The 54,866-nt window shown below is 64.2% G+C and carries 54 protein-coding genes, 4 tRNA genes and 1 riboswitch (1 of these 59 running past the window's edge); of the genes, 26 read left to right on the forward strand and 32 right to left on the reverse strand.

The annotated features are described in order from the left end of the window. The 3 genes from tuf to G365_RS0117390 all read right to left on the reverse strand — a co-directional run bounded on the left by tuf (position 1) and on the right by G365_RS0117390 (position 1,549). A complete protein-coding gene (tuf, locus tag G365_RS0117380; RefSeq protein WP_019646047.1) occupies positions 1-1,191 on the reverse strand; it encodes an elongation factor Tu in 1,191 nt (396 codons plus the stop codon). An 85-nt stretch (positions 1,192-1,276) separates the two neighbouring features. After that, positions 1,277-1,350, reverse strand: a tRNA-Gly gene (locus tag G365_RS0117385). A gap of 113 nt (positions 1,351-1,463) precedes the next feature. Beyond that, positions 1,464-1,549 (reverse strand) — tRNA-Tyr (locus G365_RS0117390). A 252-nt stretch (positions 1,550-1,801) separates the two neighbouring features. Between G365_RS0117390 and rlmB the strand changes: the two genes are divergently transcribed. Both rlmB and G365_RS0117400 read left to right on the forward strand, forming a co-directional pair. Beyond that, complete coding sequence (gene rlmB / locus G365_RS0117395) at positions 1,802-2,707, forward strand: 23S rRNA (guanosine(2251)-2'-O)-methyltransferase RlmB (RefSeq protein WP_019646818.1); 906 nt, start codon at positions 1,802-1,804, stop codon at positions 2,705-2,707. Positions 2,708-2,825: 118 nt separating this feature from the next. Continuing rightward, positions 2,826-2,901: transfer RNA gene (locus G365_RS0117400), tRNA-Thr, on the forward strand. 66 nt (positions 2,902-2,967) lie between these two features. Here G365_RS0117400 and G365_RS0117405 read toward each other — a convergent pair. From G365_RS0117405 to G365_RS24145, 6 genes are all read right to left on the reverse strand, one after another. Next, positions 2,968-6,048: an AAA family ATPase gene (locus tag G365_RS0117405; protein WP_019646819.1), complete on the reverse strand. Its 3,081-nt coding sequence runs from the start codon at positions 6,046-6,048 to the stop codon at positions 2,968-2,970. After that, entirely contained in the window at positions 6,045-7,187 is a 1,143-nt protein-coding gene (locus tag G365_RS0117410) for an exonuclease SbcCD subunit D (RefSeq protein WP_019646820.1), read from the reverse strand. The genes G365_RS0117405 and G365_RS0117410 overlap by 4 nt, the downstream gene beginning before the upstream one ends. A gap of 99 nt (positions 7,188-7,286) precedes the next feature. Beyond that, complete coding sequence (cyoE, locus tag G365_RS0117415) at positions 7,287-8,159, reverse strand: heme o synthase (RefSeq protein ID WP_019646821.1); 873 nt, start codon at positions 8,157-8,159, stop codon at positions 7,287-7,289. Between the two features lie 169 nt (positions 8,160-8,328). Then, complete coding sequence (locus G365_RS22170; protein ID WP_019646822.1) at positions 8,329-9,690, reverse strand: cbb3-type cytochrome c oxidase subunit I; 1,362 nt, start codon at positions 9,688-9,690, stop codon at positions 8,329-8,331. Positions 9,691-9,805: 115 nt separating this feature from the next. Further along, positions 9,806-10,228, reverse strand: coding sequence for a DUF420 domain-containing protein (locus tag G365_RS0117425; protein ID WP_019646823.1), 423 nt, complete (start codon positions 10,226-10,228; stop codon positions 9,806-9,808). A gap of 35 nt (positions 10,229-10,263) precedes the next feature. Continuing rightward, the gene (locus tag G365_RS24145) at positions 10,264-10,440 is read right to left on the reverse strand and encodes a hypothetical protein (RefSeq protein ID WP_019646824.1); all 177 of its coding nucleotides are present in this window, start codon (positions 10,438-10,440) and stop codon (positions 10,264-10,266) included. A 275-nt stretch (positions 10,441-10,715) separates the two neighbouring features. Here G365_RS24145 and G365_RS0117435 point away from each other — a divergent pair, with 275 nt between their 5' ends. Both G365_RS0117435 and G365_RS0117440 read left to right on the forward strand, forming a co-directional pair. Beyond that, complete coding sequence (locus G365_RS0117435) at positions 10,716-11,555, forward strand: DUF2189 domain-containing protein (RefSeq protein WP_019646825.1); 840 nt, start codon at positions 10,716-10,718, stop codon at positions 11,553-11,555. 115 nt (positions 11,556-11,670) lie between these two features. Continuing rightward, positions 11,671-11,884, forward strand: a riboswitch (cobalamin riboswitch). Positions 11,885-11,936: 52 nt separating this feature from the next. After that, positions 11,937-12,617, forward strand: a complete 681-nt coding sequence (locus G365_RS0117440; RefSeq protein ID WP_019646826.1) for an energy-coupling factor ABC transporter permease — start codon at positions 11,937-11,939, stop codon at positions 12,615-12,617. A gap of 86 nt (positions 12,618-12,703) precedes the next feature. Here G365_RS0117440 and G365_RS0117445 read toward each other — a convergent pair whose 3' ends face one another. The 3 genes from G365_RS0117445 to G365_RS0117455 all read right to left on the reverse strand — a co-directional run bounded on the left by G365_RS0117445 (position 12,704) and on the right by G365_RS0117455 (position 16,194). Further along, entirely contained in the window at positions 12,704-13,150 is a 447-nt protein-coding gene (locus G365_RS0117445) for a YaiI/YqxD family protein (protein WP_019646827.1), read from the reverse strand. Then, positions 13,150-14,109, reverse strand: a complete 960-nt coding sequence (locus G365_RS0117450) for a ribonucleotide-diphosphate reductase subunit beta (protein WP_019646828.1) — start codon at positions 14,107-14,109, stop codon at positions 13,150-13,152. Before G365_RS0117450 ends, G365_RS0117445 begins: the two co-directional genes overlap by 1 nt. 228 nt (positions 14,110-14,337) lie before the next feature. Next, positions 14,338-16,194, reverse strand: coding sequence for a ribonucleoside-diphosphate reductase subunit alpha (locus G365_RS0117455; RefSeq protein ID WP_019646829.1), 1,857 nt, complete (start codon positions 16,192-16,194; stop codon positions 14,338-14,340). Between the two features lie 1,030 nt (positions 16,195-17,224). Here G365_RS0117455 and G365_RS0117460 point away from each other — a divergent pair. The 3 genes from G365_RS0117460 to G365_RS0117470 all read left to right on the forward strand — a co-directional run bounded on the left by G365_RS0117460 (position 17,225) and on the right by G365_RS0117470 (position 20,877). After that, positions 17,225-17,518: a hypothetical protein gene (locus G365_RS0117460; RefSeq protein WP_019646830.1), complete on the forward strand. Its 294-nt coding sequence runs from the start codon at positions 17,225-17,227 to the stop codon at positions 17,516-17,518. A gap of 206 nt (positions 17,519-17,724) precedes the next feature. Then, complete coding sequence (locus G365_RS23230; protein WP_019646831.1) at positions 17,725-20,214, forward strand: putative bifunctional diguanylate cyclase/phosphodiesterase; 2,490 nt, start codon at positions 17,725-17,727, stop codon at positions 20,212-20,214. Between the two features lie 189 nt (positions 20,215-20,403). Beyond that, on the forward strand, positions 20,404-20,877 hold the full coding sequence (locus tag G365_RS0117470) for a MarR family winged helix-turn-helix transcriptional regulator (RefSeq protein WP_019646832.1): 474 nt from the start codon (positions 20,404-20,406) through the stop codon (positions 20,875-20,877). Positions 20,878-21,026: 149 nt separating this feature from the next. Here G365_RS0117470 and G365_RS0117475 read toward each other — a convergent pair whose 3' ends face one another. Then, on the reverse strand, positions 21,027-21,296 hold the full coding sequence (locus G365_RS0117475) for a sulfurtransferase TusA family protein (RefSeq protein WP_019646833.1): 270 nt from the start codon (positions 21,294-21,296) through the stop codon (positions 21,027-21,029). Positions 21,297-21,402: 106 nt separating this feature from the next. On the opposite strand from G365_RS0117475, the gene G365_RS0117480 reads away from it, so the two are divergent. The 3 genes from G365_RS0117480 to G365_RS0117490 all read left to right on the forward strand — a co-directional run bounded on the left by G365_RS0117480 (position 21,403) and on the right by G365_RS0117490 (position 23,693). Beyond that, entirely contained in the window at positions 21,403-21,768 is a 366-nt protein-coding gene (locus G365_RS0117480) for a rhodanese-like domain-containing protein (protein ID WP_019646834.1), read from the forward strand. 496 nt (positions 21,769-22,264) lie between these two features. Next, positions 22,265-22,789 (forward strand): universal stress protein, encoded by a 525-nt coding sequence (locus tag G365_RS0117485; protein WP_019646835.1) that lies wholly within the window; start codon positions 22,265-22,267, stop codon positions 22,787-22,789. Positions 22,790-22,871: 82 nt separating this feature from the next. Continuing rightward, complete coding sequence (locus G365_RS0117490; RefSeq protein ID WP_019646836.1) at positions 22,872-23,693, forward strand: fumarylacetoacetate hydrolase family protein; 822 nt, start codon at positions 22,872-22,874, stop codon at positions 23,691-23,693. Positions 23,694-23,766: 73 nt separating this feature from the next. Here G365_RS0117490 and G365_RS0117495 read toward each other — a convergent pair whose 3' ends face one another. Together G365_RS0117495 and G365_RS22180 are read right to left on the reverse strand one after the other, a co-directional pair. After that, a complete protein-coding gene (locus tag G365_RS0117495) occupies positions 23,767-24,105 on the reverse strand; it encodes a DUF3253 domain-containing protein (protein ID WP_019646837.1) in 339 nt (112 codons plus the stop codon). Between the two features lie 22 nt (positions 24,106-24,127). Further along, positions 24,128-25,048 (reverse strand): LysR substrate-binding domain-containing protein, encoded by a 921-nt coding sequence (locus G365_RS22180; protein ID WP_019646838.1) that lies wholly within the window; start codon positions 25,046-25,048, stop codon positions 24,128-24,130. A 175-nt stretch (positions 25,049-25,223) separates the two neighbouring features. On the opposite strand from G365_RS22180, the gene G365_RS22185 reads away from it, so the two are divergent. Next, complete coding sequence (locus tag G365_RS22185; RefSeq protein WP_019646839.1) at positions 25,224-26,135, forward strand: DMT family transporter; 912 nt, start codon at positions 25,224-25,226, stop codon at positions 26,133-26,135. A gap of 58 nt (positions 26,136-26,193) precedes the next feature. Here the strand turns inward: G365_RS22185 and G365_RS0117510 are convergent, their stop codons facing one another. The 4 genes from G365_RS0117510 to petA form a co-directional block, all read right to left on the reverse strand. Beyond that, on the reverse strand, positions 26,194-28,242 hold the full coding sequence (locus tag G365_RS0117510) for an elongation factor G (RefSeq protein ID WP_019646840.1): 2,049 nt from the start codon (positions 28,240-28,242) through the stop codon (positions 26,194-26,196). 197 nt (positions 28,243-28,439) lie between these two features. Beyond that, positions 28,440-29,213, reverse strand: coding sequence for a cytochrome c1 (locus G365_RS0117515; protein WP_019646841.1), 774 nt, complete (start codon positions 29,211-29,213; stop codon positions 28,440-28,442). Continuing rightward, on the reverse strand, positions 29,214-30,431 hold the full coding sequence (locus tag G365_RS0117520) for a cytochrome b (protein WP_019646842.1): 1,218 nt from the start codon (positions 30,429-30,431) through the stop codon (positions 29,214-29,216). It lies immediately after the preceding gene. 14 nt (positions 30,432-30,445) lie between these two features. Further along, on the reverse strand, positions 30,446-30,997 hold the full coding sequence (petA, locus tag G365_RS0117525) for a ubiquinol-cytochrome c reductase iron-sulfur subunit (RefSeq protein ID WP_019646843.1): 552 nt from the start codon (positions 30,995-30,997) through the stop codon (positions 30,446-30,448). Positions 30,998-31,282: 285 nt separating this feature from the next. Between petA and G365_RS0117530 the strand changes: the two genes are divergently transcribed. Together G365_RS0117530 and G365_RS0117535 are read left to right on the forward strand one after the other, a co-directional pair. Beyond that, the gene (locus G365_RS0117530; protein WP_019646844.1) at positions 31,283-31,765 is read left to right on the forward strand and encodes a tRNA (cytidine(34)-2'-O)-methyltransferase; all 483 of its coding nucleotides are present in this window, start codon (positions 31,283-31,285) and stop codon (positions 31,763-31,765) included. Further along, the gene (locus tag G365_RS0117535; RefSeq protein WP_019646845.1) at positions 31,758-32,216 is read left to right on the forward strand and encodes a GNAT family N-acetyltransferase; all 459 of its coding nucleotides are present in this window, start codon (positions 31,758-31,760) and stop codon (positions 32,214-32,216) included. The genes G365_RS0117530 and G365_RS0117535 overlap by 8 nt, the downstream gene beginning before the upstream one ends. A 39-nt stretch (positions 32,217-32,255) precedes the next feature. On the opposite strand, the gene G365_RS22190 is transcribed toward G365_RS0117535, so the two are convergent. The 5 genes from G365_RS22190 to G365_RS22205 all read right to left on the reverse strand — a co-directional run bounded on the left by G365_RS22190 (position 32,256) and on the right by G365_RS22205 (position 36,032). After that, positions 32,256-32,966, reverse strand: a complete 711-nt coding sequence (locus G365_RS22190; RefSeq protein ID WP_019646846.1) for a GDSL-type esterase/lipase family protein — start codon at positions 32,964-32,966, stop codon at positions 32,256-32,258. Positions 32,967-33,103: 137 nt separating this feature from the next. Then, positions 33,104-34,444 (reverse strand): CCA tRNA nucleotidyltransferase, encoded by a 1,341-nt coding sequence (locus G365_RS0117545; RefSeq protein ID WP_019646847.1) that lies wholly within the window; start codon positions 34,442-34,444, stop codon positions 33,104-33,106. Then, positions 34,441-34,755: a hypothetical protein gene (locus G365_RS22195; RefSeq protein WP_019646848.1), complete on the reverse strand. Its 315-nt coding sequence runs from the start codon at positions 34,753-34,755 to the stop codon at positions 34,441-34,443. The genes G365_RS0117545 and G365_RS22195 overlap by 4 nt, the downstream gene beginning before the upstream one ends. Positions 34,756-34,760: 5 nt before the next feature. After that, positions 34,761-35,393, reverse strand: coding sequence for a CoA pyrophosphatase (locus tag G365_RS22200; protein ID WP_019646849.1), 633 nt, complete (start codon positions 35,391-35,393; stop codon positions 34,761-34,763). Positions 35,394-35,396: 3 nt separating this feature from the next. Next, entirely contained in the window at positions 35,397-36,032 is a 636-nt protein-coding gene (locus G365_RS22205) for a DUF1285 domain-containing protein (RefSeq protein WP_019646850.1), read from the reverse strand. A gap of 55 nt (positions 36,033-36,087) precedes the next feature. Between G365_RS22205 and G365_RS0117565 the strand changes: the two genes are divergently transcribed. From G365_RS0117565 to G365_RS0117600, 8 genes are all read left to right on the forward strand, one after another. After that, positions 36,088-37,119, forward strand: a complete 1,032-nt coding sequence (locus G365_RS0117565; protein WP_019646851.1) for an AAA family ATPase — start codon at positions 36,088-36,090, stop codon at positions 37,117-37,119. A gap of 4 nt (positions 37,120-37,123) precedes the next feature. Further along, entirely contained in the window at positions 37,124-38,101 is a 978-nt protein-coding gene (locus G365_RS0117570) for a DUF58 domain-containing protein (RefSeq protein ID WP_019646852.1), read from the forward strand. A 5-nt stretch (positions 38,102-38,106) separates the two neighbouring features. After that, positions 38,107-40,833 carry a DUF4159 domain-containing protein gene (locus tag G365_RS0117575; RefSeq protein ID WP_019646853.1) on the forward strand — a complete coding sequence of 909 codons (2,727 nt, stop codon included), beginning with the start codon at positions 38,107-38,109 and terminating at the stop codon, positions 40,831-40,833. After that, positions 40,830-42,920 (forward strand): hypothetical protein, encoded by a 2,091-nt coding sequence (locus tag G365_RS0117580; protein WP_019646854.1) that lies wholly within the window; start codon positions 40,830-40,832, stop codon positions 42,918-42,920. Before G365_RS0117575 ends, G365_RS0117580 begins: the two co-directional genes overlap by 4 nt. A 128-nt stretch (positions 42,921-43,048) precedes the next feature. Beyond that, on the forward strand, positions 43,049-43,924 hold the full coding sequence (locus G365_RS22210) for a DMT family transporter (RefSeq protein WP_019646855.1): 876 nt from the start codon (positions 43,049-43,051) through the stop codon (positions 43,922-43,924). Between the two features lie 10 nt (positions 43,925-43,934). After that, entirely contained in the window at positions 43,935-44,831 is an 897-nt protein-coding gene (locus G365_RS22215; protein ID WP_019646856.1) for an AraC family transcriptional regulator, read from the forward strand. A 127-nt stretch (positions 44,832-44,958) separates the two neighbouring features. Then, positions 44,959-45,657, forward strand: a complete 699-nt coding sequence (locus G365_RS0117595) for an AzlC family ABC transporter permease (RefSeq protein WP_019646857.1) — start codon at positions 44,959-44,961, stop codon at positions 45,655-45,657. Continuing rightward, positions 45,647-45,961, forward strand: a complete 315-nt coding sequence (locus G365_RS0117600) for an AzlD family protein (RefSeq protein ID WP_019646858.1) — start codon at positions 45,647-45,649, stop codon at positions 45,959-45,961. The genes G365_RS0117595 and G365_RS0117600 overlap by 11 nt, the downstream gene beginning before the upstream one ends. A 55-nt stretch (positions 45,962-46,016) precedes the next feature. On the opposite strand, the gene pssA is transcribed toward G365_RS0117600, so the two are convergent. Both pssA and G365_RS0117610 read right to left on the reverse strand, forming a co-directional pair. Further along, positions 46,017-46,829: a CDP-diacylglycerol--serine O-phosphatidyltransferase gene (gene pssA / locus G365_RS0117605; protein WP_019646859.1), complete on the reverse strand. Its 813-nt coding sequence runs from the start codon at positions 46,827-46,829 to the stop codon at positions 46,017-46,019. A gap of 1 nt (position 46,830) precedes the next feature. Next, entirely contained in the window at positions 46,831-47,538 is a 708-nt protein-coding gene (locus G365_RS0117610) for a phosphatidylserine decarboxylase (protein WP_019646860.1), read from the reverse strand. A 295-nt stretch (positions 47,539-47,833) separates the two neighbouring features. Here G365_RS0117610 and G365_RS0117615 point away from each other — a divergent pair, with 295 nt between their 5' ends. Continuing rightward, the gene (locus G365_RS0117615) at positions 47,834-48,265 is read left to right on the forward strand and encodes a hypothetical protein (RefSeq protein ID WP_019646861.1); all 432 of its coding nucleotides are present in this window, start codon (positions 47,834-47,836) and stop codon (positions 48,263-48,265) included. On the opposite strand, the gene G365_RS0117620 is transcribed toward G365_RS0117615, so the two are convergent. Together G365_RS0117620 and G365_RS0117625 are read right to left on the reverse strand one after the other, a co-directional pair. Continuing rightward, entirely contained in the window at positions 48,266-49,231 is a 966-nt protein-coding gene (locus G365_RS0117620) for an NAD-dependent epimerase/dehydratase family protein (protein ID WP_019646862.1), read from the reverse strand. It lies immediately after the preceding gene. Between the two features lie 149 nt (positions 49,232-49,380). Then, positions 49,381-49,456 (reverse strand) — tRNA-Ala (locus G365_RS0117625). Between the two features lie 187 nt (positions 49,457-49,643). Between G365_RS0117625 and G365_RS0117630 the strand changes: the two genes are divergently transcribed. From G365_RS0117630 to G365_RS0117645, 4 genes are all read left to right on the forward strand, one after another. Then, a complete protein-coding gene (locus tag G365_RS0117630) occupies positions 49,644-49,955 on the forward strand; it encodes a YggT family protein (protein ID WP_019646863.1) in 312 nt (103 codons plus the stop codon). Beyond that, positions 49,955-50,278 (forward strand): DUF167 domain-containing protein, encoded by a 324-nt coding sequence (locus G365_RS0117635; protein WP_019646864.1) that lies wholly within the window; start codon positions 49,955-49,957, stop codon positions 50,276-50,278. The genes G365_RS0117630 and G365_RS0117635 overlap by 1 nt, the downstream gene beginning before the upstream one ends. Then, a complete protein-coding gene (gene folD, locus G365_RS0117640) occupies positions 50,275-51,168 on the forward strand; it encodes a bifunctional methylenetetrahydrofolate dehydrogenase/methenyltetrahydrofolate cyclohydrolase FolD (protein WP_019646865.1) in 894 nt (297 codons plus the stop codon). Before G365_RS0117635 ends, folD begins: the two co-directional genes overlap by 4 nt. 119 nt (positions 51,169-51,287) lie before the next feature. Next, positions 51,288-51,620, forward strand: coding sequence for a hypothetical protein (locus G365_RS0117645; protein ID WP_155976354.1), 333 nt, complete (start codon positions 51,288-51,290; stop codon positions 51,618-51,620). Here the strand turns inward: G365_RS0117645 and G365_RS22220 are convergent. The 4 genes from G365_RS22220 to G365_RS0117665 form a co-directional block, all read right to left on the reverse strand. Then, positions 51,598-52,266 (reverse strand): hypothetical protein, encoded by a 669-nt coding sequence (locus G365_RS22220; RefSeq protein WP_019646867.1) that lies wholly within the window; start codon positions 52,264-52,266, stop codon positions 51,598-51,600. The genes G365_RS0117645 and G365_RS22220 overlap by 23 nt on opposite strands. 104 nt (positions 52,267-52,370) lie before the next feature. Then, entirely contained in the window at positions 52,371-53,582 is a 1,212-nt protein-coding gene (locus G365_RS0117655) for an argininosuccinate synthase (protein WP_026345469.1), read from the reverse strand. Positions 53,583-53,704: 122 nt separating this feature from the next. Further along, on the reverse strand, positions 53,705-54,790 hold the full coding sequence (locus G365_RS0117660) for a bifunctional transcriptional activator/DNA repair enzyme AdaA (RefSeq protein WP_019646869.1): 1,086 nt from the start codon (positions 54,788-54,790) through the stop codon (positions 53,705-53,707). Between the two features lie 60 nt (positions 54,791-54,850). Then, positions 54,851-54,866 carry the final stretch of a class I SAM-dependent methyltransferase gene (locus G365_RS0117665; RefSeq protein ID WP_019646870.1) on the reverse strand. It continues 788 nt past the right edge of the window, so 16 of the gene's 804 nt are visible here — the last part of the coding sequence; the start codon falls outside the window, past its right edge — the gene reads right to left on this strand; the stop codon is at positions 54,851-54,853.

The following is a 54,866-nucleotide window of genomic DNA, read 5'->3' on the forward strand; positions in this document are numbered from 1 at the left end:
TTACTTCAGGATCTTAGAGACGACGCCGGCGCCGACGGTACGACCGCCTTCACGGATGGCGAAGCGCAGGCCTTCGTCCATGGCGATCGGGGCGATCAGCTTCACGCCGATGCGGATGTTGTCGCCCGGCATCACCATTTCAGTGCCTTCCGGCAGAGAGATGGTCCCGGTGACGTCGGTGGTACGGAAGTAGAACTGCGGACGGTAGTTCGCGAAGAACGGAGTGTGACGGCCGCCTTCTTCCTTCGACAGAATGTAAACTTCCGACTCGAACTCGGTGTGCGGGGTGATCGAGCCCGGCTTCGCCAGAACCTGACCACGCTCCACGTCTTCACGCTTGGTGCCGCGCAGCAGGGCGCCGATGTTATCGCCGGCTTCACCCTGATCGAGCAGCTTGCGGAACATTTCAACGCCGGTGCAGGTGGTCTTCTGGGTGTCCTTCAGACCGATGATTTCGACTTCTTCGCCGACCTTCACCACGCCGCGTTCCACACGACCGGTCACCACGGTGCCACGGCCGGAGATCGAGAACACGTCTTCGATCGGCATCAGGAACGGCAGATCCTTCGGGCGTTCCGGCTGCGGGATGTATTCGTCGACGGCGCGCATCAGTTCCAGAACGGCCTTGTCGCCGATTTCCGGGTTCGAGTCTTCCAGAACCGCAAGGGCAGAACCCTTCACGATCGGAATATCATCCCCCGGGAAGTCATACGAGGACAGCAGTTCACGGATTTCCAGCTCGACCAGCTCCAGCAGTTCCGGATCGTCAACCTGGTCAACCTTGTTCATGAACACCACCAGAGCCGGCACACCGACCTGACGGGCCAGCAGGATGTGCTCGCGGGTCTGCGGCATCGGGCCGTCAGCGGCCGACACAACCAGAATCGCGCCGTCCATCTGTGCGGCACCGGTGATCATGTTCTTCACATAGTCAGCGTGGCCCGGGCAGTCCACGTGTGCATAGTGACGGTTGGTGGTTTCGTATTCCACGTGAGCGGTGGAAATCGTGATCCCACGGGCGCGCTCTTCCGGGGCCTTATCGATCTGGTCGTAGGCTGAGAAGGTCGCACCACCGGTCTTCGCCAGAACCTTGGTGATCGCAGCGGTCAGAGAAGTCTTGCCGTGGTCAACGTGGCCGATCGTGCCAACGTTGCAGTGCGGCTTCGTACGCGCAAATTTTTCCTTAGCCATTCTGGAACCCGTTCTTTCCGTGGGTGGTAGGGCAAGTTAATAAACGCCAGTGCGCTGGAACGCCTGGCGTTTTCCGGAGAGGAAATGGAGCGGGTGATGGGAATCGAACCCACGTAGCCAGCTTGGAAGGCTGGAGCTCTACCATTGAGCTACACCCGCCCGGCGTTTGCCCGACCCCATGTGCAGCTCCCGGGAGCAGTTGCTCCTTGCGTGCGGGAACCGATATGACGGGCTCTGGACGGCACGCTAGGCCGACGCCGGTGGGCGGTAGTTGGTGGAGGGGGAAGGATTCGAACCTTCGTAGACATACGTCGGCAGATTTACAGTCTGCTGCCATTGACCGCTCGGCCACCCCTCCTCAGGGACCCGCACCACCCGGCGTCGGGAGCCCGGTTTCTAAAGGGGTTAGCCCCCTCTGTCAACGAGAAAAATGAAGTTTTTTACGAAATCATGATGACCCCGGCGGAAACTCCAGTGTTCATGCGGGTCTGCGGGGTTTCACTTTTTTCAGCATCGCCCCGTCCGTCGGCCTGACAAAAGCTTTTCTCCCCTGACGCTTCCAACTGCTATACACGCGCATTGTATTTTTATTTTTCCGGGATCCCGCACAATGGCGCGCAAACCCCTTCCGCCGACCCGTCCGTCGGCTTCCGCCCCGTCTTCATCCGGGCGTGACGTACCGGCCCGGCCCGACAGCCGCCCGGCACGTTCCGGTGCCCCGCGCGGCGCAGCCCCCCGGGGCGCGGTACAGAAAGGCGGATCGCGCAGCGGGGAACTCTGGCTGTATGGCCGCCATCCGGTGGAAGCCGCCCTGCTGAACCCCGACCGGCGCTGCCGTCGCCTGATGGTAACGCGGGAAGCCCGCGCCGATCTTGACGCTGTGCTAAGCCGCTCCCCCCACGCGCCGACCATTGAACCGGCAGACCGGGCTGCCCTGAATGATCTGCTGGGAGAACAGGCGATCCATCAAGGCATGGCCCTGCGGGTTGATCCGCTGCCGGACCTGACACCGGAAGATCTGGTTGAACGCCATGCCGATGCCAGCGATGCCGTGGTCCTCGTGCTGGATCAGGTCACCGACCCCCACAACGTCGGGGCCGTTCTGCGCTCTGCCGCTGCGTTCGGGGCCGTCGCCGTGCTGGTGCAGGACCGCCATTCCCCGGAAGAAACCGGCGTTCTGGCAAAGTCAGCATCGGGTGCGCTGGAGCGGATGCCGCTGGTACGGGTCGCCAATCTGGCCCGGGCACTGGAAACCCTGAAAGACGGCGGTTTCTGGGCTGCCGGTCTGGCGGCTGACGGGCCGACCACCCTGGCCGGGGCTAAACTGTCCGGTAAAGTGGCTCTGGTGCTGGGATCGGAAGGGGCAGGCCTGCGCCGTCTGACCCGGGACACCTGCGATCTTCTGGTCCGTCTGCCAATGATGCCGGATAGCATGGAAAGCCTGAATGTTTCCAACGCCGCCGCCATCGCACTTTACGAAGTCCGGCGGGCCGCGCTGGAAGCTGCGCAGGGATAATCGGACACAGAACGGGCCGCGCCGGGATAAAATCTGAAAAAATTCTTTTCCTCCCGGCGCGGTCACGCTATGTAAACCCCAGATGGGCTTGCGGTATGTTCGCAACGCCTCTGACGATGCCCTTATAGCTCAGCTGGTAGAGCACCTGATTTGTAATCAGGGGGTCGCGGGTTCGATCCCTGCTGAGGGCACCAGACGCCTGAAACCCTGTAAGGGGCTTCACAAAAACCAGCCGGATTACTCCGGCTGGTTTTTTGTTTTTATCCCGCCGACATCCCCCGCACTTCCACCCGGCTGCCCCCCGGCTGTTTGCGGATGTAGAAGCCGTTGGGAATCGCCTCCTGCACCAAAGGAACATGAGAGATCAGGCCAACGGCACGGTTCTGGCTGACCAGCGTATTCAGCACCTGCAACACCTGATCAAGCGTGCCGGTCCCATGCTCGGTATCGAGGCTGCCGAATCCTTCGTCGATGAAAATGGTGTCCAGCTGCACCCGGCCGCTGGTGCTTTCCACCACATCGGCCAGCCCGAGGGCCAGCGCCAGCGCGGCAATGAAGGTTTCTCCCCCGGACAGGGTCGCTGTCGGCCGGTCCTTGCCGGTATGGGCATCAAACACTTGAATCCCCAGCCCTCTTTGCGCCCGGCCACCACCTTCCGCATCGCGCACCAACTGATAGCGGTGACCGGTCATCGGCCCCAGCCGGAGATTCGCCGCCTGCAGCACCGCCTCAAACATTGCGGCAATCGCATAAATCTCCAGCGTCAGATTGTGCGGATTCTTCCCGTTCACAGCCTCAGCGATTCCCCGCAGCGACGCGGTCTGTGCTTCCAGAGCCTCGACATCCCGCATCACATCAGCCAGCGAGTCGCGCAGCCGGATCAGGGCCATCCGCCGTTGCCGGGCCTCGACCTCCTGCTCCTGCGCGGCACGATAGTCTGCCTGCATCTGTGCAGCCTGCCCCGAGAGGGCCGAAAGATCAGGGCGGGTCACTCCCTCAATCACAGCGGCGGTCTGCCGGGCCCGCTCCCCGGCCCCGGCCACATCCCGCCGGAATGCCTCCAGCATCGCCTGATCGGCGGCCAGCCGCCCGACATCCGGCATCAGGGCCTGATAAGCCTCCGGGGTCAGACCGGCCTGAGCAAGCCGGTCCCCAAAGACCCCCTCAGCCTCCTGCTGGCGGCGCAGACGGTCGGCCAGTGTCTGCTGTGCCGCCTGAACATCCTTGGCGGCCCCCAGATCAGCCTCACGCGCAGCCTGCAATGCCGTCTCAGCCCGGTGCCGGGCTTTCACCATTGTCTCCAGCCGGGCCTCAACGGCCTGAAGCGCCGCCTGCAGGGCCGCCGGATCCCGGATCGGTTCAGGCACCGTCTCCAGCAGGGCATCCCGCCGGGCCAGCAGCACCGTCAGCGCCCGGTGCTGCTCCGTCAGAGCGTCCCGCAGGTGATCACGCCTTTCCTCGGCCGCAGTCGCCTGCCCTGCTTCCCGCTCCAGCACCGCCTCGGCGGCGGAAAGGTCGGTCCCCGGCCCCAAAGCCGCCAGATCCGCATCAAGGGTCTTTAACGTTTGCCGCAGGGTTTCCGGCGGATGGTCCGGGGCCTCCTGCTGTGATAAGCGCGTTTCCCGCTCAGCCAGAACACTCAGCGCCGACGCCAGACCCTGCTCTGCCGTCCGGGCGGCCTGATCGGCCTTCTGCCACACCGCTTCAGCCTGCTTCAGGGCCGCAACCGGATCCCCGGTTTCTGCTCCTCCCCGGGCCGGAGCCGGGTGATCCTGCCCGCCGCAGACCGGGCATGGCGCGCCGGGGGTCAGACGGCTGGCCAAATGCAGCGCCTGACGGTGCAGCACGCCCTGCTCCGCCCTTTCCATGGCCTGACGGGCGTCTGTCAGGGCGGCATAGGCCCTGTCACGGTCAGCCTGCCCGGTGGTGACAGCCTGCCGGGCCATCGTCCGGTCCTGCTGGGCGCTGGCATAGTCCGTCGCCTGCTTCAGGGCCTGCTGAAGGGCCTGCCTGCGCACCAGCAGATCCGCCCGCCGGGCTTCGGTCTGCCGGGCCTGTTTCAGGGCTTCAGACCGCTGGCGCTGGCTCTCCCGCAGGCGGTCAAGCGTCGCCTGCGCCTCCTGCGTCTGCCGCTGCCCGTCCCGTTCTGCCTTCTGTGCCGCCTGCAAGGCCGCCAGCACATCCGCAGCCTGATCCAGTGTACGCCGATGACGGGCCAGATCATCGACCTGCCGCCGCAACTGCTCCATCAGGGGATCCTGAGCGACCTGCTCCGCCCAACGCTCTGCCGCAGCCCGGGCAGCTTCAGCCGCTTGCCCGGCAGCCGTCTGCATCCGGGTCAGCGCAACCTCTGCCGCCTGCCGGTCAACCTTCGCCGTGCGGGCCGCAGTCTCAACGTCGGCCAGGGACTGTGCCAGCCGGACCTGTTCCAGCCGCAGGGCGAGGGCATCCATCCCCTCACTCCGGGCCTGTAAAGCCATCAGAGCTTGCTGCGCCTGCTCTGCGGCCACAAACAGCGCTTCAGCCTTCTCTGCAGTCAGCAGCGCCGTCTGCGCGGCCTGTGCGGCCTCAGTCGCCTCTGTCAGCGCCTGAACGCGACCGACATGCTGCTCTTCGGCTCCGGCAATACCCGCTTTCAGGGCATCATCGGTCTCAAAACCTTCCACGGCCAGACGTTGCGCATACACCGCCCGCTGCTGCTGCACCTGCTGTCTGGCCGCGTCAGCCTGCGTCTTCAGGCTTTCGGCCAGACGGCGGTACAGCGACACATCGAACAGATCCCGCAGAATCTCGACCCGCTGCGGGGTCTTCGCCGACAGAAAAGCCTCAAACCGCCCCTGCGGCAGCAGCACGATCTGGCGGAACTGCTCCGCCCTATAACCCAGCCGGTCAGTGATCGCGGCATCGACCAGCCCGACCTTCTTCTCGGCAATCACCTTGCCCGGTCGGTCGGGGGTAATCTCCTCCAACGGCAGACCTGTCGCATCAAACAGATAGGCCTCGTGCCTGTCGCGGGTTTCACCGCCACCACGACGGCTTGGGCGCGTCTGCTCCGGGCGGCGTAACGCCACATATCGGTGGCCACCGACATCAAACACGAACTCCACCTCGGTCCGCAGATCAGCCGGGGCATGGTCGGACCGCAGCGAGACCGCGTCCTGATCGATATTCGCGGGCTGCCCGAACAGGGCAAAGGTCATCGCACTGAACAGCGTTGATTTACCCGATCCGGTCTGACCGTAGATGCCGAACACCCCGGCCTGCACCGCCTCGCGGAAATCAATCACCTGCCGCCCCGGATAAGGGCCGAAAGCCTGTATCGTCAGACGGACCGGTTTCATGCCTCACCCCCTTCCTGCCGCAGCGCCTGCAGGCCGTCGGCGATCAGGCGCCGCTCCTCCTCTGACGGAGGGGTATCCCGCAGGAGCCGGAGAAAATCAGCCACCACCTGCGCCGGATCTGACAGCGCGGCGGCCCGGGCGGCCCCCGGGCGCAACACGCCGGCCCGGCTGTCACGGGCATAGGTCAGCTCACAGGCATTGGGGAACACCGCCCGCAGGCGTTTCATCGCGTCAATCACCGGGGTTTCGTCGGTCAACACCACCCGGATGAAATCCTCCGACGGCGGCTGACACACCAGATCGGCATGCAGCCCGGTAAGAACCCGCACGGACCGACGGGGGCGGAACGGCAGCAAGTCGCAGGTTGCCCCTCCTGCCGCATCCAGCGTCACCAGACACATCGACTTCTCGGCACCGGCCTCATCAAATCCAAATGCCAGCGGCGCCCCGGAATATCGGATATGCGCAGCCCCGGCCGTCTGCGGGCGGTGCAGATGGCCCAGCGCCACATAATCCGCCCCGGCAAACACGGTGGGGGAAACCGTTTCGACCCCGCCCGCCCGGACCAGCGGCCGCTCACTGTCGCTGCCCTGCGCCCCGGCAACAAAGGCGTGGGCGACCACCACCCACCGCGCCCCGGCAGGCACCTGCGCCCGGGCCGCAGCCATCTGCGCAGCCAGAACATCCTGCGGTGTCTGCACGTTGGCATCGGGAAAACATTCACGGGCGGCGTACTCATAGACAAAGGGCACCCCGGAGAACACCACCGGCCCATGGGCATCGTGCAGGATCAGCGGCGGTTCTTCCGCACTGACCGCCCCCCGCACCAGCGCCCGGCGGGAATCGGCGAAGGCCGCCATTGCCTCAATCCGGTCCCCGGAATCGTGATTTCCGGCGATCATCACCACCGCAGCCCGGGTCTCCGCCGCCACACGGGCCAAAAATCCGTTGAACTGCCGGACCGCACTGGCTGGCGGGGCAGCGCGGTCAAACAGATCACCTGCCAGAAGCAGCACATCGACGTCGTGCTGGACCACTGCCGTCACGATCTGATCAAGGATGGTGGCATGATCCTCTTCCAGAGACAGGCCGTTGAACTGTCGCCCCAGATGAAGATCTGATGTGTGAAGAAGCCGCATCGCCGGTTCCGCCCCGCCTCAGCCGATAGGATAGAGGCCCCATGTGCCACATCCTGACCGGCCCCCGCAACCGGGGCCGCAGAGAAAACGGGCGACGGGTCAGAATGGCCACACATCCGCCGTCAGGGCATGCCGGTCAATCACCACCGCCAGAAACACCCCGGCCAGATACTGCATTGACCCCAAAAACACCGCCCGGGCCGTGGTTTTCCCGGGGTCACGCAGTAAAGACCGGTGCAACCGCAGAAACAGCACCGCTGTCAGAGTGGACAGCAGGGCATAGGCCAGCCCAAGAACCCCCAGCATCCACGGCAGGGCCGCCGCCAGCACCAGCAGGGCGGAATTAACCGTAATCCAGCGGGCACAGCGCTGCTCGCCCACCAACACCGGCAGCATCGGCACCCCGGCACGGCTGTAATCATCCTTCAGCATGATCGCCAGAGCCCAGAAATGCGATGGCGTCCACAGGAACAGCACCACTGCCATCAGCGTCGGCAGCAGCCATTGTGCGGGGTCCACCGCCGCCCCACCGGCGAGAATGGCAAAACTGCCCGCTGCCCCACCGATCACAATGTTGAAGGCCGTACGGCGCTTCAGCCAGACGGTGTAAACAACGCCATAGAAAAACGCACCGAGGAACAGGTGAAGGGCCACCACCCAGTTAAACACCCCCAGACACAGCCACATCCCGGCCAGCAGCAACACACCGGCCAGCCACAGGGCGGCCTGCGGGTTGCCCCCGACGGCCAGCGGACGACGCCGGGTACGCTGCATCAGCCGGTCGATATCGCGGTCATAATAATGGTTGAAGATAGAAGAACTGGCGGAGCCGAGGATCATCGCCACCCCCAGCACCAGCAGATGGAGCGGCTCCACCACCGGAGCGACGGCCGAATACCCGACCATCGCAGTCAGGGCAATCATCACGCCGATCCGCAGTTTACAGAGCTCAAGATAGCTGCGCAGAGTCATCCGGTCCTCCCTGATCCCAAATGGTTGGGATGGGACCGACCCGCAGCATTCACGCGCGTTTCCGGTCCCGCTTCGTAACGGAGGCCGCCTGAAGCGCCGTCCGTCATCGACTGGATCTGTCTCGGGTACGCAACCAGTAGAACACGTTAAGCCTGACTTTAAAACTGGGTCAATTCGCGGGTGCAGAACCCTTGCGCGGCGCAACAAGCAGCTTCCAGCCTGCCAGACCAACAAACAGCACTCCGCCAATCACCGCCAGCAGGGCCCCGCCCCCCATCACCCCCATCACGATCGTCTTGAGGGGGCTGTCGAGCCCCTGCGATGCCCCGGCGGTCTTGCGGGCAATCCCCAGCACTCCCGCCCCGAACAGGGCCAGCGCATGCAGGGTCTGCCCCCCGGCATAAAGGGCAAACGCGGTCAGCACCGCCCGCCCCCGGCTGGTCGCACGCCCGAGTCGCGGCAGGATCACCAGAAAAAACAGCACCATAAAGGCCAGCGTCACCGCACCGATCATCAGGTGGTAATGGGCCGGGGTCCGGGTATCCCCTTCCCCGACCAGATAGCCCATCGCCCCACCCAGCGTGAACATCAGTGCGGACAGGGTCAGGCCCACAGCACCGGCCCCATACCGTGCCCATCCAGCCCGGATCTGAAACCGCGCCAGCGCCAGCAGGGCAATTACCGGCTGAAGAATCAGACCAATCTGGTACAGCCGGGTGAACCCGCTGTGCAGGGTGCCACTGGTGACCGGAAAAATCAGATACAGGGCCGGACCGGCAAAGCCGGTGACCAGCACGCTCAGCGCCAGCCACCGCAACAGCACCGGCGGAATCGGCGGCTGACCATAGATGGCGCTGCCTGCGGCCTGCCAGGCGGCCAGCATCAGCAGGGTATTCACGAACTGCAGCAGATGCCCGCCCCCCCAGAACAGCATCTCGTTATAGGGGATAGGGTCCTGCGCGGGGGCAGCCGACCACGCCAGCCCGACCGACAGCAGTGCGCAGAAATACACCCCGCCCGCAGCCGCCAGCACCATGCCGACTCCATCGCGGTCATCAATACCGACGAAGCCCAGCCGGAACACCGGCAGCGCCACCCCCAGAAACAGCAGCCCCAGACCGCTGTAAAACACCGGATGGACCATCACCGGAATGTAGTTGTTCAGCGACGGTTCCCCCCACCCCATCATCGCCGGAGCCAGCAGGCAGAGAAAGCCACCCCACGCCAGCCGCAGACCGATCGCCCCGAGGTATGCCCCCGGCACCAGCCAGCCACCGGCCACCCGGCGGGATGCCACCCACGCGCACAGGGCACCAAACACCGCCAGATACCAGACGCTGACACTGAAGGTCACGTGCGTGACCAGCATGCTTTGAAAGAAGTTTTCCGGCAGACCATCCTGTATCCCCGGCGTACGGGACCCGGCAACGCCCAGCGCCAACACACCGGCCACCGCCAGCGCACTCAGCGCCAGCAACCCCCAGCCCTGCATTTCCCGGTCAAAGTGATTAAATCGCTGCGTCTGAGCCATCGTGATCCCTGATGTTGCGCCACTCTGCGGCGGCGTTTATGCCCGGAAGACCGGACCGTCACCGGATATGTAAGCTGTCTCGCGGCCTGCGGTATCACCGCAGACAAAAAATGCGTCACACATACAGGTGGTACAGCAGGGCATACACGATCACGCCGCTGACCGAAACCGTCAGCCACACCGCCCAGGTCCATCTGGCCAGACGGCGGTGACGGTCAAAATCCCCGCGCAGGGCGTGGCGGACCGTCAGCAGGATCATCGGCACGTTCAGGACAGCCAGCACCACATGCCCGATCAGCAGGGCATAATAGACCGGACGGATCCAGCCCTGCCCGCGAAAGACAAAAATCGGCGCGGTGGCATGATAAAGCAGGTAGCTGGCCAGAAAGACTGCCGATACCCCCAGCGCCGCCAGCATGATCCGCCGGTGACGGTCCCGGTCGCCGGAACGGATCGCCAGCCGCCCGGCCAGCAGCAGCAGGGTTGCCGCCGCGTTCAGGGCCGCATTGAGATGCGGCAGAATTTGCGCCGTCTCCATTCCACCCCTCCCTTCTTCCGGTTTCTGAGAACGCCTTAACGGAACCCCGGGGGAACCCCCAGCAGGCCGGTTTTGAGGATGATGGTGGCATAAAACAGCAGTGCCAGTCCGCCGATGACGGCACCCAGCCAAAGATTGCGGCGCCTGCGGGCGGAGACCGCAGACGCTGCTGCCGAGTCGGTTGCTTCGGGTTCTGTGGATCGGCGGGCCATGGCTGATCTCCCCGGTGACACTGGACGGGTCCGAAACCGGACTCCTGATCCCAATCAGCCTACACGGCCCCTCCCGACAGGGAAAGACCATTCTTTTCAGGCAGGTAATTTCTGATCACCATACAAGTCAAATCCGAAACCGGGCTGCCTTCGCAGTCGAAAAATCATACTAAAATGATCAGCCTTTCACAGTCTCCCGCCTTCCGATATGCTGTCCTGAGACGTCTTCTCCACTTCCCCTCTCTGACGGGGATCCTTTCCGGAGGACCGAGATCATGGCACGCCCGATTCCTGCTGATGCCACCCCCATCCGGCATAAGACCCTCCACGCCCTTCCGGTTGACCCCAATACCCAGTGGTATGGCACCCAGACCCCGCCGGTGGTCCGCCGGGTGACGGTGGACCAAAGCTCCCGCTGGCTGTCCCGGGGCTGGCAGGACCTGACCCGGTCCCCGGGGATCAGCCTGTCCTACGGGCTGGTCTTTGTGGCGATGGCCTATGCGATTGTCTTCGGTCTGCGCCAGATCGGCATGACCTCGCTGATTCTGCCGCTGATGGCCGGTTTCATGCTGGTCGGGCCGCTGGCTGCGGTCGGACTGTATGACATCAGCCGCCGCCATGGCGCAGGGGAAACCCCGACCTGGGCGACAACAGCCGCAGCCGTCTTCCAAAAGGCAGACCAGCTGCTGATCGTCGGGCTGGTGATGATGATGGCGATCCTCGCATGGATGATGATGGCGCTACTGATTTTCGCCAGCTTTTACAATCAGGCACCGCCATCACTCGACAGCTTCCTGCTGGAAATCCTCTCTGCCGAACAGGCGCCGCTGTTCCTGCTGGCCGGGACCTTCGCCGGCGGAATGATTGCCGCCGCTGTCTTTACCCTGACCGCCGTCAGCCTGCCGATGATCATGGACCGCGATATTTCTGCCGTTGCCGCCATGGCAACCAGCGCCCGGGCGGTGACGAAAAACTGGCGGGTGATGGTCGGCTGGGGAGCGATGATTGTGCTGGTGACCGGGTTCGGGCTGGCCACATTCTTCATCGGTCTGGCGGTCTGCCTGCCTCTGATCGGCCATGCCAGCTGGCACGCCTACCGCGCCCTTGTTGACTGACGCCTGCACTCCCCCTTGCTTTGATGAATGATCACAACTGAACGGGCTGGGTAGAAGACCTGTCTTCTGCCCAGCCCCCGCGCTGCAACATATCTTGCATACAGCCCCCCGGCAGCGATATCCTGCCCCCGATGGTTCCGCCCGGTAAAGACCCGGCCGGACGTAAGAGGGAACATGGTGAGGACGACCCAGAAGGGGCCGAAACCATGGCTGCCCACGCAACTGTAAGCGGGGAGCGACGCCCACACAGCCACTGGTGCCATGCACCGGGAAGGCGGGCTAAGCCGAGAACCGTGAGCCAGGATACCTGCCATCGCAGCCGGGGCATCCCCCCCGATCAGAGACCATCCGCACGCTGGGTGCGCACTGGGATTTATCGTCATGCATATTGAACCGGGCATCGTTGACGGTGCCAAGATCACGCTCAGCTATGCCACTGCGGCCGGGGCTTTCGGGCTGGTCGCCAAAATGGCGCTGGGGAACATCCGTGATAACGGCGGCATCGGGGCGCTGGCCCTGCGCAGCGCTATTGCCACCGCGCTGGTGTTCAGCTTCTTTGAAGTGCTGCCGCACCATCCGGTCGGGGTGTCAGAAGTACACCTGATTCTCGGCTCGACCCTGCTGCTGCTGTTCGGGGCCGGGGCCGCGTCCATCGGGCTGGCCGCCGGTCTGCTGATTCAGGGCCTGTTCTTCGCCCCCTTCGATCTGCCGCAATACGGCATGAACGTCACCACCCTGCTGGTGCCGCTGTGGGGGATTCATCTGCTCGCCCGCCGCATTGTTCCGGCCAAGACCGCCTACGTTGACCTGAAGTATAGCCAGACTCTGGCCCTGTCGACCGCCTATCAGGGCGGTATCGTTGCCTGGGTCGCTTTCTGGGCTCTGTACGGCCATGGCTTCAGCGCCGAAACCTTCGAGTCGGTCGGCACCTTCGGTCTGGCTTACATGAGCGTCATTCTGATCGAGCCGCTGGTTGATCTCGCGGTTCTGGCAGCCGCCAAAGCCCTGCGCCAGATCAGTACCGGCCCGGCTTTCAATACCCGCCTGCACAACGCTGCCTGAGACGGATCCGTTTCTGTCGCAAAAAGCCCGGCTTCCCCTCGGAAGCCGGGCTTTTTTGCCTGTGCCCCTAACCGGCTCTCTTTTCCTTACCCTTTGCGGGTCAACAACCGGTCCAGTGCATTGAGAAAAGCAGAACGGTCTTTGGGGGAATAGGGACGCGGCCCGCCGGTAATCTCGCCGCTGTCCCGCAGGTCCGTCATCAGATCGCGGACAGCCAGCGCCATCCCCACGGATCCTTCGTCAAACACTTTGCCGGTCGGGGAGAGGGCCGTAGCCCCCACCTCAACACAGCGGGCAGCCAATGGCACATCGTTGGTGACGCAGATATCCCCGGCGGTGATTTCAGCGGCAATCCACTTATCAGCCGCATCGGGTTCCACCGGCACCACGACCTGACGCACCAATGGCCCGTCCATGCCACGAATCCAGCGGTTGCCAACCAGCACCACCGGCGTTGCAGTCCGACGCGCCGCCTTCAGCGCATCGTCTTTCACCGGGCAGGCATCGGCGTCGATATACAGGATCCGGGTCATCAGGCGAACGCGTCGTCCCAGTTACCCTGCGTCGCCGCCTTGGAATATTCGGTGGCGCGGTTTTCGAAGAAGTTGGTGTGTTCCACCGCATTCAGCATCGCGTCCAGCCACGGCAGCGGATTTTTCTCGATGTGGTAGACCGGCCGCAGACCAAGCTGGGTCAGGCGGCGGTCAGCGATATAGCGAATGTAGCGCTTGACGTCTTCGCCGGTCAGCCCCTCAACCGCGCCGGATTCAAAGGCGAGGTCAATGAAGTTGTCTTCCAGCTCCAGAATCCGGGCGCAGGCCTCATACAGATCCTTCTGAATCGCCGGAACATCAATCTGCGGGTTCTCGGCCAGGAAGGTCTTGTAAAGGCGGATGATCGAATTGCAGTGCAGGGTCTCATCCCGCACAGACCACGTAATGATCTGCCCCATGCCCTTCATCTTGTTGAAGCGCGGGAAATTCAGCAGAATCGCAAAGCTGGCGAACAGCTGCAGCCCTTCGGTGAAAGCCCCGAACACCGCCAGCGTTTTGGCGATATCTTCCGGCGTATCCACCCCCCAGATCTGCATGAAGTCGTACTTGTCCTTCATCTCCTTATAGTCGAGGAAGGCGCGGTACTCCGTCTCCGGCATGCCGATGGTGTCAAGCAGGTGAGAATAGGCGGCGATATGGATGGTTTCCATATTCGAGAACGCCGACAGCATCATCTGCACTTCGGTCGGCTTGAACACGCGGGTGTAGTTCCGCATGTAGCAGTTGGCGACCTCGATATCGGACTGAGTGAAAAACCGGAAGATCTGCGTCAGCAGATGCCGCTCGTCATCATTCAGTTTCTGGTGCCAGTCCTTGACGTCTTCCGCCAGCGGCACTTCTTCCGGCAGCCAGTGAATCTGCTGCTGCGTCAGCCAGGCGTCATAGCACCACGGATAATGAAACGGCTTATAAACGTGATCGGCAGACAGAAGCGACATGACATGTTCCCGACAGGCAGGTGCGGACGGAACGACAGGGCATCCGTCCGGCGGTCTATGAGCATTGTCCGGCTCCGGGGATTTCCGGGAAAGTCCGAAACATGCTCTGTTTACAAAGATCCAGAGCGCATTCAGCAACGAAACCGACGTCCAATTTCTGAAACGCCCTGAAAACGGAACAGGAAAAGGCCGGATCAGCCCCCCGGCCAACCCGGCACGATCCCGGCCTTATTGGCAGGCGAGGCATTCCTCGTAATCAGTGCGGCTTTCCCCACCGGCAGACGCCGCAGTCAGCGGACCGGCAGCCGCGCCCGGCAGCAGATCAGCCAGACCATCCGGCACTTCGCGGTTGGCAACCACCTCAGCACGCTGGATCGACTTGGACCGGCAGTAGTACAGGCTCTTCACGCCCTTCTTCCACGCCTGATAATGGATCTGATGCAGATCGCGCTTATGCACGTTGGCGGGCAGGAAGATGTTCAGTGACTGTGCCTGATCAATCAGCGGGGCACGGTCGGCGGCATGCTCGATCACCCAGCGCTGATCAAGTTCGAAGGCGGTTTTGAACACATCCTTCTCTTCCTGCGTCAGGAAATCGAGATGCTGGACCGAGCCTTCATTGACGGTGATCGAGGTCCAGACGTCTTCACTGTTTCGGCCCTTGGTCTCGAGCAGCTTCTCAAGCGCCCGGTTCCGGACCAAAAAGCTGCCCGACAGGGTCTTGTGGGTGAAGGCGTTACCTGCAATCGGCTCAATCCCCGGGCTGGACCCGCCACAGATGATGGAAATCGAAGCCGTCGGAGCAATCGCGGTCTTGTTGGAAAACCGCTCCATAATGCCGTAATCGGCAGCATCCGGGCACGGCCCCCGCTCCATCGCCAGATCCCGCGACGCTGCATCCGCCTGCGCCTTGATGTGCTTGAACATGGTGCGGTTCCACACCTTGGCCATCACCGACTCGAAGGGGATCATGTTGTTCTGCAGGAAGGAATGGAACCCCATCACCCCCAGCCCGACCGAACGCTCGCGGGCGGCGGAATACTTGGCGCGGGCCATCTCATCCGGGGCGCGGTCAATAAAATCCTGCAGGACGTTATCGAGGAAGCGCATCACATCGGGGATGAACTGCGGTTCGTCTTTCCATTCCATATAGGTTTCAAGATTGAGCGACGACAGGCAGCACACGGCGGTGCGGTCGTTGCCCAGATGATCCCGCCCGGTCGGCAGAGTGATCTCGGCACACAGATTGGATGTCTTGACGGTCAGACCTGCCAGTTTCTGATGCTCCGGCAGGGCCCGGTTCACGGTGTCGGAATAGATGATGTAGGGCTCGCCGGTTTCAATCCGGGCCAGCAGGATGCGGATCCACAGGGAGCGGGCCTTGATCCGGCGCATGATGCTGCCGTCCTTCGGCGAGATCAGCGCCCAGTCGGCATCCTCTTCCACCGCCCGCATGAACGCGTCGGTCACCAGAATGCCGTGGTGCAGGTTCGGGGTCTTCCGGTTCGGGTCGCCGCCGGTCGGGCGACGCAACTCGACGAACTCCTCAATCTCCGGGTGGGTCACCGGCAGGTAAACCGCAGCCGAGCCCCGGCGCAGGGACCCCTGCGAGATTGCCAGCGTCAGACTGTCCATCACCCGGATGAACGGCACCACGCCGGAGGTCTTGCCGACCGCCCCGACCTTTTCACCGATGGAGCGCAGGTTACCCCAGTAGCTGCCGATCCCGCCGCCCTTGGCAGCCAGCCAGACGTTTTCCGTCCACAGATCGACAATCCCGCCGAGCGAATCATCGGCTTCGTTCAGGAAGCAGGAGATCGGCAGCCCGCGGGTGGACCCGCCATTGGACAGAACCGGGGTGGCAGGCATGAACCACAGGCGGGAAATATAATCATACAGCCGCTGGGCATGGGCATCATCATCCCCGTAGGCGCTGGCGACACGGGCGAACAGATCCTGATAGGTCTCATCCGGCAGCAGATAGCGGTCCTGCAGGACCGCTTTACCAAAAGCGGTCAGCAGATCGCTGCGGGAATGATCAACATGAACCTGCGGATGCTTGGTGACCTGCACGACGTTCAGCACGGCTCTTCTGCTCCTTAAGGGTCCTGCCGCCGGAGAGGGGGATGCGGAGGGACCTGACTGTCTGCGCTGCCGTGGCAGGGCAGACCCCTGCGGCACGGCACTCTTCGCTTTTAAAACCTGTCCGGCACCGGGCTTCCGGGCCAGAGGACTGTACACCGCACAGGGGCTGCGCCCCGGAAGGTCATCAGCATCCTAAGACACCGCCTGTCGACCTGCTGTGACGTGGCCCTGCAGCCATGCTTTTTGACCCTGCACCACTACAGTTTGCCACCCGGGCCGTGACAGCTTTTACCCGGTCCTGCCCGAAGATGGGACAGGCCCTGTCATTCTTTCAGCGGCGGCACCGTAATGCGGTACCACGGATATGCCGCGCCGGACCGACGCCCGGAAACAACGGACACACCGGAGACGAAGCCAAGGCCTTGAGACTGCACAAAATCATACAGACACAGGCAGACCGGGGGCCTCCTCCGCAACGGCGGCAATAACGCATCATGATGGCCTCCACGTCAATATCTAGTTATGAGGGCCCGTATTTTCCACAGAGAGCAACAATCTATTGACGGCAACAGATCAGGAAAAAAGCGGCTTCCGGGCCCTGCCAAAGATATTTCTGTGGATAAACCCCCAGCCCGGAAGACCGGAACATATGTAGAACATTTTTACCCCTAAGACCATCCCCTGCCCCGCGTCACCCCCCGGATGACCATGGTCCTTTTTGCTCTCTGGCCAAGACAGGCGAGTCGCGCTGTAATCAGACCGTCACAGTCTGTATCCTCGGCTGTGGCGGCCCTTGGTCCAGCCCTGCCGCTTTCAGCGGTCTGACCCAACGACATTGCATAGGTTTGCATTTTTCTACGCTCTGCGGTGAATTTAACTTGATACGCAGCGCACACAGTGCGTACCATTTCAAAGAAGAGGCCGCCGGAAACCACAGCGCGGCCCAGCTCAGAAACACGCGGTCCGCCGATCCCGGCCCATGCTTTTGCGCCCTGTCCCAGTCCAGTCCAGTCCTCGGGGGGATACCATCATGGCACACATCATTTATCCGCCGCAGTTCCATGCCGCTGCCCCGGTACACTTTGACCGGATGGGCTTCAGTGGCCTGACCGACACTATGGAGGCCGCCTCGGCCTCGGGCGTCAGCGCCCTGCACGCCGCATCCGCCAATCTCAGCCGGATGGAAACCTCAGGTGATGAAGTCTGCGCTCATGCCGAAACGCTGGAAGATCTGGCCCTGCTGCTGGACCGGCAGATGCAGACCCTGATTGACCGGACCCGCGATTTCACCACAGCTCTGCGCGGCGATCTGCCCCGCGCCTGATCCCCTGTTCGTCAACAGAGCGTAAACCTCCCCCAGACTGTCACGGGACTTTCACTGGCCTGATTCCCCTGCCGCGCTTTATTGCATCCTGACTTCCCCGCACAACGGGAAGAATAGGTATGCAAAGTGTCGCCCCCAGTCTGCCGCCGGCCCCTGACCGGACAGCAGACAGGACAGGCGGCACCGGAACAGGGCGGATCAGGCAGATGAGCGCGTGGGTCAGGGGCATACGGGGGCGGCTGTGGCTGGCCTTCCTGAGTGTGTCAGCGATGACGGTGGTTGCCACCGTCATCGCTTGGTATGCCTTCAGCGCCAGCACCGTCTCACTTTACCGGCTGGTCGACCAGCGGATCCCCGAAATCCTGCAAATGACCGATCTGTCTCAGGCCGTCGCTCAGGTCGTCAGCGAAGCCGGTCAGCTGCCCCTGTCGCAGACCCGCGAGGCACTGCGGGCCCGCGCCCTTGAACTCAGCCAGCGCCTGACCGGTGTTGATCTGGGGCTGGAATCCGCCCGAACCAACGGTGCCGCGTCTGAACCGCTCCGGCAGATGTCGCTGCAGCTCCGCGCTCTGCAGGATGGGCTGGACGGCCTGACCATCACCCTCGACGAAGTGCTGCGCCTGCGTCAGCGCTATGCAACCCAGCTTGAACAGGTTGATGTCCTGAATCAGGAATACCGGCTGCTGATCAGCACACTGGAACAGGACCGCGCCGGGGCCACCGACCTGCTGACCGAGATGAACCGGGTGATGGTCACCCTCGGGCAGGTCTCCCGGCAGGATAATGAAGGGGAGCTTGATCAGCTGGAACAGCAGTACATGCGCTCGTTCCAGATTATTGAGGCGATTCTGTCCCGGACCGAGACAGACCCGCTCTACCGCCAGTCGACCCACAGCATTCTGGTGAAGATGCGGGCTGTTTCGGTCGACCGCGGCGGCCTGTTTGACCTGAAGCGCCGGGAACGGGACTCACAGGCCCTTGTGGCCCGCCGCCTGCAGGATGTCCAGCGGCAGTCCCAGACACTCGACCGCATGGCACACCGGCAGGTGGAAATCGTCAACGACGCGATCATCGCCGAACGGGCCGCACTCGCAGGCACCCTGCTGAACAGTCGCCTCGCCCTGACCCTTGCCGCCCTGATCAGCATTGCCGTGTCGATCCTGATCGGCTGGCATTACGTCGGCCAGAAAATCGTTGGCCGGGTCCAGACGCTGGCCAGCACCATGCGCAGCATTGCCGGCGGAGCACTGGATGCCCCGATTCCCGCCGGAGATGACGACGAACTCGGCGAAATGGGGCAGGCTCTGGTGGTGTTCCGCGACGCCCTCGCCAGCGTGCGTCATATGGCAACCCATGATGCACTGACCGGGTTGGCTGGCCGCCGCCTGTGCGAGGACCGGCTGGCCCTGCGGATCTCCATCCCGGCGCCCCCTCCGGCGGGCCTGCCCTATGGCGGCGACGCCCCGGCCCCGGGCGGAGCCGTCATCACGGTCAGCCTGTGCGGCTTTAAGGATATTAACGACACCTTCGGCCATGCGGTCGGGGACCGCGTGCTGCGGGCTGTGGCAGACCGGCTGCGCTGGCTGGCCGGGGATGACAGCCGCGTCGGGCGGATGGGCGGTGATGAGTTTGCCCTGATCATGCCGGGCCTGACCGACTCCGCCGGGCTGCACGACATGCTGGAAACGATCCTGCGGACTCTGTCCGCTCCGGTCCCGCTGGAGCGGATGGACATTGACCCCCAGCCGGCCTTGGGCGTTGCCTTCTGGTCAGGGCCGCAGGCTGATGCCGCCACGCTGCTGCGTAACAGCGAACTGGCGCTGAAATCAGCGGTCCGTGATGCTCAGGGCCGGTATGCCCTGTATCACCCGGACATGGGCGAACAGATCACCCGTCGCCAGATCATCCGTGGAGAACTGAGGTCGGCGCTGGAAAACGAACAGTTCGCCCTTGTCTACCAGCCGAAGGTGGAAATGGGCAGTGGCCGGATCAGCGGGGCGGAGGCACTGGTACGGTGGAATCATCCCCAGCGCGGACAGATCAGCCCGGCTGACTTTATCCCGGTGGCTGAGCGTTCCGGCCTGATCGTCGAACTGGGGAACTGGATTCTGCACGAAGCCTGTAAACAGGCCCGGCACTGGCAGCTCCAGGGGCACCCGCTGCGGATCGCCGTCAACATGAGCCCGGTGCAGGTGTTGCGGCAGGATGTGGTCTCAATGGTGCGCGAGGCCCTTGAGACAACCGGCCTGCCCCCGGATCTGCTGGAAATTGAAATCACCGAAGGTGTGCTGCTGACCAACGAAGGCCGGGCCCTGTCGCGCCTGCGGGCCCTGCGGGATATGGGCGTCCGGCTGGCGATTGACGACTTCGGCACCGGCTACTCTTCCCTCAGTTACCTGAAGCGGCTGCCGGTCACCTGCCTGAAAATTGACCAGAGTTTTGTGCGGGATCTGGTGAACAATCCTGAAGATGCCCGCCTGAGCCGGGTCATCATCGGCATGGCCCATGATTTCGGGTTGGAAGTGGTCGCCGAAGGGATTGAGACCGCAGCCCATGCCGAATTCCTGCGGGCCAGTGGCTGCGATTTCGGGCAGGGGTATTATTATTCCCGTCCGGTTGCGGCGATGGTTCTCACCTCTCTGCTCGGGCAGGATCTGCCATGGATGCTGCCACAGGTAATTTCCCGTCGCGCGTGAATCATGCTCTTTAGAGAAATTTGATACATACGATTTTCCCTGACAGTCCGCCGGTTCTGGACGAAATTTCGACACAACCATAGAGGTTCTTTTTCTTTGCTCCCTACGCTGATCCGCGTTATCTAAAAGACTGCGCGTATATGGTTTTCCCCTCCGGCGCGGAAGGGGAAACCACGGGAGTGGGGAAACATGTTCAACGAGGTCATACCGGTTATAGATTACAGCACGGCGGATTCAGAAGACGCCCTCCATGCCTTCGTGCTGGAAGAGCAGGTCGGACATCTGCTGCGCAAGGCCAATCAGCGGGCCACGGCAATTTTTCAGTCGCAGCCCAGTCTGGGCGATATGACGATGCCGCAGTTCCTGACGCTGGTGAAGCTGCAGGAAAAAGGCGAGGTCTCCCAGAATTCTCTGGGCCGCCTGATCGGCATGGATGCCGCGACCATGCAAGGGGTGGTCCGCCGCCTGACGGAACGGGGCTGGGTGGTGCGCGAAGCCGATACCCGCGACCGCCGCCGCGTCCGGCTTACCCTGACGGAAGAAGGCCGGGGGGCCTTGACGGCCAGCCTGGAAGCCGCCCGCCGCGCCAACGATCAGGCACTGGCACCGCTGACACCGCGGGAGCAGCAGACCTTCATGCGGCTGCTGAAGCGAATTTCCTGAAGACCGGCCGCCACCGACCGGTGGCCCGGGCACAAGCGGAAAAAACCGCCGGGGCAGCATCAGCAGCCCCGGCTTTTGTTATGAACACTGAATCCGCGCCACAGAAAACGCCGGGAAGGACAGACTGTCCATGCCCGGCGTTTTATTGTTTACAGGCGCTCAATCAGAAACACCGGGCCTTCCGCCCTTTCAGTCGTCTCCAGCCAGCGGAAGCCCTGATCCCGGCAAAAGCCTGCCAGATCACGGCGGGTTCCCTCCGCTGTCGCCCACAGGCGTACCCGTCCACCGGCGGGCTGGGCCAGCAGCACCCGCCGCAACAGCAGCAGGGGTAAGGGACAGGCCAGATCACGGGCATCAAGCAGCTGCGGCTCCTCTGACCCGGGCGGCTGGACCGATATCACGGTTTTATCACTCGTCATCTCCGGCCCCGGCTTTCATTGTTGTGACGACAGCATTGTCCCGGCGGGTGGACCCAACTCGCCGCCCATGCTATGCTGCATCGCAACAACACACAGGAGGCCCTGAATGTTTGGTTGGTTTTCCTCCAACGCGACCCAGACCGCCCTGTCGGAACGCGTGCATATTGTGACCCCCAAAACCATCATGCAATGGTTGGGTGCCGATGAGTGCGTCATTGTCGACGTCCGGGAACCCGGAGAATATGCGGCCGGTCATATCCCGGGGGCAACTCTGGTTTCGCTCGGCGGCTTTGATCCCGAGGCGGTCCCGCTGGTTCCCGGCAAAAAGCTGGTGTTCCATTGCCAGAGCGGCAACCGCTGCGGCATGGCCGCTACCCGGATGATCGAAGCCGGTTATGCCGGTGAAATCTACCGTATGGAAGGGGGCCTGATGTACTGGCGCCAACAGGGCGGCAGCATCACCCTCGACTGAGGCCACAGGCCCCGATTCGTTTCTGTTTGCAGAACACCCGCAACGGGGGCAGAAAAACTCTGCCGCCCGTTCAGGCTGTTGGGAAATCCCCTTGCCAAAAGGGACGGCACGCCCGCATGCTGAGGCACCATTCCGGGCCAGTGCACCCTGATTCTTTTTCTGTGACACTCCCGGCACGGAACGGAATGCCACCGGATCGCCACAGTTGACTGCGCAGACTGTCATCAGGTGACCCGGCCATGACCGGACGCAACCGCCGCCCGAAACCTCTGTCCGGGCACGGTCGGACCGTCCCGACACAAGGACCGCCGCCCTCTCTGGGCACGGTGCAGAACGCATCGCCCCAAACCCGGCGCTTCCAAACCCGGTGTCTCCGGCCCCTGCCCTGCGGCACCGTCGGTCTTTGCCCCCGGTTATTCCCGGTTCCTGATGACATCGCCGTTGCCACCCCTCCCGCTGGCTGCCCCTTTTTTTTCCAGACCCAGGAGCGTGTGTCATGTACGACTGGCCTTTCCGCCTTTCTGCCGCCGAAGCGGCCTCCCCGCCCGCCCCGCCCCATCCGCAACGCGGGTTTCTGGTAGTGATTGACGGTAGCGAAGAGTGTGAAGCCGCTGTCCGCTTTGCCGCCCTGCGGGCCGCCCGCACCAAAGGGCTGGTGACCCTGCTGTCCGTCAGCTCCGTTCCGGACTTCCATCACTGGATGTTTGTCGGATCCCTGATGAAGGAAGAGCAACGCCTGCAGGCCGAAGAGCGGCTATCCCATTTTTCAGCACTGGTCGAAGCCCTGTCGGGACAGAAGCCGGAGATCGTCATCCGCGACGGCGATCCGCAGGAAGAGCTGCTGCGCCTGCTGGATCAAGACCGTCGGCTGTCAGTGCTGGTGCTGGCCGCCAGCGGTGGGCCTGACGGGCCCGGCCCTCTGATCAGCGCCATGACCGGAAAGCACGCCGGTCATCTGCGTCTGCCGGTCACGATTGTTCCCGGCACCCTGACACCGGATCAACTGGACGCACTGACCTGAGCCTTTCATCTTTTCTTGCCAACCCGGACCAGCATGACAGGATGGCGTCTGCTATAACCGCAGAACCGGAAGAGGGAAGAGAATGCGGCTGGTACGGTTTGGTCTGCCGGGGCAGGAAAAGCCCGGTATCCTTGACGCACAGGGGCAGGTCCGTGATGCGTCGGCGGTGGTTGTTGACTATACCCCTGACACCCTTGGCCGCGGCCTGCTGATCAAGCTGACCGCAGCAGCGGAAAGCCTTCCGGTGGTGACACCCCAGCGGTTTGGCCCGCCGGTACGGCCCGGAAATATCCTGTGCATCGGCCTGAACTACCGCGACCATGCGGAAGAGGCCGGAATGGCCCTGCCGAAAGAGCCGATCGTCTTCTCCAAACACACCAGCGCCCTGTGTGGCCCTGATGACGCTGTGCCACTCCCTCCGGGATCAACCCGCAGCGACTGGGAAGTGGAACTGGCCGTGGTGATCGGCAGCGCCGCGTGGCAGGTCAAACCCGACCGGGCCCTTGATCATGTCCTTGGCTATACCGTCGCCAATGACCTGTCGGAACGCAGTTATCAGCTCGACCGGGGCGGTCAGTGGATTAAGGGGAAGAGCTGCCCCAATTTCTGCCCGCTGGGCCCGGCCCTGATCACCGCCGACGAAATCGGTGACCCACAGGCCCTGCGGCTGTGGCTGTCCGTCAACGGCACCATGATGCAGGATGGATCGACTGCGGATATGGTCTTTGGCGTTGCCACCCTGATCGCGGAGCTGTCCACCTTCATGGTGCTGCATCCCGGCGATGTCATACTGACGGGAACCCCGAAGGGGGTCGGTATGGGCCGCAATCTGTATCTGAAGGCCGGGGATGTTATGCGGCTGGGAATCGACGGCATTGGGGAGCAGACCCAGACCGTCACCTGACCCCGGCCCTGAAAATGAAAAAGCCCGTCCAGATCTGGACGGGCTTTTTTTACACCACAGACTCAGCCTGACCTTAGCCTTCAGCGGCCCCCGGCTGCGGCAGCCGCATCCGCACCAGACCCCGGAAATCATCGGGATCCTGCACCACGCTGCCCCGCACGATCTCAATCGTGCCCTTGCGGGCCAGACTGGTCATCTGCTGCTTGACCGGGTTCATGTAGCGGCGCCAGCCATCGGCAGGGTCCTTGGCTTTGCGGTGCTGCTGAAAGTAGCTTTTGGCCACGTCCTGCGCCGACACGCCGACAGTGCCTGCGGCACCCGCCATGCTGACGATCAGGTGGGCAATCGGATCACCCTTCGGCGAATCCGCCTTCTGGCCGTTGTCGGAGGGGGTGGCGACGGAATCGGTCACGCTGCAGGTCCTTACGCAAAAATTATCCAGCCACAGCCATAGCCCCAGCCGGACCGGGATGCAAGAGCAGGCCGCGCCGATCACGCTCATCAAGGTGGCTTTTCAGCAAACTCACCATCCGCTGTGCCCCCTTCCCCAGTGGCCCGCCGGTGGCGGAACGCCTTGTCTGCAAAACCAGATGTGCCGTTGGCAGAGGGGGCAGGCCGCTATCAGTCCCAAGGGCCCGCAAATCCGCCGGGACGGCACTGGCCGACAGGACCCCGACCCCAAACCCGGCGCGAATCGCCGCCAGAACCCCGCTGACATTCTCGCTGGTATAAGCGACCCGCCAGCGCCGCCCCTGCTCTTCCAGCACCTGAATCGCATGGTTGCGGTAAATACAGCCCTGCCGGAATGCGACCAGCGGAAAAACCGGCTCCAGCTCCGGCCGGGTCTGCGCCGCCGCCGCCCAGACCAGCCAGTCGGTATAAACCCCGACCGACCGGGTCGGCACAGTCAGACTTTTATACAGCGCGATATCCAGCGCCCCCTGATCAAGATCAGCGGCCAGCACTACGGAAAGATCGGTGCGCATTTCCAGCTGAACATCCGGCATCTCAGCCTTTACGGCCATCAACAAGGCGGGCAGATCCTCCACCGCAAAATCCTCGGTCACACCGATCCGCACCGTCTCCACCGGTGGCAGCGTAAAGACTCCAAGGGCTTCTTCATTCAGCTGAAGAATCCGCCGGGCGTAGCCAAGCAGCCGCTCTCCGGCTTCGGTGATCGTCACCCCGTGGGCGTTTCGGTCCAGCAGGCGGCACCCCAGTTGCTCCTCCAGCCTGCGGACCTGCTGGCTGACCGTTGACTGGGTGCGGTTCACCCGTCCTCCCGCGCGGGTGAACCCACCGCTGTCGGCCACTGAAACAAAAGTCCGCAGCAGTGCGGTCTCCAGATCACGCATGACTGATCATCCAAAAATTGAATGCTATTAAGTTTACATTCCGTTTTCCAATTTATCACCCTCTCTGTCACCGTCAGATCACCAGCGCCCCTGTCCACAGCCAAAGCCGTCTTAGCCGTAAAAACGGTGTCGGCTTTTCGTGAGAGCGCTCACGCCATTCCAGAGGAGTGATCCGATGCCTGCCCTTGCCCGTCCCTCCTCCTTCCTGTGGCTGGCTCTGCCTTTCTGCGTTCTGTGGACCAGTGCCTTTCCGGCCGCAAAACTGGCCCTGCCGGATTGCCCGCCGCTGCTGCTGTTAACCATGCGGTTTCTGCTGGCGGGGGCTCTGTTGATGGGGTGGGCCGCCCTACGCGGCGAACGCCTGCCGGGATCCCGGCGGGTCTGGGGCCAACTCGCGGTTTTTGCCCTGATCAATCCAACCCTGTACCTCGGCCTCAGCTGGATCGGCATGGTGAAGGCGTCTTCAGCCCTCAGCACCATTCTGATCAGCCTGAATCCGGTGGTGGTTACCCTGCTGGCGGCCCTGTTTTTAAGAGAACAGCTGACCGGACGAAAAATGCTTGGGCTGCTTCTGGGCCTCGGCGGCGTGGTGCTGGTGGTGCAGGCCCGCCTCTCCGGCAGCGGGGCGGAAGATCCTTTCAGCGTCCTGCTGATCGGCCTTGCCCTGATCGCTCTGGCGGCCAGTACCCTGCTGTGGAAGCTCTGGCCTCTGACCACCCCACGCCTGATGGGAACCGCCCTGCAACTGCTTCTTGCTGGTGTTTTCTTCCTGCCTGTTGCCCTGCTGACCGAGTCGCCCGCCGGCATCCACTGGACTCCCCGTTTCCTGTGGGCGATGGCGTGGATCATCGGACCGGTCTCGATCGGGGCCTATCTTCTGTGGTTCCGCATGCTGGACACGGTCAGCGCCAGTGAAGCCAGCGCCTGGCACTTTCTTAATCCGCCGCTGGGGCTGGCGATGGGTGTCGTCGCGCTGGGGGAAACTCTCCAGACCGGTGATCTGATCGGGATTGTCCCCATCGCTGCGGGTATTGCTCTTGTCACCCGCAGTACCGCAGCTGCACCCGCACCGGCCAGCGCCCGCTGACAGAAATGCCCCCGGCAGAGGCTCCGCCGGGGGCATCCTCATGCAGAAGAAGGGCGCGTCAGGCCATTTCGAGCACTTTCTGCCGGATAGACACCACCTGTTCAGCCGGTTTCCCGACCAGATCCTGCATATGGTCAAACCGCCATGCGAAAGTCCCGACCCCCATACTGATCGAGCGGATATCAACAATCAGATCATGCATTTCCGCCTGTGGCAGATAGGCCTGTACCACATCCCAGCCAGTCCAGCCCTCGCGGGGGGCAAAGCCGAGTATCTGTCCCCGGCGGCTGGATAAAGCCCGCTGCGCCCGGCTGGTAGCCTCGGTCGGCACCGAAACCTCAACCATCAGCACCGGCTCCAGCAGCAGGGATCCACATTCGGCAACCCCGGCCCGCATCCCGACGGCGGCAGCAGTCTTAAAGGCTGCCTCAGAGCTGTCAACGACGTGATAAGAACCGTCGTAGAGATCAACGGAGAAATCCACCACCGGAAACCCCAGCGGCCCCCGCCTGGCCCAGTCCATCACCCCGGCCTCAACTGCCGGAATATAAGAGCGTGGAATAACCCCGCCACTGATACTCTCACTGAAGCGGACTCCGTCCCCTCGTTTCAGGGGCGTGATTTCCAGCCAGACATCGCCGAACTGCCCATGCCCGCCACTCTGGCGCTTGAAGCGGCCCTGCACCTTGGTGCTTTTGCAGAGTGTCTCACGATATGGCACCTGCGGAGTCGCGGTTTCCACCTCGATATGAAACACGCGGGTCAGCCGTGATAAAGCGACCGCCAGATGAATATCGCCCTGCCCCCACAGGCTGATCTCCCCGGAGTCGGGATCATGACTGACACTCAGGGAGGCGTCTTCCTCACACAACCGGGTCAGTGCAGCGGTCAGTTTGACATCATCACCCTGCCGGGTGGGGTGTACCGCCAACGCGAACAACGGCGGCAGGGGCTCCGGCCACAGACCGGCGCGGTCGGTCCCGCCGATCAGCATGCCGGTCTGTGCCCCCTCCAGCCGTCCCAGCGCCACCACCGCGCCCGGCCCGGCAGCGGTCTCCTTCTGTGGCTCCAGCCCATTCATCCGGTACAGACCGGAGACCTTTCCCAGCCGCCCGGCGAACGAAGACACCACCTGCCCGTCCTTCACCGTCCCGGACCATACCCGGGACAGATACAGCGAGCCGGTATGCTGTCCGTGCAGGGTCCGGAACACGGTGACCTGCATCGCCGTCCCGGTAATACCCAGCCGAGCTGCCGTTGCGGTATAGTCCGGCCCTTCATGACGCAACGCCTTCCACAGACGGCGGACGCCTTCATCCTTATCAGCCGCGCCGAAGAACACCGGCACCAGAAGATCCTTTTTCAGGTCCCGGGCCAGATCGTCATAGACCTCCTCCTTCGGCGGGGTGACGTCAGACAGCAGATCTTCCAGCAGCTTGTCGTCAAAATCGGCCAGATGCTCCAGCAACTCCTGCCGAGCCTCGACCTCACGTTGCGCCACAGACTCCGGCAGGCGGATCAGGTCGGATGCCTCGCCGGGGCGGTAGCGGTAGGCCCGCTCTGACACCAGATCGACATACCCGACAATCTGGCTGCCATCCCGGATCGGCACTTCCCGCAGCAGCAACGGTCGGTCAGAAACCAGCTGCAAGGCCTCCAGACAGGCCCGGATCGAGATATTGGTGCCGTCGCGGTCAACCTTATTGATGAAAATCAGGTGCGGAATGCGATGGGTATCCAGAAACTTCAGCAGCGGCGTTAACATGACGGCGCGGGCCGGGTCCGGCTCGCAGACCACAATCGCGATATCGGCCACCAGCAGTGCGTCATAAGTCTGCTGCTGGAACTCAACCGAACCGGGGCAGTCGAGGAAAATCCACTCCTCCCCCATAAAAGTGGCCGGGGCAACCGTGACCTCTACGGTCATCTGCCGGGCCCGGGCCTCCGGCCCGGCATCGCCGAAGGATGTCCCCTCCGTGACCTTTCCCCGTCGGTGCAAGGTGCCGGAAGCGGTCAGCAAACTTTCAAGAAGACTGGTTTTCCCCGAAGTATAGGGCCCGACGATTGCCGCGACCCGAGGCGTGGTGACAGAAACATGACCGCCCATCGGCGTCCCCTTTTGTTACTGTTGGCCTTGCCAATGATGGTGCGCCCGTCCCTCCGGTTCTTCAAGAAAATCAGGTGCTGCGGCGCGGCATTCAGCGCCTCTACCGACCCCTGTTCCCTGGCCTTTACTCCCCAGAATGACAAAACCCCCGGCCAAAGGCCGGGGGTCCGTCAACAGTCACAAAAACCGGAAAGGGATCAGTGTTCGACCCGCTTCCAGATCTGGCGCTTCAGCGCATAGAACAGCGCGGTGAAGACGGCCAGGAACAGCATAACCTTCAGACCCAGCGACTTGCGGGCTTCCAGTTCCGGCTCTGCGGCCCAGTTCAGGAAGGCCACCACGTCACGGGAAATCGCATGACGCTCGTTCGAGGCGCCGTCAGCATAGGTGACGGTTTCGTCGAAGATCATCTGCGGCATGCCGATCTGGTTCCCCGGGAACGCCGGGTTGTAGCTCATGCCATCCATCAGGTGGAATCCGGCCGGCGGATCGCGGTACGCGGTCAGCAGGGTGTACAGGTAATCCGGGCCGTTCGGACGGGCCTTCGCCATCAGCGACAGGTCCGGCGGCAGCGCCCCACCGTTGGCGGCACGGGCCGCCTTTTCGTTGGGGAACGGCGCCTTCAGGGCGTCAGCCGGCAGACCCGGGCGGATCTTCGGCTCACCGGCATCATCAAAGCCGTCCTGATATTCGAACTGGGCGGCGTAGGCCTTCACTTCCTCTTCCGTCAGCCCGATTTCCATCAGGTTGCGGTAGCGGACCAGATTCAGGCTATGACAGGCGGCGCAGACTTCGCGGTACACCTGCAGGCCACGGCGCAGCTGCGGCTTGTCGTAGTGACCGAAAACGCCCTGCCAGGTCCAGGCCTGCTTCTCGAGGAGGGTTTCAGTCCCGCCGCTGGCCATAACCGGGGCCGACGCGATGGCGCTGAAGCCAACGGCGGCAAAGGCAGCAATAAGGAACTTGCGCATTTACACAGCCTCCTTCTTCGTCACGGCCGCAGAGATGCTCTCCGGCAGCGGACGCGGCTTTTCCAGCCAGCCCACCAGCGGGGTGACGATCAGCAGGTGGATGAAGTACCAGGCAGTCGCGAACTGACCGATCAGGATGTACGGCTCTTCCGCCGGCTTGCCGCCGATGTAGCCCAGCAGCACGCAGTCGGCGATGAACAGCATCACGAACCACTTGTAGATCGGACGGAAGGTGCAGGAGCGGACCTTGGAGGTATCCAGCCACGGCATCGCCGCCAGAATCACGATGGCACCGAACATCAGCAGCACGCCGCCCAGCTTGTCGGGCACGGCACGCAGGATCGCGTAGAACGGCAGGAAGTACCATTCCGGCACGATGTGAGCCGGGGTGACCATCGGGTTGGCCGGAATGTAGTTATCCGGATGACCCAGGAAGTTCGGAGCCCAGAACACGAAGGCCATGAAGAACATCATGAACACGCCGACGCCGAACAGATCCTTCACCGTGTAGTACGGGTGGAACGGCAGGCTGTCCTGCGGGCCCTTCATGTCGATCCCCAGCGGGTTGTTCGACTTGACGGTGTGCAGCGCCCAGACGTGCAGGACGACAATGCCGACCAGCACGAACGGCAGCAGGAAGTGCAGCGCGAAGAAGCGGTTCAGGGTCGGGTTATCAACCGAGAAACCACCCCACAGCCAGGTCACGATGTGTTCGCCGACCAGCGGAATGGCCGAGAACAGGTTGGTGATCACGGTGGCGCCCCAGAAGGACATCTGGCCCCACGGCAGCACGTAGCCCATGAAGGCGGTGCCCATCATGACCAGCATGATGATCAGGCCGAGCCACCACAGGATTTCACGCGGCGGCTTGTAGGAGCCGTAGTAGAACCCGCGCACAATGTGCAGGTACACCACAATGAAGAACATCGACGCGCCGTTGGCGTGGATGTAACGGATCAGCCAGCCATAGTTCACGTCGCGCATGATGCGTTCGACGGACAGGAACGCCAGCCCGGTGTTGGCGGCGTAGTTCATGGCCAGGAACAGACCCGAAAGGATCATGATCACCAGCACCAGACCGGCAAGGGAACCGAAGTTCCACCAGTAGCTCAGGTTCTTCGGTGTCGGGTATTCGACAGCCGAATGCTGCATCATCGAGATAATGGGAAGACGGTCGTCAACCCATTTGATGATCTTGTTGTTGGAGACGGAACTCATCCGACGTGCCCCTCTCAGCCGATCTTGACGGTCTTGTCGTTCAGGAAAGCGTATTCCGGAACGTGCAGGTTCAGCGGGGCAGGACCCTTACGGATACGGCCCGAGGTGTCGTAGTGCGACCCATGACACGGGCAGAACCAGCCACCGAAGTCACCGCGCGGATCAGCAGCCTTCTGGCCCAGCGGGATACAGCCCAGGTGCGTACACACCCCGACGGTCACCAGCCACTCCGGCTTCTTCACGCGGTCTTCATCTTTCTGCGGATCCCGCAGACCCGCAACGTCAACGGCCCGGGCCGCCGAAATTTCATCTGCAGTACGGTGCCGCACGAACACCGGCTTGCCGCGCCACATGACCGTGATCGCCTGGCCTTCGGCCACCGGCGACAGGTCGACCTCGGTGGAGGCCAGCGCAAGGGTATCAGCCGCAGGATTCATGCTGTGAATGAACGGCCACAGGGCAAGGCCAGCGCCAACCACGCCGACAGCCGAGGACGCATACAGCAGGAAGTCGCGGCGGGTTTCGCCATCGGTTGCACCGTGAGCGGGATTCGCCGTGTCAGCCATCCTCAAAGACCCCTCTACTTGCACGCTGGGGGAACGCGCAATGGACATAGATTACGCGCGCAACCGGCACAGTCGTCCCCCGGCGCGCTTTCTGACCCTTGCATCCAATCACATCCCCAGACATGGTACGGATACAAGCTGATGGCGCGGTATAAAACACTTTGCCCGGTTTGAAAAGGCTGTCGGCACATCCACTGCGCCGCTTACCCGAAATCCCTGCCCGACGGGCTGCATACGGCCCTGCGGCTGCCTCAGTCACCCCTGTTCAGACGGATCAATCCCGCAATGCGCCTTGCGCTGTACCAACCGGACATTCCCCAGAATACCGGCGCCCTGCTGCGCCTTGCCGCCTGCTTTGACCTTGGCCTTGATGTCATTGAACCCTGCGGTTTTGTCTGGGATGACAGGCACCTGAAGCGAGCCGGCATGGATTACACTCTGCTGGCCAGAATGATCCGCCATCTGTCATGGGAGACCTATCTGGCCACGAGGCCGGAGCCCGCCGGGCGGCTGGTGCTGCTGACCACCCGTGGCGCGGTGCCGCACCATCATTTCCGGTTTCAGCCCGGCGACACCCTGCTGCTGGGGCGGGAGAGCTGCGGCGTCCCCGAGTCGGTACATGACCGCGCCGACGCCCGGGTGGTGGTGCCGCTGGTCCCTGCCGCCCGGTCGCTGAATGTGGTGACCGCCGCCGCGATGGTGCTGTCGGAAGCCCTGCGCCAGACCGGCGGTTATCCTCCTGACGAAGGACTGTCCCCCGATGCCTGATGTCGATCTGCTCTCCCCCACCCCCGGCGACTATCAGGCCCTGACGGATCTATGGGAACGCTCTGTCCGGGCCACCCATACATTCCTGACGGAAGAAGCCATCCGCTTTTTTTATCCGCAGGTCCGCGACACCTTCCTGCCTGCGGTGGCACTGACAGCAGCCCGGGACCGCGACACCGGCCTGTTCGCCGGTTTCGCCGGAACGGCGGACGGAAAGCTGGAAATGCTGTTTCTTGACCCCACCCGGCGCGGGCAGGGACTCGGACGGCGGCTCCTGGAACACTGCCTGCGGACGCAGGACATTCATTCTGTTGATGTCAATGAAGACAATCCGCAGGCCGTCGCATTTTACCGCCACATGGGGTTCACCGTCATCGGACGGTCTGAACTGGATGGATCAGGAAAACCCTTCCCGCTCCTGCATATGCGTCTGACCGCCACAACAGTGTAGAGAAGTCCGGCCAAAAGCGATGGCGCAGGCCCAACCCGGTTAAAGCTGGTCCTGCAGTCGCGAACCGGCAGAACCGGCGGGCTGCGGTGTCCCCGCAGGAATGACCCGCTGCGGGGCTTCCATCCATGTCCGCCACGGAGCCCAGCGCCGGACCACCGCCGCTATCGCCTGATGCCCGGCCCCGTCCGGAAACAGATCGGAGCGTCCGGCACTGGCCTGCCGCCATGCCGGATCTGACGGCAGCAGACTGCACAGGTCGAGGTAAGGGATCGCCAGATCCCGGGCCAGATCCCGGAACGCGGTGGACAGAGCCACCGTGCGCGCCCCGCTGAAGGTTTCCGCCGGATAGGGCCCGGTGGCGCCGGGCAGACTCGGCAGGGGGCCGATCCACAGCACCGGCCATGCCTCCCGGGCCTCGCTCAGCATTTCTTCCGCATTCGCCAGAACCTCCGGCAGGGGAACCCGGATTCCCCGACCCTGCACCTCAGCCATATCGTGGACGCCGAAACTGAAGACCAGACCGCCGGTGGTAAACACTCCCGCCCGGGGAACACCGGCGCGACGTTCGGCCTCTGACCGCCAGCGGGCCTGAATATCCCGGCTGGTGTTGCCTTCAATCCCCAGGGCATAGCCGCTGAAAGTCCGGCCGGCCGAGCGTTCGATCGCGCACAGGCGGCCAACCCAGCCAAGGCCGGTCTCATCCCCCTGCCCGGCCACCAGCCCATCTCCGAAAAAGCAGATCCTGCGCATTGCGGTGTGTCCCGACTGATCGACACTGTCTTCCCGGCGGGAAGGAATGCCCGGTTCTTTCTGTCGGACATTATGACAGAACCGTGGACCATCGCGTGTGACCCCCGTCACCAAAAAACGGGGGCCGGACGACACCGTCAGGTCAGGGCCAGAGCCTGCACCACAGACCGCAGATAAAGCAGGGCTTCGTCGCGCCCTGGCTGACAGTTTGCCTGCAACCACCAGTCCCGCACGCCAGCCAGAATCTGTCCGACCTGCGGGCCGGGGGAAATCCCGGCCTCCAGCACATCCCGCCCGGCGACCGGCAGGTCTGGAACCGGCAAGGTGGCCAGATCGTTCAGCAGGGCAATCCGCCGCCCGGTCCCGACCGAGTCGGTCCGCCCCTCCACATCCCGCCAGCGGGCCCAGTCGAGCAACACCCGGTCGAGACAGGCCATCCGGCCCCACTGCGCCAGCGCGGCAGCGGCCTGACCGGGCTGCGGCAGCGGCAGATCCAGCCCCATTAAGGCCAGACGGCGGATCTCTGCCGCAGACAGCCGCAGGCGGTGACCGATCGCCTCAAGCCCGTCTGCCGTCCCGGCGGTCAGGGCCGCCAGTCGTCGCAACGGATCCGGGGGCAGTCCGGCGATCCGGACCCCGCGCTCTTCGAGGAAAGCGGTCTGCCGCAAAGCCCCGAAGGCTTTGGCCTCCGGCAATATCACCTCGAGAACCCGCGCCCCCCGCATCGACAGCACGGTTCCCGCAGGCTCCGGCACCGCCAGAATTTTCAGCAGTTCATCGCGGACCCGCTCCGCAGACAGCGACAGCAGATCGGCAGCATGATGCTGACAGGCCGACAGACCGTTGGCATAGGGTGCCCCCCGGCCATAGCGGGCATGAAAACGGAAAAAGCGCAGAATCCGCAGCGCGTCTTCCTGAATACGCCGCTCTGCCCGGCCAACAAAAATCACCCGCCCGTGGGCCAGATGCTCAATGCCGTCGAAATAATCGTAAACGGCCCCATCCGGAGTCGCAGACAGTGCATTGATGGTAAAGTCCCGCCGGGCCGCATCCGCCATCCAGTTGGTGGTCCACGCCACCTCGGCATGGCGCCCGTCGGTGGCGACATCTTCGCGCAGGGTAGTGATCTCGTAAGACCGCCCCGGCCCGCAGACCGCAGTGACCGTGCCATGCGACAGCCCGGTCGGAACACAGCGGATCGCTGCCCGCTCCAGCAGGGCCATCACCTGCTCCGGCGGGGTCGGGGTCGTCAGATCAATGTCATGAACCGGGCGATGGGCCAGCGCATCCCGGACGCATCCGCCGACAAACCGCACGGCGGCACCATCCGCCTGAAGGGCGGCGATCACCGCCTGCGTTTCCGGCCACTGCAGCCACTCCTGCACCCCAAGATGCCCGACCGGGCCGCGGTTGGCGTGGCCGAGCAGCGAGCGCACCGGCGGTTCCGGCTCCGGGGCCGGCGGCTTACGGAATATCATTTCGGGGCATCCCCACCGGAAACAGGGCGATCCGGGGTAAATCCGCCGGGCACGATCTTACCGTCAACCACCACCGGCGGCCGGTATTCCTGCCCCGGGGTGCCGCCCGGCTCCAGCAAGGCAGTCACCCCCAGCACCAATGCCGCCAGCAGCAGCCCGGCAGCGGCCAGCCAGAACCATGTCGTGGTCTCAACCGACGGGGCCTGTCCGCCATGCCGCGTCACATAGCGCCCGCGCAGCCAGACCCACGCCATAAAAAACAGCGCCGGAGCCAGCAGGGGCAGAGCCGTGGACAGAATCAGCCGCAGCATGGCCGTTAATCCCGCAGCACATTATAAAGATTCATCAACATTCCCGCCGTTGCCCCCCAGATATAATAAGACTCGTATGGGATGGCGTAATAGGGGCGTGGGCGCCCGTTAACCGTCCGCGCCACTTTCTGATGGTTGCGCGGATCCAGCAGAAAAGCCAGAGGCACTTCAAAAACCTCAGCCACCTCAAAGGAATCGGGCGACAGGGTAAACGGCGGCTGCACAATGGCGACCACCGGCGTCACCCGGAAACCGGTGACGGTGACATAATCATCAAGCATCCCGACCACGGTGACATGCCGGGGGTCCAGTCCGGTTTCCTCGACCGTTTCCCGCAGGGCGCAGGCCACCGGGCCATCATCCCCGTCTTCCAGCCGCCCGCCGGGGAAGGATATCTGCCCGGCATGGTGATGCAGATGATCGGTGCGGCGGGTCAGCATCACCTGCAGACCGGCATCACGCCGCACCAGCGGCACCAGCACCGCTGCCGCCCGGGTTCCTTCATCGGCAGGGCGGCCAAGACGCGGCCCGTCCGCCGGGTCGAGCCCCAGACTGAGGGCAACCGCCACATCAGACCGCAGCCCGCTCCCCTGCCGGGCCGCCAGACGGTCCCGCAGCCACTGTTCGTTGATCAGCACCGGTCAGCCCTCTCCATCCATCCCATCCACAGCCGTTCCGAGACTGAAATAGTGTCCGCTGCTCCAGAATCCAATTGTATCCGCTGCCATACCCTGCGGGCGGGGGTCATCGGCATCCAGCGCCAGCACCATCAGGTCATAGGCGACCGCCCGGTTCAGCCGGGCTTCCAGCCCCTTCCGCACCGGGGCATACAGGGCCGGATTACCGTCGGCATCCGCCTCGACCACCCGCAGCGAGGCTTCGGGGCCCAGCGTCACCACATCATCAAGATTGGTCCGGATCCGCACAACCCGCTGCGGGCCGACCCCTTCGGTCTCGATGCCGACACCGATGAAGGCGACATCCTCAACCCGCACCGTACCGTGCTCAATCGGCGTGGTCATCCAGTGCTGACCGTCCTCATCCCGCGACAGAACCGAGGCGAACAGCTTGACCAGTTCAATCCGGCGGATCGGTGAATTCTGATAATGCCACTGGCCAGTGCGGTCGATCGAAAGACCCAGGTCACCGCACTCGGTTCGGGTAAACCGGGAAAACACGGCGGCTTCTCCTGTCCCGCCGGATCCGCTACGCTGTGCCCCGGCGGATCCGCTTTCCTGCGCGGAGGGTCCGGCCCCGGTATCCGTCTGCTGTGCCATTGCTTTCCCTTTCCTGTATCCCGATCCGTTCCGCACCCGTCACCCCGGAGCCGCCATGACCCACCCCAGCCTTCCTGACAGCACCGTCCCCCCTGCCGCTGACCGGGCCAGCCCCGTCTCCCTGCAGGATGTGGAGCGTCTGGGCGATCTGGCCCGCGCCGCTCACGCTGCGGTGGGGGAGGTGATTTTCGGCCAGCCCCGGGTGATTGAAGAAAGCCTGATCACTCTTCTGGCTGGGGGCCATGTGCTGCTGATCGGCGTGCCGGGTCTGGCAAAAACCCGCCTTGTTCATACTTTAGGGGCGGTTCTGGGTCTCGACAACAAGCGGGTGCAGTTTACCCCCGATCTGATGCCCGCCGATATTCTGGGGTCAGAGGTGCTGGAAGAGGCGGCAGACGGGCGGCGCAGCTTCCGTTTTCTGCGCGGTCCGGTGTTCACACAGCTGCTGATGGCGGACGAAATCAACCGCGCCAGCCCGCGCACCCAATCGGCCCTGTTACAGGCGATGGAGGAGCAACAGGTCACGGTGGCCGGTGTCTCCCACGATTTGCCCCGCCCGTTTCATGTGCTCGCCACCCAGAACCCGCTGGAGCAGGAAGGCACCTACCCGCTGCCGGAAGCCCAGCTTGACCGCTTTCTGATGCAGATCGACGTCGGCTATCCCGATGCGGATGCCGAACGGCAGATCCTGCTGATGACCACCGGCAGCTATGATCTGCGTCCTCGCCGGGTGCTGGGCGCGGAGGATCTGGCAGCCCTGCAGCGGCTGGTGCGCCGCCTGCCGGTCGGTGACAGTGTGGTGGAGGCGATCCTGCACCTGACCCGCAGCGGCCGCCCGGAAGACAGCCCGCTGGATCTGGTCCGCCGTCATGTTGCCTGGGGGCCCGGCCCGCGCGCCGGGCAGGCCCTGATGCTGACCTGCCGCGCCCGCGCCCTGTTGCAGGGGCGCCTTGCTCCGTCGGTTGATGATGTAATCGCACTGGCCGCACCGGTCCTGCGGCACCGGATGGCCCTGACCTTTTCAGCCCGGGCGGAAGGTGTCACGCTGGACAATGTCCTCGCCGCCCTGACTGCCGGTCTGGCCTAAGCCGATGCCCGGGCCGCTGCACCGCCTGCTGAATGCCCTGAACCGACCGTCCCTGCCCGGCGGGGAGAACAGACGGACTCCCACAGCGACAGCAGCGCAGCCAGCCCCCACTCTGGCGGCGCAGGCCGAAACCCTGAGTGCCCCGCTGCCGCCCCTGCTGGCGGAGGCCCAGCGCCTTGCTGCCACCATCGCTGCCGGGCTGCATGGGCATCACCAGACCGGTAGCGGCGAAGACTTCTGGCAGTTCCGACCCTATGACCGGGGCGACCCGGCCACGCTGATCGACTGGCGGCAAAGTGCCCGGCGGCAGCAGGCGTATATCCGTCAGCGGGAATGGACTGTGGCCCAGACCGTTACCCTGTGGTGTGGTGCCCATGCCGGGCTGCACTGGCGTTCCGCGCCAGAACTGCCGGAAAAGATCACGCACGCCCGGTTGTTGACACTGGCGCTCGCCGCACTGCTGCTGCGGGGCGGAGAACGGGTCGGCCTGCTGACCCCCGAAAAAGCCGCCCCCCCGGTGCCAGGGGGACGGGCCACCCTGCACCGGATCGCCACCCGCCTGTGCCAGGACGTCGCATCTGACACCGGCCTGCCGCCCGCCGCAGAACTGCCCCGCCACAGTCTCGCGGTGCTGGTCAGCGACTTTCTGATGCCGGTTGACACACTGGCCCCACTGCTGCGCCGGATGGCCGGTCTCGGGATCCGGGGGCATCTGGTACAGGTCCTTGATCCCGCCGAAGATCTGTTCCCATTCAACGGGCGGATACGCTTTCAGGATACCGGCCCCACCACCCCAGACCTGCTGGTGCCCCGGTGTGAGGATCTGAAAGATGCCTATCTGGCCCGCCTTGCCGCGCACCGGTCTGCCCTGAACGCACTGTGCCGGTCCTGTGGCTGGCAGCTGACCTTCCATCGCACCGACCGCCCCCTGACACCGGCCCTGCTGGCCCTGTATCAGGCCCTCAGCACCCGGAGGGAGTGACCGGCATGAACCTGTCTGATCTGCTGTCCACCCTGCCGTCACAGACCGGGCCGGTCACGCTGCTGGCCCCCGAGGCGCTGCTCGGCCTGCTGATTCTGCCGGTGCTGTGGGTTCTGCTGCGCCTGTCTCCCCCACCCCCGGCAGCGATAACCTTTCCGCCGCTGCGCCTACTGACCGGACTGACAGCCCCCCGGAACGTGGCAGAGCGCACCCCGCTGTGGATCCTGATTCTGCGCACCCTGATCGTTGCCCTGTGCCTGCTCGGGCTGGCCCGTCCGATCCTGACCGGGGCCACCGCCCCCGGGCATCGCAGCGATCCGCTGCTGCTGATCGTCGATACCGGCTGGACCGCCGCTCCCGGCTGGGACCGACAGCGGGAGGCGGCCCAGACCCTGCTGGAACAGGCAGCCCGCCTGAACCGCCCGGTGCTGCTGGCTGCCACGGCCGCCGGTACGCCCCCCCCAGAACCGCAAAGCGCGGCACAGGCCCTGACCCGGCTGCCGGATCTCCGTCCGCAGCCGTGGCCTGCCGCCGTGCCGGCCCTGATGACCGCCCTGACCACGCGCCCCCTGCCCGACCCGCTGGAAACACTGTGGATCAGTGACGGCCTCACCCATCCCGGCCAGACCGAGCTGCTGGAGGTCCTGCAGCGGAAAGGCGCGGTCCGTGTCATCACCCCCGATGCCGGACCACAGGCCCTGCTGCTGACCGAGATGACCCGCACAGCTGATGGGCTGTCGGTCACACTCCGGCAGGCAGCGGGCGGGGCAGGATCACAGCGCGGTGTGATCCTGCGGGCCGAGGACCGCAACGGGCAGACCATTGCCGCCAGTCCGCTGACCCTGACCGGACAACCGGCCCAGACAATCACCCTGCCCCTGCCGGCGGACGCCCTTGGCACAGTCCGCCGCCTGCTGCTGACCGGCCCCGGCGGTGATCCGCTGGGGGCCGGGGCGCAGAGCCTGCTTGATGACCGCTGGCAACGCCGCCCGGTCGGACTGATCGAATCCGGCGGTCCCCAGACCGACCTCCCCCTGCTGTCGGCCCCCTATTACCTCAGCCGGGCTCTCGGCAACGGCGCCGATCTGCGCAGCGGTCCGGTTCAGACCCTGCTGGATCAGCGCCGGGCCATCCTGATCCTGCCGGGCGGGCTGCCCCCGGCCCCCGAGGCGCTGGAACGCTGGGTGCGGACCGGCGGGGTGCTGATCCGCTTTGCGGACACTGCTCTGGCCGAACAGACCGGCCCCCGGACTGCTGACCCGCTGCTGCCGGTCCCCCTGCGCAGCGGCGGCCGGGCGATGGGAGGTCAGCTGTCGTGGGAAAAGCCGCTGTCTCTGGCACCTTTCCCAGCGGATGGCCCTTTCGCCGGTCTGCCCCCCGCCCCTGACGTCACCATCACCGCTCAGGTGCTCGCCGAACCGCTGGCGGACCTGCCGGGCCGCACCTGGGCCCGGCTGTCTGACGGCACGCCGCTGGTCACCGGCGCCCGTCTGGGACAGGGCTGGCTGGTGCTGTTTCACACCACAGCCAACACCGACTGGGGGACCCTGCCTCTGTCCGGGATCTTCCCGCAGATGATCAGCCGCCTGCTGGCCCTGTCCTCCGGACTGCCCGACGACGACCGTGTCAGCGGCAGGACCTCCCCCCTGCCACCGCAGCGGATTTTGGACGGTCTCGGTCACTGGCAGCAGCCGGGGCCCGATGTCCGCCCCCTGCCTCCGGATGGCCCGCCTCCCTCCCCCGGCCCGGCCACCCCGCCGGGCCTGTACGGGCGGGAAGGGCGCCTGCAGGCCATCTCGATCGGTGACAGCGCATCCCCCGACCTGAGCCCTTTGCAACAGGTTCCGGCGGGGGTTGGCCTATCCCCGGCTGCCACCCTGTCAGCGGACCGGGATCTCAGCGGACCGTTGTTCACCGCCGCGCTGCTGCTGTTGCTGGCCGATGGCCTGATCAGCCTGCTGATGCGGGGTGGCCGGGGACGGATCGCCGCCGCCTGTGTGCTGATCTTGGCGGGCCTCAGCGCGTTCCCGGCTCCGGGGCGGGCGGCGGATGCGGATCTGGAGGCGGCGCTGGAGACCCGGATCGGCTGGCTGCCCTCCGGCGTTGCCGATACCGACCTGATCGTCCAGTCCGGTCTGTCGGCGCTGACCAAAGTTCTGGCCCAGCGCACCGCTGCCGAACTGGGGGAACCGGCGCGCGTCGCGCCGGACAGCCCTTCGCTCAGCCTCTATCCTCTGATTTACTGGGCCATCACCGATGCCACGCCGACGCCGGATGAGCCGGTACGGCAGGCCATTGCCCGCTATCTGGCCGCAGGCGGACTGCTGGTGTTTGACTCCCGCGGGCCGGATCAGACCCCGGCCCTGCGCCGGGTGATACAGGCGCTTGACCTTCCGCCGGTCAGCCGCCTGCCGGTGGATCACGTCGTGACCCGTTCTTTCTATCTTCTGCCGGGTCTGCCCGGACGGGTGGACGACAGCGCCCCGTGGATCGGGCAGGCCGCAGCCCGGGGACAGGGCGTTTCGCCGGTGGTCATCGGGGCCGCCGACTGGGCCGGAGCCTGGGCCCGTGATGCCCGGGGCCGACCGCTGCTGCCGGTGGTGCCCGGCGGGGAACGGCAGCGCGAACTGGCGTTCCGGGCCGGTATCAATCTGGTGATGTATGCACTGACCGGCGATTATAAGGCCGATCAGGTTCATCTTCCGGCGATCATGGAGCGCCTGACCCAATGACCCCCGGCACCCTCACCCTGTCCAGTCTTGGCTGGGCCCCGCTGATACCGCTCTGGGGACTGGCCGCGCTGCTGGCGGTCATCCTGCTGCTGACCGCACTGGCAGCCCTGCGGCGGCAGCCGGGATGGTCCCTGCGACCGCTGCCGGGGCTGATCCTTCTGGTCCTGCTGGCCAATCCCTATGTGGTGCAGGAACAGCGGGTGCCTTTGCCCGACGTTGCCTTCGTGGTCAGCGACACCAGCAGCAGCATGGAGTTCAGCGGGCGGGCCGCCCAGCGGGATCAGGCCGTCACTGCCCTGACCGGACATCTGCGGACACAGGCCGGTCTTGAGGTGCGGACCATCAGCGCCAGCAATGCGCCTGAACACCGGGGGACCCGCCTGCTGACCGCACTGGAACAGGCAGCCGCCGATGTCCCCCCGCACCGGCGGGCCGGGGCCCTGCTGATCACCGACGGTCAGATCCATGATGATGCCCCGGCGGAGATCGCCCGGCGGTTCTCAGCCCCGGTGCATACCCTGCTGACCGGCAGCCTGGAAGACAGTGACCGCCGCCTGATTATCGACTCGGCACCCGCCTTCGGGTTGGTGGAAAAAACCGTTTCCATCACCGTCCGGCTGGAAGACCCGGCCCTGCCTGCCGGAAGCACCCTGCCCCTGACGCTCCGTCATGATGACGGCAGCACCGCCACGCTGGAGATCCCGGCAGGTCCGCCGGTGACCCTTCCCGTCACACTCCGCCATGGCGGCGCGACCGTGACCGATCTGTCGGTACCGGTCCGCCCCGATGAAATCAGCCCGCTGAACAACCGTCAGGCTGTCAGCATTGCCGGGGTCCGTGACCGGCTGCGGGTTCTGCTGATTTCCGGCGAACCGACCGTCGGGGAGCGGGCCTGGCGGACCCTGCTGAAGTCTGACCCCAACGTTGATCTGGTCCACTTCACCATCCTGCGCCCGCCGCTGAAGGATGACGGCACCCCCCTGAACGAGCTGGCGCTGATCGCTTTTCCTGTACAGGAGCTGTTTGAGGAACGGTTGAAGGACTTTGATCTGGTGATCTTTGACCGTTACTCCCGCCGGGCTCTGGTGCCATCTGCCTTTTTCCGGCTGCTGGCGACCTATGTCCGCACCGGGGGCGCGCTGCTGCTGGCGGTCGGGCCGGAGTTTTCCGAAGCCTCGAGCCTGTATGACAGTCCGCTGGCAGAAATCCTGCCGGTCAGCCCCCGTGGCCGGGCCGTGGCCGGGCCCTTCCTGCCAGCCCTCAGTCCGGTGGGGGAGCGGCACCCGGTGACAGCCGCGCTGCCCGGCTGGAACGGTACAGCCCATCCCCCTCAGTGGGGGCCGTGGCTGCGCTATGTCGACACCGCCGCCCGGCAGGGTCACACACTGATGCAGACCCCGGACGGAGCCCCGCTGTTGGTGGTCGACCGTGTCGGGCAAGGGCGGGTCGGGCTTATGCTGTCTGACACCATCTGGCTGTGGGCACGGGGATGGCAGGGGGGCGGCCCCCAGACCGACCTGATCCGCCGGACCGCCCACTGGCTGATGCAGGAACCAGACCTTGAAGAAGAGGCCCTGACCCTGCGCAATGAAGGCACCACTCTGCTGGCAGAGCGGCGCAGCCTGTCCGCCACCCCGGCAGCGTCCCTGACCCTGACTACCCCGGACGGACAGCAGAGCCCGCTGCCCCTGTCGGCCAACGGACCGGGGCGGGCCAGAGCCTCTCTGGCCGCCGCCACCCCCGGCGTGTACCGGGTCAGCGATGGCACCCGCTCTGCCGTCGCCGCCGTCGCCCCGCCGGACGCATTGGAAGATCAGGCCCTGACGGCTACGGCAGAGCGCCTGATCCCGGCTGCCGAGGTCACCGGCGGCGCGGTGCTGTGGCTGCAGGACGGGCTGCCGGGCCTGCGCCGGACCTCTGCCGACAACCGCCGTCACGCCGCATCCGACGGCAGTTGGATCGGTCTGCGCCGCAACGGAGAAACAGCCGCTGCCGGAGTCCGGCAGGTGCCCGTTCTGCCGCTGCTGCCGGGGTTCCTCCTGTGTATTGGCAGCCTGATTCTGCTGTGGTGGCGCGAAGGCCGCTGACACTGTTTCGCTGAGGGAAACACTGTGTTTGCCTTTCGCCTGTAGCATGATGTTTCCCCGGCGGACCATCATCCAGAAGACAGGGCCCCTGCCAGCCCCATGACGTTCCTTCTGCTCAGGACTCCCCCATGCCGAAGCCTGCCCTGCTTTCCTCGCCGCCGGTTCTGCTGCTGATCACCGGCAGCATCCTTGGCACACTTGCCCCGCTGTCACGGGTTGCCGCCGGGGCAGGCATACCCTCCGCCGTGTTTGTGTTCTGGACCTGCCTGACCGCCGGACTGCTGCTGGGGGCCATCGCCCTGCTGCGCGGCCAGCCCCTGCAGCGTCAGCATCTGCGCTACAGCCTGATTGCCGGCCTGATCTCCCTCGGGCTGCCCAATCTGCTGATCATGGTGGTGGTGGTCCCGCTCGGGGCCGGGATGACGGCCCTGACCTATACTCTGCCCCCCTTGTTCACTCTTGGGCTGGCAGCCCTGATCGGGTACGAGCGCCTGACCCGCTGGCGCAGTCTGGGCATTCTGTTCGGACTGGCCGGGGCCGTGACGCTGGTCTTCAGCCGGTTCAGCCTGAACGGTGACAGCGCACAGATGCTGTGGATGGGACTGGCCCTGTTGATCCCGGTCTGTCTGGCGATCGGGAATGTCTATCGCAGCCGGTCATGGCCTGCCGGGGCCGCACCACTGACTCTGGCCGCCGGTATGCTGCTGTCCGCCGCCCTGTGGGTGCTGCCGCTGGGCCTGTATCAGGGGCTGCTGACCGGTTTGCCGCATTGGTCTGTCATTGCGCAGGGGCTGGCCTCCACCCTGATGTATGTCGCCTTCTTTGCCCTGCAACGGGCTGCCGGGCCGGTCTACCTCAGCCAGATCGGCTATGTCGGCGCGACAATGGGGGTTCTGGCCGGGGTCGTTGCCTTCGGGGAGCGGCCCGGTCTGCCGGTTGCCTGCGGCGTAGCGCTGATTGTCTGTGGTATGCTCTGCACCAACCGCCGTCCCGCCCACCCCTGAACGGATGACCATGCCCCCCGCGCCCCTGCCCCCTGACCTGTCCCCCTTGCCATTCTCTGCGCATCCGCCGCAGGGGGCCGGGCCGAAAACGGACTGGACCCGGTTCTGGCGCGTGCCGGAAGGGCGGGCGGCTGAGTTCATGCATGCCAGCTTCACTCATCACGCTTATGACCGCCACACCCATGACCGTTATGTGTTTGGCGTCACCACCGGCGGGGCGGAACAGTTCTGGCACCGCGGGGCCCTGCAGATCGCCCCGGCGGGCCGGGTGGTGGTGGTTAACCCCGGGGATGTCCACGACGGCGAATCCGTGGTGCGCGGGCAAAGCTGGCAACGGCGGATCTGCTATCTTGATCCGCAGCTGTTCAGTGATGTTGCCGCGGAAGACGGTCGGCCGGGGGCCCCGCTGTTTCTGTCTTCGGTCCTTGATGACCCGGATCTGGCAACAGATCTGCGGGCCTTCCATGCGGCAGCGGAGCTGCCCGGCCAAAGTGCCCTGCAGCGGGACACCCAGCTCCGCGGCCTGATTTCGCGGTTGATCCGCCGCCATGCCGTCACCCGTCCGGACGGAACCCCGGCCGGGCGCGAACCGGCGGCAGTCCGCCGGGTGCGGGCCTATCTGGATGCACACCCCGCCGACGACCTTTCTCTGGCAGATCTGGGGCGGCTGGCCGGGCTGTCACCGCTGTATCTGGCGCGGTCTTTCCGCAAGGCCTTTGGCGTTCCCCCGCACGCCTATCAGATTCTGAAACGGATCGAACAGGCATCGGCCCGCCTGCGGGCCGGGGAAGCCCCCGCCACGGTGGCACAGTCCTGCGGCTTTGCGGATCAAAGCCATATGACCCGCCAGTTCCGTCGCGCCCACGGCGTGACACCGGGGGCCTTCCGCCGGGCTAATGCCCGCTGAAAACGGACCGCACAAAAAGTCAGGATCGTTCAAGAAATGCCAGAACGGCTGAGGCACAGTACCCCTCAGAGGGCACCGAAGTATTCCGGCCCCTGTCCTGATTGACCTCGCGGAGGATGGCGCCACGATGGCGGAAAAGTCCCGTATTCTCTTCACCCGGCAGGGGTTCCGCCGGGGTGTCACTGCTATGCTGCCTGTCGCCGCCGGATTGTCGGTTTTTGGGCTGGCGCTGGGGCTGGCCGCTGCCCAGAAAGGATTATCGACCGTCGAACTCGGCCTGATGAGTGCCATCGTCTTTGCCGGGGCCAGCCAGATGCTGGCGGTGGAGCTGTGGCAACACCCAGTGCCGCTGGCAACGCTGGCCGCTGCCACCGTCATCATCAATCTGCGCTATCTGATGATGACCGCCGCCCTTGCGCCGTGGCTGGGCCCGGTTGGCACAGGGCGGGCCTATGGCTCGCTGTTTTTTACCGCCGATGAGAACTGGGCCCTCAGTATGGCGGAAATGCGCCGGGGCGGGACCGATGCCGCCTTTCATATCGGCGCTGGGATGACCCTGTATGTGGTCTGGCTGCTGACCACCATTCTCGGCCATCTATCGGGGGCGGCAATTCCACAACCCGAACGCTTCGGCCTCGATTTTGTTGCGGTGGCCACGTTTCTGGCCCTGCTGGTACCGATGTGGACCGGCCGTCGGGATCTGCCGCCCTGGCTGATTGCCGCCGTCACCGCCACCGCCGCCCACGCGGTTCTCCCCGGGACGTGGTATCTGATTGCCGGCGGCCTTGCCGGAAGCCTGTACGGAGCCTGGCGCGATGTCCGTTGATCTGATGACCGCTCTGACCATTCTGGCCATGGGGGCTGCCACCTATCTGGTGCGGGCCGGGGGCTTCTTCGTGATCCGCCGGGTACAGGCCGGGCCTTTTCTCACAGCATGGATGAAGCACGTTCCCGGTGCCATTTTTGTATCGCTGGTGGTCCCTGCGGTGGTCGCCGGGGGGCCCGCAGCCTGGGCCGGGGGTGGCGTCACCGCCACTCTGGCCGCCCTGCGTCTGCCCTTCGTGGTCTCCCTCGGGGCCGGGGTGGCCACCGTTGCCGCCGTCCGGCTACTGATGCCGGTCGCCCCATAAGCAAAACCGCCCGCCGGGAAGGGATCCGGGCGGGCGGTTTTATCAACAGAAGATCTTACTTCCGGTCCTCGGCAACACCGTCATCTTCCTCGGTGGCCTCCTTAGCGACCACATCTTCGCCCAGAGCATCGGCCCGGGCCTTCAGACGCCGGAACGAAGATGCGGCAAAGGGGATGCTGCCCAGATAAACGACGCCGATCAGGCCCAGCGTCGCCCAGGGCTCGGTCACCAGCAGAGCCGCCAGCAGACCGACCACCACCATCAACGGCACCACCCAGCGGGCCGGAACCCGGAACCGCTTCATCGAGAAGGTCGGGATCCGGCTGACCATCAGGAAGGCCACCAGCAGCATCACCGCCCCGACCAGAACCGGGCTGGAGAAGAAGCCGGGAGCGAACTCAAACGACAGCACCATCGGCAGAATGCCGAGGAAAGCCGCCGCCGGAGCAGGAACCCCGACAAAGTAATTGTGGGCGTAAGACGGCAGATCCGGCTCCCCCAGCATGGTGTTGAAGCGGGCCAGCCGCAGCGCCATGCACAGGGCAAAAATCACACAGACCGCCCAGCCGACACTGCCGGCAGTGCTCATCGTCCACATATAAATCAGCAGGGCCGGGGCCACGCCGAAGCTGACCACATCGGACAGGCTGTCCAGTTCTGCCCCGAACTTGCTGGTGGAGCGCAACATCCGGGCAATCCGCCCATCGATGCCATCAAAGACTGCGGCAAAGAAAATGGCGATGACCGCGCGTTCAAACTCTTCCCGCAGGCCATACCGGATGGCCGTCAGCCCGGCAGACAACGCCAGCAGCGTGATCAGATTGGGCAGCATCCGGTTGAAAGACAGGCTCTTAACGGCCATCGCCATCTCAGATCGCGCTCCCCTCGCGGGCCGGTTCGGCGCTGTTCATATCGGCGATGATCGTTTCACCGGAAATGCAGGACTGCCCCAGCACCACAAGCGGGTTAACCCCTTCCGGCAGGTAGACATCAAGCCGCGAGCCGAATCGGATAAGGCCGAAACGTTCACCGGTCGAGACCTTCTGGCCGTCGCGGACATCACAGCGGATACGCCGCGCCACCAGACCGGCAATCTGCACCACGGCAATCTCGCGGCCATCGTCAAACTGCAGACGCAGGGAATTGCGCTCGTTGTCATCGCTGGCCTTATCCAGCGTCGCATTCAGGAACTGGCCGGGCCGGTAGGCCACCTTCAGCACCTCGCCCCCGGCGGGAATGCGGTTCACGTGACAGTCAAAAACGCTCATAAACACCGACACGCGGGTCATCGGCTGATCGCCCATGCCCAGTTCCACCGGCGGGACAGCCGGGCCGATCATCTGCACCACGCCGCTGGCGGGCGACAGGATCAGGCCGGGCCGCGACGGGATATAGCGGACCGGATCACGGAAGAAGAAATAGCACCACACGGTCAGGGCAGAGCCCGCGACCCCCAGAGGCCACCACGCCCAGAACAGCAGGGCAGTGACAACGGCGAACACAGCCAGAAAGCGCGGGCCTTCTTCGTGCAGGGGCGGCAGCACATAGCGCGTCCAGGGAATTTGAATGACTTGCACGCTGAACCTATCATCTGATCAGTCAGGATCGCCGGACCAGATTCATCCGGATTCCGGCGGAGCGGGAAATGGCCGGGCAGCCCGCGACAGTTCGCGAAACCGGTCTTCCCGCCGCAGACAGAATAGACGTCTGCGCGCCTGCGGCAAAGCACCAATGCACAGCGCAGCGGAATTCCCTGCGCGCCCTGCCCATGCTATTGTCGTTCCATAAGGGGATAACCGGTGCACGGCGGAAAATAAAACCGGCGTCGCAACGGCGGAACAGTCGGCACCGCAGGCAGGAAAGAACAACAGTATGAGTGACGCTATCCGCCGTCATCTGGAACCCGTCAGCCTGAAAGCGCTGGCCGTTGATGATGCCGGCTCCATTCAGGTCTTACGGACCATCGGGCCGCTGACATTTTCGTTCACCTGCCTTGATCTGCCGTGGGCATGCCGCTTCCACGAGGCAGACGGTGCCGCATCGCTGGTTGTCGCCGCCCCGCTGGTCGCACTGCCCGCAGACAATCCCCAGCGGAAACTGGCCCTGCTGCAGGTGATCGAAGCCGCCTGCGCCAGCGGTCTGCCAATCTCCCTGCGGGCTGACGGCTGGGCTGTCTATGGCGAACGCTTTACCCTGACCCCGCCGGTGACCCCGGAAAAGCTGATCACCACCCTTGGCACCCACATGCTGGCGCTGGAGCCCTGGCTGGCCCTGCTGCGGGTTATTGCGGGAAAAAAGGCCTGATCAGGCCTGATCCCGGTACCAGCGGACGGTGGCAGCCAACTGGGCCGCCACCGTCGCCGGAGGAGACCAGTCACAGTCCTGCCGCAGGGCCGAGAGATCAACGGTCAGGGAACCGAGCAGGCGGTTGACCTGCGCCTCTTTTCCCAACAGCCGCGCGGCCAGACGCATCAGCGACGGCGGCACCGGCAGCAGACGCGGTGCCCGCCCCAAAGCCTGCGCCATCGCCCGGACCAGACCGGCGCTGGACACATCCTCACCATCACTGACCAGATAGGTCTTTCCCGCTGCCGCCGAATGCGTCAGCACGGTGAGAAGAGCATCCGTCAGGGTCTGCAGGCCGACCAGACTCCGCCTGTTGTTAACCAGACCGAAAGGCAGCGGCACTCCCCGGTCCACCGCCCGCAGCAGTCTGGCAAAATTGGCCCCGACCCCCGGGCCGTACACCAGCGGTGGCCGCACCACCACCACCTCAAGCCCGGTTTCTGCGGCCAGCGCCCATAATCCCTGTTCCGCCGCATATTTTGATGCCCCATAGGGATCCCTCGGCGGCATCACGGGCTCATCGGGACGATACGGAGTCTCCCGGCCATCCCCATTCACTTTAATGGTGCTGACAAACACAAACCGCTTCGCCCCACCCCGCACGGCTGCCCGCGCCAGATCGAGCGTTGCCCGGGTGTTGACGGCGTGATAGGCCGCCAGCGGATCTGCTGCGGTTTCGGTCATCTGGTGCACACGGGCAGCGGTGTGAATCACGGCATCCACCGGCAGGCCAGCATCCGGCAGGATCAGCTGTCGGGACAGATCCCCCAGCACCAGATGCGGACCGGCATACCCGGGGGCACGCACCCCGGCAACCGGCGTCATCCCCGGACGGTCCGTCAGGGCCGCCATCAGTGCGCGGCCAACCATCCCGGTGGCCCCGGTGACCAACACCTTCATCGCGGCGTCTTCCTGACCGAGCATGCTGCTATCCCCTCTGCCACGGAAAGCCTGCCACGCGAGGGCACCGCTGCGTTTCCGACCGTGAGACCATCAAAACCGGAAAATCATTAAGCCGGACTGTCATCGGCTGGAAAATACAAAACCCGCCGATTTAGTCGGCGGGTTTTGATTGGTGGAGCCGAAGGGAGTCGAACCCTCGACCTCAGCAGTGCGATTGCTGCGCTCTCCCAACTGAGCTACGGCCCCGTGAGGCGCGCATAATCCCCATTCACCGCCCCCCTGTCAACGCCTTTTTATCATTTTTTTCAATCCCTGAGGTTTTTTAGCCCCTCTGCACAGGTTCCCCCCCTTGCCCGGCCCGGATCTGCTGATTAGGGTTAAGGACAGAACCGGCCTGCCGGGCCGGAGATTTTTCAGGGACAGCGCCTTCACTATGACCGTCATCCTGATTCCGCTGCTACAGATTATTAATGTCGTCATCAACCTGTTTATCTGGGCGCTGATCGGCTCTGCCGTCCTCAGCTGGCTGACGGCCTTTGGTATCATCAACACCCGCAACCGCTTTGTTGACACCGTCGGCTCTCTTCTCTGGAAGATCACTGAGCCGCCGCTGCGTCCGCTGCGCCGAATCATCCCTGATCTTGGCGGCATTGATCTCGCCCCGATGGCGATGATCCTGATCCTGTGGTTTGTGCAGGGCGTATTGTCGCAGCTGATGTTCCGGGTGGCGATGGGCGGCCTCTAATGGCCGCCCCCTCCAGCCCGCTGTGCGCTGCAACGGGCGGGGTCCGGCTGCAGATCCGCCTGACCCCAAAAGCCAGCCGCGATGCCATTCAGGGTCTGGCGGACGAAGCAGACGGCGGACAGGTGCTGAAAGTCAGCGTCACCGCCGTTCCCGAAGACGGAAAAGCCAATGCGGCCCTGATTCAGCTCTTGTCGAAAGCATGGAAACTGCCTAAGAGCGGCTTTGAAATCATCGCCGGGGCCACGGACCGCCGCAAAACCCTGCTGGTCCATGGCGACACCCAAACCCTGCTCGACCACCTGCGCCAGAGGATGCCGTCATGACCACCGCCGCCCCCACCGCCGATACCGGAAAACTGATCGACGGCAAAGCATTCGCCGCCACCCTGCGGGCCCAGATCGCCACTGATGTCGCGGCCCTGAAGGCCAGCCACGGTGTGCAGCCGGGCCTGGCCGTGGTGCTGGTCGGTGAAGATCCTGCCAGCCAGATCTATGTGCGGAACAAAGCAAAGCAGACCGTCGAGTGCGGCATGAAGTCGGTGGAACACAAGCTGTCCGCCGACACACCGGAATCCGATCTGCTGGCCCTGATCGACAGCCTGAATGCCGACCCGACCATTCACGGGATTCTGGTGCAGCTGCCGGTGCCGAAGCATATCGACGCCGATAAGATCATCGCCTCCATCCGCCCGGACAAGGATGTTGACGGCTTCCACCCGATGAATGCCGGGCTACTGGCCACCGGCGGCAAGGCACTGGTGCCCTGCACCCCGCTCGGCTGCTCGTTGCTGCTGAAAGACCGGCTGGGCGATCTGTCCGGCATGCACGCCGTGGTGATCGGGCGGTCGAACATTGTCGGCAAGCCGATGGCCCAACTGCTGCTGCAGGAAAGCTGCACCGTCACCGTCGCCCATTCACGGACCAAGGATCTACCCGCAGTCTGCCGCGAAGCTGATATTGTCGTTGCCGCCGTTGGCCGCCCAGAAATGGTGAAGGGCGACTGGCTGAAACCCGGCGCCGTGGTGATTGATGTCGGCATCAACCGGGTCACTCTGCCGGACGGGAAGTCAAAAGTGGTCGGTGACGTCGACTTCGCTTCGGCTGTCGCCGTTGCCTCGGCCATTACCCCGGTCCCGGGCGGTGTCGGACCGATGACGATTGCCTGTCTGCTGAAGAACACACTGACTGCCTGCCAACGGTCTATTGGCCTTTAATTATACCAATTCCAAATAGACATATCCGTGAAGCATGATATACCCCGGCATCACCGATGCCGGGGTTTTTCTTTACAGATCCCGGCCTTTTTACGGGCGCCATCACCACCCTTGCGAGAATGGCACCTTTTCTCTCGGCCATCGAACTGTCCATGCCCCAGCCAGCAGCCTCTTTTCACGAAACTCCCCTTGAAGACCCTGCCGAGGATCCCCCGGCGCCTCCCCTGCCCTGCCTGACCGGGAACGGGGCCAGACTGATCGAAAAAGCACGCCAGACCCGCCGCCATGCCGAAGCCTATCGGGATGTCGTCGAACGCTACTGTGAACAGATGCCCGGATATCTGGACCGGTTTCATGATGCCATGCGGGCATTCCACCGCACGGCTGACCGTCTGCGTGGCCCCTCGCAGCATCCGGAAAGGCCAAAGGTCAGTCCGGCTGAGAAACCGTAACCGCCACACCGGGCTTGAAGGCACAGACCACCGTCGCCTCCATTACCCCCGGCAACATGACCTGCCACTGCATCCCGTCAATCAGATCACGGTATCCGGCGACCATGGTGGCGCAGCCGGTCAGGTCGCCCCGGTCAGAAACGCCGGAACACAAACGCAGGGTATTGCCGCTGTCGCTGTAGTCCAGCCAGACAGCTTCCCGTTCCTCGCTGGCGGTCTCGGTCAGGGGGACGGCCAGAAACTCACCGCGGACCACCGGCACCTGTACCGGATAGGCCACAGACCAGCGGCCATTGAAGGCGACAGCCAGATCTTCCAGATGGCAGATCAGGGTATCCCCGAAACGGTCACGCCGACGGCGCTCCTCCACCCGCAGGCGGCGGCCTTCATCCATCGCATATCGGGTCGGGGCGGGCAGGAACACCGTGTCCGACGAAGATGCCAGCCGCACAGCCTCCAGCTCCCGCTCTTTCTGCGTGGCCAAAGCCTGCTGGGCCGGGGTCATCTGTGCCCATTCCTCGTCATCAATCCCCAACGGATTGGCAGAACACCCCGTCACGGCCAGCGCCGCAGCCAGCACAGCCCCCCGCAGAGCCTGCGGACGACGGAACCAAAAGCGGGGACGGGTCGGGAAAAGAGCCGGCATTCCGAGTCCTGTGGCTGCAACAGAAGAAGCGGGAAAAAGGCACACTCGCAAAAAAATCCCGCCCGGGGCCGCAAAACGGCCACCGGGCGGGGGTCTCACAACACTCAGCCGCGGGCCAGCTTGCCCAGACGCAGACGCAGTGCGTTCAGGCGGATGAAGCCGTTGGCATCATACTGGTCATACACGCTGTCTTCTTCGAAGGTCACATAGTCCATGCGGTACAGAGACTTCGGCGACTTGCGGCCAACCACGCTGGCCACACCCTTATAGAGCTTCAGGCGCACGGTACCGGTGACGTTTTCCTGAGTCTTGTCGATCAGGGCCTGCAGGGCCACCCGTTCCGGGGCGAACCAGAAGCCGTTGTAGATCAGCTCGGCATACTTCGGCATCACGCTGTCCTTGAGGTGAGCTTCCTCACGGTCAAGGGTGATGCTTTCAATGCCACGGTGCGCCACCAGCAGGATCGATCCACCCGGGGTTTCATACACACCACGGGACTTCATGCCGACGAAGCGGTTTTCCACCAGATCCAGACGGCCAATACCATGCTTGCCGCCCAGCGCGTTCAGCTTGGTCAGCAGTGCGGCGGGGGTCAGACGCTCGCCGTTGACGGCGACGGCATTGCCCTGCTCGAAATCGACGGTGATGTATTCCGGCTCGTTCGGCGCCTTTTCCGGCGACACGGTCAGGCGGAACATATCATCGTCAGCTTCCTGCCACGGATCTTCCAGCGCCTTCCCTTCGTAGGAAATGTGCATCAGGTTGGCGTCCATGGAATAGGGCGCTTCGCCGTGCTTGTCCTTCGGCACCGGAATCTGGTGCTGCTGGGCGTATTCGATCAGCTTGGTACGGCTGTTCAGATCCCACTCACGCCACGGCGCGATGACCTTGATATCGGGCTTCAGGGCATAGGCGGTCAGCTCGAAGCGGACCTGATCGTTGCCCTTGCCGGTGGCACCGTGGGAAATGGCGTCGGCACCGGTGGCTTCGGCGATCTCGATCAGACGCTTGCCGATCAGCGGGCGGGCGATGGAGGTGCCCAGCAGGTAGACACCTTCGTACTGGGTGTTGGCGCGGAACATCGGGAACACGAAGTCACGCACGAACTCTTCGCGCAGGTCTTCGATGAAGATGTCTTTAATGCCGAGCATTTCGGCCTTTTTGCGCGCCGGCTCCAGCTCTTCACCCTGACCGATGTCGGCGGTGAAGGTCACGACTTCGCAGCCGTATTCGACCTGCAGCCACTTCAGGATGATCGAGGTATCAAGGCCGCCGGAATAGGCCAGCACGACCTTCTTGATATCGCCCTTTTTCATGAACAGATGCCCCATTGTGGGAAAAGGTGGAGGTTCAGGACCTGTAACAGACCGCGCGGAGTATAGGGGACTGTTCCCGATGGCGAAAGGGGCAGGATGGGGCAACTGTCAGGAACCCGGTTTCAGGGGCTGCCGGGGGCAGGATCCAGCCGCAGGAGGCTCCGGCGCTCATGTTCCAGCAGCCACTGTTTGCGCCACAGTTTACCGCCATACCCGGTCAGCGCACCATCGGCCCCGATCACCCGGTGACACGGCACGATCACCGCCACCTGATTGGCCCCGTTGGCCCGGCCGACCGCCCGCCCTGCCTGCGGCCTGCCGATCCCCCGGGCGAGCCCGCCGTAGGTCCGGGTTTCGCCGGGCGGAATTTTCTGCAACTCCGCCCACACCGTCTGTTCAAAGGCTGACCCCCGCTGCACCACCGGTATGCTGAACGGGCTGCGGGCATCCCGGAACCATGCCGACAGCTGCGCGGCGACCGTCTCCAGCATCGGGCAGGTGCCGAACGGGATGGGCCCGGTATGGGTCTGCAGGCGGGCGATTTCCGTCGGCAGGGCCGTCCGGTCAAAAAATTCGAGAAGATGCAGCCCGTATTGATCCCCGATTGCCAGCATGGCCCCGATCGGGGTTTCCAGCCAGCGGGCCACCGGAGTGTGCTGATCCCGCAGCCGGGCGGGGGCTGCGCCCAGCAGGCGGGTGATCGCGTCCCGGAAACCGCTGGCAGATTCGTATCCGGCCTCAAGCTGTGCATCAATCACGGTTGCACCGTCCTTCAGAGTTGCCACTGCCGCCCCCAGCCGGACCGAGCGGGCAAAGCGGGCGAAGGTTGTGCCATATACCTGACGGAAGGCCCGCCGCACGGTCGACGGATCCAGCCCCAGACGCCGCAGATCCTCTTCCCCCCAGCGGCGGTCAGGCTCCGCCTCGACCCGGCGGCGCAGATCGGCCAGCCAGGGCCGCGCCGGGGTTCCCCCCGGGCAGGCGGAAGGATCCAGCGGGCGGCAGCGCAGGCAGGGACGAAACCCCGCTGCCTGCGCGGCGGCAGGGCTGTCAAAAAACGTGGTGTTCTCCCGCTTTGGCTTCCGGGCCGGGCAGGTCAGGCGACAGAAGATGCCGGTGGTGCGCACACCGACCACCCACAGCCCGTCATACGCGGGGTTGCGGGACAGCAGGGCATCGTAGAGTTGATCAGGCGAAGGCGTCATCATGCCATGACTCTGCCACACCCTGAGGACCGCTGCCGCCGGAAACCGGGCACGGATATCCGGTCAGGCCCCATCAGTC

The sequence above is a fragment of the Novispirillum itersonii subsp. itersonii ATCC 12639 genome, from assembly GCF_000381985.1.
Classification (GTDB): domain Bacteria; phylum Pseudomonadota; class Alphaproteobacteria; order Rhodospirillales; family Rhodospirillaceae; genus Novispirillum; species Novispirillum itersonii.

What these genes read in the sequence shown, in the direction of transcription:
- G365_RS0117630 (WP_019646863.1), top strand. Translation starts at nt 49,644, where the DNA reads ATGACCGTCATCCTGATTCCGCTGCTACAGATTATTAATGTCGTCATC.
- G365_RS0117445 (WP_019646827.1), bottom strand. Translation starts at nt 13,150, where the DNA reads ATGACCCGGATCCTGTATATCGACGCCGATGCCTGCCCGGTGAAAGAC.
- petA (WP_019646843.1), bottom strand. Translation starts at nt 30,997, where the DNA reads ATGGCTGACACGGCGAATCCCGCTCACGGTGCAACCGATGGCGAAACC.
- G365_RS22170 (WP_019646822.1), bottom strand. Translation starts at nt 9,690, where the DNA reads ATGGCTCAGACGCAGCGATTTAATCACTTTGACCGGGAAATGCAGGGC.
- G365_RS0117405 (WP_019646819.1), bottom strand. Translation starts at nt 6,048, where the DNA reads ATGAAACCGGTCCGTCTGACGATACAGGCTTTCGGCCCTTATCCGGGG.
- rlmB (WP_019646818.1), top strand. Translation starts at nt 1,802, where the DNA reads ATGGCGCGCAAACCCCTTCCGCCGACCCGTCCGTCGGCTTCCGCCCCG.
- G365_RS0117535 (WP_019646845.1), top strand. Translation starts at nt 31,758, where the DNA reads ATGCCTGATGTCGATCTGCTCTCCCCCACCCCCGGCGACTATCAGGCC.
- G365_RS0117485 (WP_019646835.1), top strand. Translation starts at nt 22,265, where the DNA reads ATGTACGACTGGCCTTTCCGCCTTTCTGCCGCCGAAGCGGCCTCCCCG.
- G365_RS0117620 (WP_019646862.1), bottom strand. Translation starts at nt 49,231, where the DNA reads ATGCTCGGTCAGGAAGACGCCGCGATGAAGGTGTTGGTCACCGGGGCC.
- G365_RS0117575 (WP_019646853.1), top strand. Translation starts at nt 38,107, where the DNA reads ATGAACCTGTCTGATCTGCTGTCCACCCTGCCGTCACAGACCGGGCCG.
- G365_RS22215 (WP_019646856.1), top strand. Translation starts at nt 43,935, where the DNA reads ATGCCCCCCGCGCCCCTGCCCCCTGACCTGTCCCCCTTGCCATTCTCT.
- G365_RS0117425 (WP_019646823.1), bottom strand. Translation starts at nt 10,228, where the DNA reads ATGGAGACGGCGCAAATTCTGCCGCATCTCAATGCGGCCCTGAACGCG.
- G365_RS0117460 (WP_019646830.1), top strand. Translation starts at nt 17,225, where the DNA reads ATGGCACACATCATTTATCCGCCGCAGTTCCATGCCGCTGCCCCGGTA.
- G365_RS24145 (WP_019646824.1), bottom strand. Translation starts at nt 10,440, where the DNA reads ATGGCCCGCCGATCCACAGAACCCGAAGCAACCGACTCGGCAGCAGCG.
- G365_RS0117655 (WP_026345469.1), bottom strand. Translation starts at nt 53,582, where the DNA reads ATGAAAAAGGGCGATATCAAGAAGGTCGTGCTGGCCTATTCCGGCGGC.
- G365_RS0117515 (WP_019646841.1), bottom strand. Translation starts at nt 29,213, where the DNA reads ATGCGCAAGTTCCTTATTGCTGCCTTTGCCGCCGTTGGCTTCAGCGCC.
- G365_RS0117490 (WP_019646836.1), top strand. Translation starts at nt 22,872, where the DNA reads ATGCGGCTGGTACGGTTTGGTCTGCCGGGGCAGGAAAAGCCCGGTATC.
- G365_RS0117565 (WP_019646851.1), top strand. Translation starts at nt 36,088, where the DNA reads ATGACCCACCCCAGCCTTCCTGACAGCACCGTCCCCCCTGCCGCTGAC.
- G365_RS0117435 (WP_019646825.1), top strand. Translation starts at nt 10,716, where the DNA reads ATGGCACGCCCGATTCCTGCTGATGCCACCCCCATCCGGCATAAGACC.
- G365_RS0117480 (WP_019646834.1), top strand. Translation starts at nt 21,403, where the DNA reads ATGTTTGGTTGGTTTTCCTCCAACGCGACCCAGACCGCCCTGTCGGAA.
- cyoE (WP_019646821.1), bottom strand. Translation starts at nt 8,159, where the DNA reads ATGACTCTGCGCAGCTATCTTGAGCTCTGTAAACTGCGGATCGGCGTG.
- G365_RS0117635 (WP_019646864.1), top strand. Translation starts at nt 49,955, where the DNA reads ATGGCCGCCCCCTCCAGCCCGCTGTGCGCTGCAACGGGCGGGGTCCGG.
- pssA (WP_019646859.1), bottom strand. Translation starts at nt 46,829, where the DNA reads ATGGCGATGGCCGTTAAGAGCCTGTCTTTCAACCGGATGCTGCCCAAT.
- G365_RS22185 (WP_019646839.1), top strand. Translation starts at nt 25,224, where the DNA reads ATGCCTGCCCTTGCCCGTCCCTCCTCCTTCCTGTGGCTGGCTCTGCCT.
- G365_RS22180 (WP_019646838.1), bottom strand. Translation starts at nt 25,048, where the DNA reads ATGCGTGATCTGGAGACCGCACTGCTGCGGACTTTTGTTTCAGTGGCC.
- G365_RS0117510 (WP_019646840.1), bottom strand. Translation starts at nt 28,242, where the DNA reads ATGGGCGGTCATGTTTCTGTCACCACGCCTCGGGTCGCGGCAATCGTC.
- tuf (WP_019646047.1), bottom strand. Translation starts at nt 1,191, where the DNA reads ATGGCTAAGGAAAAATTTGCGCGTACGAAGCCGCACTGCAACGTTGGC.
- folD (WP_019646865.1), top strand. Translation starts at nt 50,275, where the DNA reads ATGACCACCGCCGCCCCCACCGCCGATACCGGAAAACTGATCGACGGC.
- G365_RS0117580 (WP_019646854.1), top strand. Translation starts at nt 40,830, where the DNA reads ATGACCCCCGGCACCCTCACCCTGTCCAGTCTTGGCTGGGCCCCGCTG.
- G365_RS0117600 (WP_019646858.1), top strand. Translation starts at nt 45,647, where the DNA reads ATGTCCGTTGATCTGATGACCGCTCTGACCATTCTGGCCATGGGGGCT.
- G365_RS22210 (WP_019646855.1), top strand. Translation starts at nt 43,049, where the DNA reads ATGCCGAAGCCTGCCCTGCTTTCCTCGCCGCCGGTTCTGCTGCTGATC.
- G365_RS0117570 (WP_019646852.1), top strand. Translation starts at nt 37,124, where the DNA reads ATGCCCGGGCCGCTGCACCGCCTGCTGAATGCCCTGAACCGACCGTCC.
- G365_RS0117410 (WP_019646820.1), bottom strand. Translation starts at nt 7,187, where the DNA reads ATGCGGCTTCTTCACACATCAGATCTTCATCTGGGGCGACAGTTCAAC.
- G365_RS0117545 (WP_019646847.1), bottom strand. Translation starts at nt 34,444, where the DNA reads ATGATATTCCGTAAGCCGCCGGCCCCGGAGCCGGAACCGCCGGTGCGC.
- G365_RS0117645 (WP_155976354.1), top strand. Translation starts at nt 51,288, where the DNA reads ATGGCACCTTTTCTCTCGGCCATCGAACTGTCCATGCCCCAGCCAGCA.
- G365_RS0117615 (WP_019646861.1), top strand. Translation starts at nt 47,834, where the DNA reads ATGAGTGACGCTATCCGCCGTCATCTGGAACCCGTCAGCCTGAAAGCG.
- G365_RS22190 (WP_019646846.1), bottom strand. Translation starts at nt 32,966, where the DNA reads ATGCGCAGGATCTGCTTTTTCGGAGATGGGCTGGTGGCCGGGCAGGGG.
- G365_RS0117530 (WP_019646844.1), top strand. Translation starts at nt 31,283, where the DNA reads ATGCGCCTTGCGCTGTACCAACCGGACATTCCCCAGAATACCGGCGCC.
- G365_RS0117475 (WP_019646833.1), bottom strand. Translation starts at nt 21,296, where the DNA reads ATGACGAGTGATAAAACCGTGATATCGGTCCAGCCGCCCGGGTCAGAG.
- G365_RS22205 (WP_019646850.1), bottom strand. Translation starts at nt 36,032, where the DNA reads ATGGCACAGCAGACGGATACCGGGGCCGGACCCTCCGCGCAGGAAAGC.
- G365_RS0117595 (WP_019646857.1), top strand. Translation starts at nt 44,959, where the DNA reads ATGGCGGAAAAGTCCCGTATTCTCTTCACCCGGCAGGGGTTCCGCCGG.
- G365_RS23230 (WP_019646831.1), top strand. Translation starts at nt 17,725, where the DNA reads ATGAGCGCGTGGGTCAGGGGCATACGGGGGCGGCTGTGGCTGGCCTTC.
- G365_RS0117470 (WP_019646832.1), top strand. Translation starts at nt 20,404, where the DNA reads ATGTTCAACGAGGTCATACCGGTTATAGATTACAGCACGGCGGATTCA.
- G365_RS0117440 (WP_019646826.1), top strand. Translation starts at nt 11,937, where the DNA reads ATGCATATTGAACCGGGCATCGTTGACGGTGCCAAGATCACGCTCAGC.
- G365_RS22220 (WP_019646867.1), bottom strand. Translation starts at nt 52,266, where the DNA reads ATGCCGGCTCTTTTCCCGACCCGTCCCCGCTTTTGGTTCCGTCGTCCG.
- G365_RS0117520 (WP_019646842.1), bottom strand. Translation starts at nt 30,431, where the DNA reads ATGAGTTCCGTCTCCAACAACAAGATCATCAAATGGGTTGACGACCGT.
- G365_RS0117660 (WP_019646869.1), bottom strand. Translation starts at nt 54,790, where the DNA reads ATGATGACGCCTTCGCCTGATCAACTCTACGATGCCCTGCTGTCCCGC.
- G365_RS22195 (WP_019646848.1), bottom strand. Translation starts at nt 34,755, where the DNA reads ATGCTGCGGCTGATTCTGTCCACGGCTCTGCCCCTGCTGGCTCCGGCG.
- G365_RS0117450 (WP_019646828.1), bottom strand. Translation starts at nt 14,109, where the DNA reads ATGTCGCTTCTGTCTGCCGATCACGTTTATAAGCCGTTTCATTATCCG.